This is a genomic window from Dyadobacter ginsengisoli DSM 21015, from assembly GCF_059568735.1.
Map to the genome: position 1 here is coordinate 922,743 of NZ_JCANTY010000003.1, position 57,671 is coordinate 980,413.

45 protein-coding genes (2 of these 45 cut by a window edge) are annotated in these 57,671 nt (G+C 50.6%); 29 read left to right on the forward strand and 16 right to left on the reverse strand.

The features are described from left to right. Positions 1-525, forward strand: the end of a protein-coding gene (locus BP71_RS14570) for a hypothetical protein (RefSeq protein WP_496380347.1). The gene continues 1,695 nt to the left of window position 1, outside the view; the window shows 525 of its 2,220 coding nt (coding positions 1,696-2,220); the start codon falls outside the window, past its left edge; it ends in the stop codon at positions 523-525. Between the two features lie 56 nt (positions 526-581). Next, positions 582-1,919, forward strand: coding sequence for a DUF3748 domain-containing protein (locus tag BP71_RS14575; protein ID WP_496380349.1), 1,338 nt, complete (start codon positions 582-584; stop codon positions 1,917-1,919). Here BP71_RS14575 and BP71_RS14580 read toward each other — a convergent pair. Then, the gene (locus tag BP71_RS14580) at positions 1,870-2,316 is read right to left on the reverse strand and encodes a Uma2 family endonuclease (RefSeq protein WP_496380351.1); all 447 of its coding nucleotides are present in this window, start codon (positions 2,314-2,316) and stop codon (positions 1,870-1,872) included. The two genes, BP71_RS14575 and BP71_RS14580, sit on opposite strands and share 50 nt — an antisense overlap. Positions 2,317-2,555: 239 nt before the next feature. Then, positions 2,556-3,584, reverse strand: coding sequence for a LacI family DNA-binding transcriptional regulator (locus BP71_RS14585; protein WP_496380353.1), 1,029 nt, complete (start codon positions 3,582-3,584; stop codon positions 2,556-2,558). A gap of 161 nt (positions 3,585-3,745) precedes the next feature. On the opposite strand from BP71_RS14585, the gene uxuA reads away from it, so the two are divergent. From uxuA to BP71_RS14610, 5 genes are all read left to right on the forward strand, one after another. Further along, the gene (uxuA, locus tag BP71_RS14590) at positions 3,746-4,957 is read left to right on the forward strand and encodes a mannonate dehydratase (RefSeq protein ID WP_496380355.1); all 1,212 of its coding nucleotides are present in this window, start codon (positions 3,746-3,748) and stop codon (positions 4,955-4,957) included. Positions 4,958-4,978: 21 nt separating this feature from the next. Continuing rightward, the gene (locus BP71_RS14595) at positions 4,979-5,761 is read left to right on the forward strand and encodes an SDR family NAD(P)-dependent oxidoreductase (RefSeq protein WP_496380357.1); all 783 of its coding nucleotides are present in this window, start codon (positions 4,979-4,981) and stop codon (positions 5,759-5,761) included. A 32-nt stretch (positions 5,762-5,793) separates the two neighbouring features. Next, the gene (locus BP71_RS14600) at positions 5,794-6,648 is read left to right on the forward strand and encodes a ThuA domain-containing protein (RefSeq protein WP_496380359.1); all 855 of its coding nucleotides are present in this window, start codon (positions 5,794-5,796) and stop codon (positions 6,646-6,648) included. Between the two features lie 41 nt (positions 6,649-6,689). Further along, positions 6,690-8,123 (forward strand): Gfo/Idh/MocA family protein, encoded by a 1,434-nt coding sequence (locus tag BP71_RS14605; protein ID WP_496380361.1) that lies wholly within the window; start codon positions 6,690-6,692, stop codon positions 8,121-8,123. 112 nt (positions 8,124-8,235) lie between these two features. After that, positions 8,236-8,457 (forward strand): helix-turn-helix domain-containing protein, encoded by a 222-nt coding sequence (locus tag BP71_RS14610; RefSeq protein ID WP_496380363.1) that lies wholly within the window; start codon positions 8,236-8,238, stop codon positions 8,455-8,457. A 33-nt stretch (positions 8,458-8,490) separates the two neighbouring features. Here the strand turns inward: BP71_RS14610 and BP71_RS14615 are convergent, their stop codons facing one another. Next, complete coding sequence (locus tag BP71_RS14615; RefSeq protein ID WP_496380365.1) at positions 8,491-9,351, reverse strand: AraC family transcriptional regulator; 861 nt, start codon at positions 9,349-9,351, stop codon at positions 8,491-8,493. A gap of 259 nt (positions 9,352-9,610) precedes the next feature. On the opposite strand from BP71_RS14615, the gene BP71_RS14620 reads away from it, so the two are divergent. The 8 genes from BP71_RS14620 (at position 9,611) to BP71_RS14655 (ending at position 16,779) form a co-directional block, all read left to right on the forward strand. After that, a complete protein-coding gene (locus BP71_RS14620) occupies positions 9,611-10,039 on the forward strand; it encodes an META domain-containing protein (RefSeq protein ID WP_496380367.1) in 429 nt (142 codons plus the stop codon). Positions 10,040-10,288: 249 nt separating this feature from the next. Beyond that, the gene (locus BP71_RS14625) at positions 10,289-11,116 is read left to right on the forward strand and encodes a sugar phosphate isomerase/epimerase family protein (RefSeq protein ID WP_496380369.1); all 828 of its coding nucleotides are present in this window, start codon (positions 10,289-10,291) and stop codon (positions 11,114-11,116) included. 228 nt (positions 11,117-11,344) lie between these two features. Further along, positions 11,345-13,819 (forward strand): TonB-dependent siderophore receptor, encoded by a 2,475-nt coding sequence (locus BP71_RS14630; protein WP_496380371.1) that lies wholly within the window; start codon positions 11,345-11,347, stop codon positions 13,817-13,819. Positions 13,820-13,843: 24 nt separating this feature from the next. Further along, complete coding sequence (locus BP71_RS14635; protein WP_496380373.1) at positions 13,844-15,019, forward strand: PepSY-associated TM helix domain-containing protein; 1,176 nt, start codon at positions 13,844-13,846, stop codon at positions 15,017-15,019. 99 nt (positions 15,020-15,118) lie between these two features. Continuing rightward, on the forward strand, positions 15,119-15,331 hold the full coding sequence (locus BP71_RS14640; protein WP_496380375.1) for a hypothetical protein: 213 nt from the start codon (positions 15,119-15,121) through the stop codon (positions 15,329-15,331). Between the two features lie 80 nt (positions 15,332-15,411). Beyond that, entirely contained in the window at positions 15,412-15,678 is a 267-nt protein-coding gene (locus tag BP71_RS14645) for a hypothetical protein (RefSeq protein WP_496380377.1), read from the forward strand. Positions 15,679-15,866: 188 nt separating this feature from the next. Next, complete coding sequence (locus BP71_RS14650) at positions 15,867-16,349, forward strand: Panacea domain-containing protein (protein WP_496380379.1); 483 nt, start codon at positions 15,867-15,869, stop codon at positions 16,347-16,349. Positions 16,350-16,455: 106 nt separating this feature from the next. Beyond that, the gene (locus BP71_RS14655) at positions 16,456-16,779 is read left to right on the forward strand and encodes an MAG6450 family protein (protein ID WP_496380381.1); all 324 of its coding nucleotides are present in this window, start codon (positions 16,456-16,458) and stop codon (positions 16,777-16,779) included. Between the two features lie 24 nt (positions 16,780-16,803). Here the strand turns inward: BP71_RS14655 and bioB are convergent, their stop codons facing one another. The 4 genes from bioB to BP71_RS14675 form a co-directional block, all read right to left on the reverse strand. Continuing rightward, positions 16,804-17,781 carry a biotin synthase BioB gene (bioB, locus tag BP71_RS14660; protein ID WP_496380599.1) on the reverse strand — a complete coding sequence of 326 codons (978 nt, stop codon included), beginning with the start codon at positions 17,779-17,781 and terminating at the stop codon, positions 16,804-16,806. A 145-nt stretch (positions 17,782-17,926) separates the two neighbouring features. Then, positions 17,927-19,357 (reverse strand): glycoside hydrolase family 125 protein, encoded by a 1,431-nt coding sequence (locus BP71_RS14665; RefSeq protein ID WP_496380383.1) that lies wholly within the window; start codon positions 19,355-19,357, stop codon positions 17,927-17,929. Positions 19,358-19,462: 105 nt separating this feature from the next. After that, on the reverse strand, positions 19,463-20,734 hold the full coding sequence (locus BP71_RS14670; protein ID WP_496380385.1) for an acyltransferase family protein: 1,272 nt from the start codon (positions 20,732-20,734) through the stop codon (positions 19,463-19,465). Positions 20,735-20,761: 27 nt separating this feature from the next. Further along, the gene (locus BP71_RS14675) at positions 20,762-21,313 is read right to left on the reverse strand and encodes a GNAT family N-acetyltransferase (protein WP_496380387.1); all 552 of its coding nucleotides are present in this window, start codon (positions 21,311-21,313) and stop codon (positions 20,762-20,764) included. A gap of 302 nt (positions 21,314-21,615) precedes the next feature. On the opposite strand from BP71_RS14675, the gene BP71_RS14680 reads away from it, so the two are divergent. From BP71_RS14680 to BP71_RS14725, 10 genes are all read left to right on the forward strand, one after another. After that, positions 21,616-22,740: a Gfo/Idh/MocA family protein gene (locus tag BP71_RS14680; protein ID WP_496380389.1), complete on the forward strand. Its 1,125-nt coding sequence runs from the start codon at positions 21,616-21,618 to the stop codon at positions 22,738-22,740. 173 nt (positions 22,741-22,913) lie between these two features. After that, positions 22,914-26,663, forward strand: a complete 3,750-nt coding sequence (locus BP71_RS14685; RefSeq protein ID WP_496380391.1) for a PVC-type heme-binding CxxCH protein — start codon at positions 22,914-22,916, stop codon at positions 26,661-26,663. A gap of 276 nt (positions 26,664-26,939) precedes the next feature. After that, entirely contained in the window at positions 26,940-30,137 is a 3,198-nt protein-coding gene (locus tag BP71_RS14690) for a SusC/RagA family TonB-linked outer membrane protein (RefSeq protein WP_496380393.1), read from the forward strand. 9 nt (positions 30,138-30,146) lie between these two features. Then, positions 30,147-32,030, forward strand: coding sequence for a RagB/SusD family nutrient uptake outer membrane protein (locus BP71_RS14695; RefSeq protein ID WP_496380395.1), 1,884 nt, complete (start codon positions 30,147-30,149; stop codon positions 32,028-32,030). Positions 32,031-32,035: 5 nt separating this feature from the next. After that, positions 32,036-32,725, forward strand: coding sequence for a DUF3823 domain-containing protein (locus BP71_RS14700; protein ID WP_496380397.1), 690 nt, complete (start codon positions 32,036-32,038; stop codon positions 32,723-32,725). After that, positions 32,725-33,708, forward strand: a complete 984-nt coding sequence (locus BP71_RS14705) for an arabinan endo-1,5-alpha-L-arabinosidase (protein ID WP_496380399.1) — start codon at positions 32,725-32,727, stop codon at positions 33,706-33,708. Before BP71_RS14700 ends, BP71_RS14705 begins: the two co-directional genes overlap by 1 nt. A gap of 91 nt (positions 33,709-33,799) precedes the next feature. Next, positions 33,800-34,672: an AraC family transcriptional regulator gene (locus tag BP71_RS14710; RefSeq protein ID WP_496380401.1), complete on the forward strand. Its 873-nt coding sequence runs from the start codon at positions 33,800-33,802 to the stop codon at positions 34,670-34,672. A gap of 304 nt (positions 34,673-34,976) precedes the next feature. Continuing rightward, entirely contained in the window at positions 34,977-38,738 is a 3,762-nt protein-coding gene (locus tag BP71_RS14715; protein ID WP_496380403.1) for a hydantoinase B/oxoprolinase family protein, read from the forward strand. A 28-nt stretch (positions 38,739-38,766) separates the two neighbouring features. Next, a complete protein-coding gene (locus BP71_RS14720) occupies positions 38,767-39,924 on the forward strand; it encodes an NRAMP family divalent metal transporter (protein ID WP_496380405.1) in 1,158 nt (385 codons plus the stop codon). 27 nt (positions 39,925-39,951) lie between these two features. Next, positions 39,952-41,520 (forward strand): glycoside hydrolase, encoded by a 1,569-nt coding sequence (locus BP71_RS14725; protein WP_496380407.1) that lies wholly within the window; start codon positions 39,952-39,954, stop codon positions 41,518-41,520. A gap of 199 nt (positions 41,521-41,719) precedes the next feature. Here BP71_RS14725 and BP71_RS14730 read toward each other — a convergent pair whose 3' ends face one another. Continuing rightward, positions 41,720-43,120, reverse strand: a complete 1,401-nt coding sequence (locus BP71_RS14730; protein WP_496380409.1) for a S8 family peptidase — start codon at positions 43,118-43,120, stop codon at positions 41,720-41,722. 159 nt (positions 43,121-43,279) lie between these two features. Between BP71_RS14730 and BP71_RS14735 the strand changes: the two genes are divergently transcribed. Beyond that, complete coding sequence (locus BP71_RS14735; RefSeq protein ID WP_496380411.1) at positions 43,280-43,606, forward strand: ArsR/SmtB family transcription factor; 327 nt, start codon at positions 43,280-43,282, stop codon at positions 43,604-43,606. Continuing rightward, complete coding sequence (locus BP71_RS14740; protein WP_496380412.1) at positions 43,596-44,090, forward strand: SRPBCC family protein; 495 nt, start codon at positions 43,596-43,598, stop codon at positions 44,088-44,090. Before BP71_RS14735 ends, BP71_RS14740 begins: the two co-directional genes overlap by 11 nt. Positions 44,091-44,278: 188 nt before the next feature. On the opposite strand, the gene BP71_RS14745 is transcribed toward BP71_RS14740, so the two are convergent. From BP71_RS14745 to BP71_RS14775, 7 genes are all read right to left on the reverse strand, one after another. Further along, on the reverse strand, positions 44,279-45,697 hold the full coding sequence (locus BP71_RS14745; protein WP_496380414.1) for an APC family permease: 1,419 nt from the start codon (positions 45,695-45,697) through the stop codon (positions 44,279-44,281). A 122-nt stretch (positions 45,698-45,819) separates the two neighbouring features. Continuing rightward, on the reverse strand, positions 45,820-47,079 hold the full coding sequence (locus BP71_RS14750) for an NAD(P)/FAD-dependent oxidoreductase (protein ID WP_496380415.1): 1,260 nt from the start codon (positions 47,077-47,079) through the stop codon (positions 45,820-45,822). A 103-nt stretch (positions 47,080-47,182) separates the two neighbouring features. After that, positions 47,183-48,184, reverse strand: a complete 1,002-nt coding sequence (locus tag BP71_RS14755) for a 4-hydroxyproline epimerase (protein WP_496380417.1) — start codon at positions 48,182-48,184, stop codon at positions 47,183-47,185. Positions 48,185-48,331: 147 nt separating this feature from the next. Then, the gene (locus BP71_RS14760; protein WP_496380419.1) at positions 48,332-49,807 is read right to left on the reverse strand and encodes an aldehyde dehydrogenase (NADP(+)); all 1,476 of its coding nucleotides are present in this window, start codon (positions 49,805-49,807) and stop codon (positions 48,332-48,334) included. A gap of 114 nt (positions 49,808-49,921) precedes the next feature. Next, positions 49,922-50,860, reverse strand: coding sequence for a dihydrodipicolinate synthase family protein (locus BP71_RS14765; RefSeq protein WP_496380421.1), 939 nt, complete (start codon positions 50,858-50,860; stop codon positions 49,922-49,924). A gap of 109 nt (positions 50,861-50,969) precedes the next feature. Beyond that, on the reverse strand, positions 50,970-52,910 hold the full coding sequence (locus BP71_RS14770; RefSeq protein ID WP_496380423.1) for a DUF3857 domain-containing transglutaminase family protein: 1,941 nt from the start codon (positions 52,908-52,910) through the stop codon (positions 50,970-50,972). 16 nt (positions 52,911-52,926) lie between these two features. Continuing rightward, positions 52,927-54,966, reverse strand: coding sequence for a DUF3858 domain-containing protein (locus tag BP71_RS14775; RefSeq protein ID WP_496380425.1), 2,040 nt, complete (start codon positions 54,964-54,966; stop codon positions 52,927-52,929). Between the two features lie 215 nt (positions 54,967-55,181). Between BP71_RS14775 and BP71_RS14780 the strand changes: the two genes are divergently transcribed. Both BP71_RS14780 and BP71_RS14785 read left to right on the forward strand, forming a co-directional pair. Further along, positions 55,182-56,273 (forward strand): Gfo/Idh/MocA family protein, encoded by a 1,092-nt coding sequence (locus BP71_RS14780; protein ID WP_496380427.1) that lies wholly within the window; start codon positions 55,182-55,184, stop codon positions 56,271-56,273. A gap of 178 nt (positions 56,274-56,451) precedes the next feature. Further along, positions 56,452-57,390: a decaprenyl-phosphate phosphoribosyltransferase gene (locus BP71_RS14785; protein WP_496380428.1), complete on the forward strand. Its 939-nt coding sequence runs from the start codon at positions 56,452-56,454 to the stop codon at positions 57,388-57,390. Here BP71_RS14785 and BP71_RS14790 read toward each other — a convergent pair. Next, positions 57,385-57,671: the 3' end of a class I SAM-dependent methyltransferase gene (locus BP71_RS14790; RefSeq protein WP_496380430.1), read on the reverse strand. It continues 358 nt past the right edge of the window; 287 of the gene's 645 nt are visible here — the last part of the coding sequence; its start codon lies beyond the right edge, outside the window; it ends in the stop codon at positions 57,385-57,387. The genes BP71_RS14785 and BP71_RS14790 overlap by 6 nt on opposite strands.

The window sequence follows — 57,671 nt, forward strand, 5'->3', positions numbered from 1 at the left end:
GGCAGAGCACCCGCGGACGCAGATGACCACGCCAAGCACATGTCCGACGGCTGGAACCATTCGGATGATGAAATGTATTTTGTCGGTTACTGGGGCCTCTATCGCTACGCATTCAACGATACATTGAAAGCCAAGTACAAAAAACAGATCGTCGATCACTGGCAGGCCGAAAGGCCCGAAAAGGAAGGCGCATGGAATATCTTCACCGCTGTGACAGGCACCAGGGAATTTGACCTCAATGAGGCGGTGTGGTATCTGCAGGAACACCCGCTGGACCTGATCGACTGGGTGATCAAAAACAGCCACCGTAAGGACATCGAAAAATTAGAGCCCAACTTCCGCAAACAGACTACCAAGGAAGTTTTACCGCCAGACGAGCGCCCTATTCAGCGTCACAACGGCAATATGTTCAACCTCGACCGCAATGGAGGAAACGGAGCATCGGAGCATAGCGCCGGTGATATCTGGCTCCTGCCTTACTGGATGGGCCGTTATCTTGGCATAATTACCGCGCCCCAAAAGTAGATTTTGCCATGAGACTTGTTTCTATCCCCGTTTTATCGTTCCTAACAATACTAAGCATGCAATCCTGCCATACAGATACCGCTGAAAAACAGATCACGCACGATCTGACCTATCATCACGACCTGGACAATAACGACAACTTTTCGCCGGATGGCCAATGGCTTGTCTATGATACCAGAACCGATGACGGTGGTATCGCGGAATCGGCCCGGATCGAGCGGGTAAACATCAAAACGGGGGAGAAACAAGTCCTTTTTGATGTTAAAAACAACGGGGTTTGGGGGCCGGGAGCCGGGGCTGTAAGTTATAGTCCCAAAGAGCATGCAGTCGTATTCATTCACGGCCTTGCCAACAGCACCAAAGAAAACCCCTACCAGCAATGGAGACGCACGGGGGTAATCATCCACGACGACCGTCCGAATGTACCCGTGTATATGGACACACGAGACGTGACACCCCCGTACACCCCCGGCGCATTACGAGGGGGCACGCACCGGCATGAATGGAGCGGCGATGGGCAGTGGATCGGGTTCACGTATAACGATGCTATTCTGAAAGCGCTGGAAGATTCGACCGGCCAAAAGCATAACCTGCGGACAATCGGAGTTTCCAAAAAGGTCGGGCCCGTTAAAGTTGAGGAAAGTGCTGAGAATGTGTCTGGTGAATGGTTCAGCGCACTGGTGGTCCGGGTAGTTGCAAATCCAACACCGGGAAGCGACGAGATCAGCCATGCCGCAAGTGACAGCTGGGTGGGAACAAATGGTTATCTCAGTCAAAATGGGGCAAGGCTGGTCGCACGCGCATTCCTAGGTACAGTAAAAGACCAAACCGGCAAGGATGTGCCCGAAGTATTTATTGTCGATATCCCAGACGATCTCACGCAGCCCGGACCGCTGGGCCCATTGGAAGGAACGGATACGGATTTCCCCATGCCGCCCAAAGGCACTGTACAGAGAAGACTGACTTTTACGGCAAATACACCGAATCCCGGTTGTGCAGGTATTGTTCGGTCGTCTCCGGATGGCAGTCAGCTCGCATTTCTGGCCAAAGACAGCAAAGGTATCAGCCAGATTTTCACCATATCTCCGCTAGGCGGCCAACCCCGCCAGGTCACAGAATCACTTACCGACATCGCCGGCAATCTTCGCTGGCACCCGGACGGCGAACATATTGCCTATGTCCACCAAGCTAGCATCATGCTCTGCGGGACTGGCACGGTCCCATTTAAAGAAAGAGTCCAGACGCTGACCGAGACGTCGTCCGAAACCCCTGGCAACCTGGTCTGGTCACCCGATGGGAAAATGCTTGCTTTTAATCGTATGGTTAAAAATTATGCAGGAAAAGCTACACAGCAGGTCTTTGTGAAGAATATAAACCTCGAAATGCTAAAATGATGTAGCTGGCGGGAAAGTTACCTTTTTTATAGATCGTACTGACGGGAAGCCCAATTTTAAAATAAGGAAGATTAATTACCTCTTCCATTTTGTCAAAAAAACTGACGTACCAGCGTTCTCCATCCCGCGTGTATACCTCAATACTACATTCTGCTTGTGAAACGATCAGAGAGTATTGCAAGGAAGGTATCTGAGCGTATTCGCGACGCTTCACCACTCTGTCTACATGAGCAATACTTTCTGACAAAACTTCAACAATCAGAAGCGGATCAGTGGCATACCGGATAGCATTGCCTTTTTCTTCACAAATCAGAAAATCCGGAATGCGGAAAATCTTGTCTTCCTCAACACGTAGTTTCACTGCATTTTGAATGAACAGATAGGATTGATTTTGCAAACTCCCACGCAGATAGAAATGTATATTTCCCGCGATCTGATTAGCTGTAACTGTTTATCCAGACATCTCGACGATTTCTCCGTTGACGAATTCAAACAGGCCTTCGTGAGATTCGCAAAAGGCGAAGTTCCAGTGAATAGAGTCTTTCAGCCACAGCTTCCATATTGATCCGCTTTTCTATCAAAAATAATGAATTACAGGGGAAATTCTAAGTGGCAAACGTTGTAGTGAACTGCAAACTACAAATTGCCCGACCGTTTCGACGACCCTCTGATAATCAGTTCTGAGCGTAGGATAATTGGCTCGGTTCGATCCGTGTCCCCCTTGCCATTGAGTTGCCCTACAATCGTCATGACAGCCGTCTTACCCATTTGATAGCCGGGATAAAAAATCGTTGTGAGCTGAGGTGCTATCACTTGTGAAACGGGATCATTATTGAAACCCACCACGGCGATATCACGGGGTATTTCGTAACCCTTTTCCTTTAAAGCCTGCATACAAACCGCTGCACAAAGGTCATTGGCAATGAACAGGCCATCGGGTTGGTTTTCCATCTGATGTATTTGATCAGCAATCAGCCGTCCAGCCTCCTGGCTGAGGTCTGTCGCCAAAATGAGAGCGTCTTCTTCCAGCAAATTTCTTTCCGCAATTGCCCGTTTGAAACCTGAAAGTCGATCAGCGTAGACATTTCTACGAAGATCACCAGTCACATGCATGATCCTCCGGCAGCCTTCATCCAGCAAATGGCGTGTTGCATCATATCCTGCCTGCTCATTGTCGATAATAACCATCCCGCATTGCGGATGCGCCAGGACCCGGTCGAAGAAAAGTACCGGAATGTTCCGGTTGATAAATGCCGAAAAATGGTCAAACGATCCGGTGTCGTATGCCACAGATACCAAAAGACCATCCACACGGCTGTTAAACATGGTTTTGGCATTAGCCCTCTCTTTTATTTCCGTTTCCAGCGACTGGCTGATCAGCAGATTGTAACCCACATTGTTGGCTACTTCTTCCATCCCCGCCAACACGGTCGACATGAAATTACTGTTCAAACGCGGCACGATAACACCAAGCGTATTGGTTTTGCGTGTGCGTAAGTGACTTGCAAACGTATTGGACCGATAACCAAGCTCGGCAGCCTTCTCCGCAATGAGCACCTTGGTTTTTGCATTAATCGCAGGATGATCGTTCAGCGCCCGGCTGACGGTTGCCGACGATATTCCGAGTATTTTTGCCAGGTCGTAAATGGTAATTTCTTTTTCCATCATGCTTTTTTTGTAGGGGACAACAGGGCCGAAACACGTCTCAAGATTATCCCCCAAATTTGACGGCCTTTTAATTTAGATATTTTGCTCAAATTTATGGCAAGTTAATGCAATCGGTTACAATACAAGTTTATATTTGTATATTAATAAAATTTAAAACTATGATTCAGACCATGCGCTGGTTCGGCCCCAATGACCCGGTATCTCTTATGGATATCCGCCAGGCGGGATGTAGCGGTGTCGTGAGCGCGTTGCACCAGGTCCCGGTTGGTGAAGTTTGGACCAGGGAAGCCATCGCCGAGCGTGTCCGGCTTATTGAATACGGCAATGCACATTACACTACTTTGAAATGGCTGGTGGTAGAAAGCCTGCCGGTTCACGAGGATATCAAAAAGGGCCTAGCTTCCCGTGATAGCTACATTGAAAACTACAAAGAATCACTCCGCAATCTCGCCGCAGAAGGGATCAAAACCGTGTGCTACAATTTCATGCCGGTACTCGACTGGTCACGTACCGACCTGACTTACACTTTTCCCGAAGGCCATAAAACGCTGCGTTTCGTCTGGGAAGATTTTGCACTATTTGACCTGTACATTCTGCAAAGACCCGAGTCTGCGAAGGATTATGATCCTGAAGTACAGGAATCCGCCCGCCGGAAATTGCACAATATGTCACCTGCCGAAATACAAAAGCTTACCAACACTGTTCTATTGGGCTTACCGGGTTCAGAGGAAGCATTCGAGCTGGCCAATTTTCAGGAGTTGCTCGATGCCTATGCGCAGATAGGAGACCAGGAACTTCGCGAAAACCTTTACTACTTCATCAACCAGGTAGCCCCTGTCGCCGAAGCAGCAGGGATCAATCTTTGTATACACCCCGACGATCCGCCCCGGCCACTACTCGGCCTTCCGCGTGTGGTTAGTACCGAAACAGACCTGGCGCTATTACTGAATGCATGCGATATCAGAGCCAATGGCATTACATTCTGTACTGGCTCGCTGGGTGTCCGCTCCGATAATGACTTACCTGGTATAATCGAACGCTTCGGCGATCGCATTCATTTTGTGCATTTACGTACTACCAAAAGAGAATCCGAAGACAATCGGAATTTCCATGAAGCCCCGCACCTCGACGGGGACGTGGATATGTATGCGGTCGTAAAAGCATTGCATCGTGAAGAGCTCCGACGAAAGGCCGCTCATTATCCTGATGCGCAGCTTCCCATGCGTCCCGATCACGGTTTTCAGATGCTCGATGATCTGCATAAAAAGACCTACCCCGGCTATTCGATGATCGGGAGGCTTAAAGCACTGGCTGAGCTGCGTGGCCTTGAAATGAGCATCGCCCGGTCGATGCAAGGTTTTTTAGTTTAGAATTATTGATTTTTAAAATACATGTCCGTTCACAATTCAGATTCATCACTTCAAATATTTTCACTGGAAGGCAAATTGGCACTGGTCACAGGCGGAGGAAGCGGCATTGGGTTCCATATTGCGCAATGCCTGGCCAAAGCAGGTGCCCGGGTCGTGATTACCGGTCGCAGGGAGGCTGTTTTGCAGGAAGCGCTGCCATTCCTTGGCCCCGATGCCCGCTATTTTGTCAATGATATCACCGATCTTAAAACAATTCCCGGACTTATAGCCGACATTGAAGCACAGGTAGGAGCCATCGACATTCTTGTCAACAACGCAGGCATCAATATGAAGAAGCACGCTATCGAAGTTTCCGACGAGGATTTTGACCGCATTGTTCAGACCAACCTGCACGCCGTTTTCTCGATCACGCGCGAATGCGGAAAACGGATGATCGAACGTAAACGGGGTTCTATTCTGATGGTTACTTCTATGGCCGCATTATATGGCATCGACCGGGTGGTTGCCTACACAGCATCCAAATCGGCAGTTGGCGGAATGGTGAAAGCATTAACCACCGAGTTTTCTCCCTACAACGTACGTGTCAATGCCATCGCCCCGGGCTTCATCGAAACACCCATGATGCTCACCGCGATGAACGGCGACCCGTCCCGCCGCGACAAGGCCATGGACCGCACTCCGATGGGAACTTGGGGTAAGCCTGATGATATTGGCTGGGCTGCGGTATTCCTGAGCTCGGAGGCTGCGAAATTTGTCACTGGTGTTTCATTGCCCGTGGATGGTGGTAATTCGATAGGATTTTAGTTAAACTTAATTTTAAGCAACTTATCATACACATGAACAAGAACTATTTGAAAACCGCCCTCATCGCTGTGATGGTCTTAGTGGTGTCAATGCCCTTTCACTCCCACGCACAAAAAATCAAATGGACCAAGGTCAAAGTGCTTGTTTATACCAAAAACGGAAAGGGATACGTCCATGACAACATTGCGAATTCCAAAATCGCCATCCTGGCTTTGGGTAAGCAACATGGGTTTGCAGTCGACACAACTTCCGATCCTTCCAAATTCACCCAGCAGAATCTCAAACAATACGACTGCCTGATTTTCTCAAATACTAATAACGACGTCTTCGATACCGACGACCAGCGGGTTGCGCTGATGCGTTACATACAGGCGGGCGGCAATTTCGTAGGCTTGCATTCGGCATCAGGCACCGAGCGTAAATGGCGATGGTTTAAGGATATGCTAGGCGGCACTTTTTTCTGGCATGAGCCGGGCCAAAGCTTTTCTGTGAAGGTTCTGGACCAAAAAAATCCATCACTGGCACACCTTGGGAATGTCTGGCAACGGCAAACGGACGAGTTCTATTTTATAAAGGAACTTGGCGTGAACCTGAATGTGCTGGCGGTGAATGACCATTCTACGATTCAAAAGCCCGCCGGCAAGGCACTTGATACTTTTGGAGACGTTTTCCCCTCGGTATGGTGGCATGAATATGATGGCGGAAGGGCATTCTACACGTCGATCGGTCACCAGAAGGAAGATTATGAAAAGGATGATCTACGGAAACACATCCTCGGCGCCATCGAATGGGCCATCGGGCCGCAAAAACCAAGAAATTACAGCAAGGCTTATGCGACCAGCCCGCAGGATGCGGTACGGAATTCCGTCCCCGCACTCTCGAAATAATCAGGAACATATCAGTCATCAATCCTAAATCTGCATACAAAATGAAAGATCAGCAGGAGCAAAATCAGGACAGAAGGTCATTTTTGAAAGCTACGGCAAAGGGAACAGCCGGAATTATCGCGGCTTCAATGTTTCCTACCATCGTCCCTTCCAGTGTTTTTGGTAAAAATGCGCCGAGTAACAAGATCAATATCGGCCAGATCGGTTTCGGTCGTATCGGCTCCACCCACGATTTGCCGGAGGTGATCAAAAATGAGGCCGCGCACGTAATTGCCGTGGCCGACCTTGACAAGAACCGTTTGGCAAAAGGTAAGGAATGGATCGAGCGGAAATATGTGGAGCGCACTGGCAAGGAAAAATATCTTGAAGTAAAAACATATGATGACTACCATGAAATACTGGGGCGTAAAGATATCGACGCGGTAATAATCAGTACGCCGGACCACTGGCATGCGCAACCCGCGATGGAAGCCGCTGTGGCCGGGAAACACATTTATATGCAAAAGCCCACCTCGTTAACGATTCGGGAAGGCCGCCAGATGGCTGATATGATCAAGAAAAAAGGGGTTATTTTCCAACTGGGCAGCCAGCAGCGGTCGGTTAACCCCTGGCCGCAGTTCAAACGTACCTGTGAACTGGTGCGCAACGGTCGCATTGGAAAGCTGAAAAAAGTTTATGTGGGCCTTCCGGGCGATCCTGCGGGTGGAAGTACCACGCAAATGCCTGTCCCATCCAACCTCAACTACGACATGTGGCTCGGCTCCACTCCGGAGATTTACTATACGCTGGACCGCGTGCATTCCCAAACGGACATTAACGACCGTCCGGGCTGGCTTCGCCTGGAACAATTCGGCGCGGGCATGATTACCGGCTGGGGTTCTCACCACATCGATATCGCGCATTGGGGTATGGATACCGAACTCACCGGCCCTATCGAAATCGAAGGTAAAGCGACATTCCCTGCCAAAGGATCGGGCCTCTGGGATGTCCATGGCGATTTCCTGGTGAATGCATTATACGCAAATGGCGTCACTATGGAAATCGGTGGTACCAATCCAAACGGCGTCAAATTCGAAGGAACCGACGGCTGGATCTTCGTTTCCCGCGGCAATGTAGGTGTTACCGCCTCTGACCCCGTTGCTGCCCAAAATGCCAAAGAAAATAAAGCATTCTACGCCAGCGATCCAAAAATCCTGGGTTCTGTAATTCAGGCAAATGAAATCCATTTGTACGAAAGCCCTGAGCAACACCAGAACTGGATCGAAAGCATTCAAAGCGGCAAACAGACGATCAGCCACGCGGAGATTGCGCACCGCTCATGCACTGCATGCCTGCTCGCACACACGGCCATGAAACTCGGCCGGAAAGTGAAATGGGACCCGAAAAAGGAGCAATTCATTAACGATAAGGAAGCGACTGCAATGCTTTCACGACCGCAACGCGGGAAGTATGGGACTAATAATGTGAAAGGGTAATCCTGAAAATATCCTGACAGGCATCATTCGGTCAGGATATTTTTACAACTTAGAAGTTTCCAAATTTAGAAACACACAGTCGGCCAGAGATGCTTACGAACATAAGTTGAGTATGGATTTGTTACGAAGAATAATCCGTACATTAAGACTTGAACGTAACTTCACACAGGAACAACTTGGAAAACTGATCGGCGTCCAGAAAGCGCAGATTTCAAAACTGGAAAACAGTAGCAACAGCGCTACCATTGACACGATCTTAAAGGTATTTACTGCTCTGAAAGCAGAGAGCTATTTCAACATTATCGCCGACGATCGCAGGCTATCAATACCTTAGATATAAGCGTGGATTAAAACGATCCGGAGTTATTCAATAATTCCCCTTATACTCCCGCGGCGTATGGCCGATGTATTTCTTGAAATTCCTGTTGAAGTTGGATAGCGAATCGAAACCGCTATCGTAGGCGATCTGGGCGATGGTCCATTTGTCTTCAAGTAGCAGCTTGCAGGCATGGCCGATGCGGATTTCGTTGACGAAATCGATGAAAGTCTTGTTAGACCGGGCTTTAAAGTAGCGACAAAATGCAGCCTCCGTCATACCCGCAAGCGAAGCCACATCGCTTAGCCGGATTTCCTGAAAGAAATGTTGCAAAACATAATTATGCACCTTCTGCATCCGTTCGGTTTCCGAAACCTTGAAGTTATTGACATAACCATAGCTAGAAATTGGTTCGCCGGAGGTGTCATGGGCGAGTTTGTCGAGCAACGTCAGTAATTGCAAGATGCCTTTGAACCCCTCGATACTGGTGAGTGCAATAAGCTGTTCGCGGATGTGCTCGGCCAATGCGCCCCTGTAAGAAACGCCACGTTTCGAATCGACCAGCAACTGCCGCAGTCCAAGCATTTCGGGCTTTTCCAAAAAATCCTTTCCCAGAAAATCTTCCTGAAAATACAACACAATGCCGTGGGTCATTAAACCCGAGCCCGCTTCAAAATAAGCAGGGTCGCTTCTCCACAAGTGTGGCACATCCGGCCCCAGAAAAACCGTGTCTCCAGGACCAAAAGTCTGTATGGAATCCCCGATCAGCCGCTTGCCTGTCCCCTCCAATACCGTGAACAGCTGGTAATGTGGATGAAAGTGCCAGTTAGGGTCAAAATGAGGCTCTTTTAGCTCGTGCACGGTCACTGTGTGCACTTGGCTTTCGATATTTTTATGAATGGGTGCTTTCATACTCTATCAGGATTTTACCCAAAATATTGACAATAATACAGTATTGCTGTCAAAATATGATTACAATTCATTTATTCTTGGTAAAAATTCATTAGTCAACCGGCAAAAGAAAATCCATTTCCGAACGTTATAATTTTTACCAACCAGGTTCGGAAGCCTGGCATATTTTTTATAAATTTATAGAGCCGCTCAACTTTTTTGCAACCTTTTTTGTGCGTACGATGTCAACAATAGGTAGTTCTGAAATTTATTTACGTTTATGAGAGCCCTTATACTTCCGACAGCATCCGTGCTGTTTTTTTCGCTGTTATCGGGTTGTGGAAAAACAACCGCAATCAACAGTAACATGGAGTTGACAGGCAAATGGCAATTGGAAAGTATCGTGCAGGAGGATGACACCATCAGAAAACCGGCGACAGCAAAAGGGTTGATGGATATAGGCCTCAATTTCAAAGACAAAGGGGAACTGGAAGGTACCACATCCACTAATATCCTGACCGGCTTTTATGAAACAGCCCAGCAAAACACGATCCAGATTGGTGGAGGAGGTACGGAGAGGGCTGAAACCAGCTGGGGTAACCTTTTTGTCAACGCCTTGCCCAATGTAAATCTCTATGATTTGAGAACCAATAAATTGATCCTGTATTACGAAAACAGCAACCAGCTCATTTTCAGCAGGGTTCAGTAAATAGTCATTATTCCGATTTCATCCAGATGGCGGTCCTTACCCAGGGCTGCCATTTTTTTATTTACTTCCTCTGGTTCGATTTTGCCCCATTATCCGGGCAAAGGGCTGCCAACTTATCAATATCAGCTAAGTACTCGTCAAATCGTGTATATTGAACGGTACTTTTTTGCTTTAAGATTGTATATTGAAAAGACCCGGGTATTCATATCCCGCCTTATCCATTCGCCAGCGAGATAACTACAATTTTTGATGAAGTACAGCATGAACCTCCTTTTGTGGGGAAACCAGATTGACGAAAGCCTTTTTCCGACCCTCGACCTTATTAAAGAGATCGGTTTTGACGGCGTCGAGGTGCCGATTTTCAATACGAATCCCGAACATTGGTTCAAGTTCCGGCAGAAGCTGGACAGCCTGGGCCTCGCGTGCGAGACGGACACGATCTGCGGACCTTCGGAACATTTGATCAGCGCCGATCCCGCCATGCGCCGCCACACGATTGACCATTTGAAAAGTGTGCTCGACTGCTCGCTCGTACTTGGTGCAACCCGGTTAATGGGACCTTACCACTCCGCACTGGGCGTTTTTACCGGTAAACCTGCCACAGAAGAAGAATGGCAATGGGGCATCGAAGGTATCCGCGAAGTGGCCGACTATGCCGAATCATTGGACATTACGCTCGGACTGGAATACCTGAACCGCTTCGAATTATACCTGACCAGCTGTGGCGACGAGATGATCCGCTTCGTGGACGAGGTCAACCACCCGAACGTCAAGATCATGTTCGACACTTTCCATGCGAACATCGAAGAGAAAAATATCGGCGACACGATCCGCAAGGCCGGCGACCGTATTTCATTCATCCAGCTTTCCGAAAACGACCGCTCGACGCCCGGTAAGGGAAATGTGGATTGGGACGGCGTCTTCCAATCGATCCGCGACATTCAATATGACGGGTGGATCAGCATCGAGGCATTCAGCCCGAAACTGCCGGTAGCCAATATCTGGCGCAAGATGTTCGATTCGGAAGAGCAACTGATGCGCGATGGATTGGCATTTATCAAGTCGAACCTCGGGTAGTCCAGAGCAACGAGGCCATCGCGGTATCTTCACTTTTTTTATTGCCAGCCAAATGTAACTCCTAGCTACACTTGGCTGGCAATAAAAGTTTTAGCAGAAAAAATTGCATAATTAGAACGAATTAAAAAGTGAGTACAGAATAACAGATTTCATTATTTGGGATTGGTCTAAATAAGACTATTTTTGCCACCGCTTTTTGGCATCGCTAGTTTATTTAACCCCTATATCATGAGGATATTCTTTTTACTCATCCTTTCTCTTTGCTGCTCGTTTGCATTTGCACAAACCGGCCAGATCAAAGGCAATATTAAAAACGCCGCGGACCAGCCGGCGGAGTCTATCAACCTGATCCTCAAAGGAACAGGCAAAGGAACGCTTACCGACGCCGAGGGTAATTTTGAATTCAATGCATTGGCTCCCGGCCATTATCAACTCGTGGGTACAGGCGTGGGCATCAGGCGTATCGACCGCAACGTGCATGTGAAGGCAGACCAGACGCTTACGCTCGAAATCACTGCCGAAGAAAATGCCCAGGAACTACAAACCGTCGAAATTATCGGTAACGGCGGGACTAGCTACAAGAACGACTTGTCGTTTATCGCCAGCAAAACCGCAACGCCGGTCAAGGAAGTACCCCAGGCCATTGCCTATGTCACCAAGGAGGTAATGCGCGACCAGGGTGTATTCCTGATGGGCGATGCCGTGAAAAATATGAGCGGCGTGAACCAATTCACTTTTTATGATGACCTCACGATCCGCGGCTTCCGCATGAACGGCGGAAGTACTACCCAGCTTGTAAACGGCCTTCGCACCTTCTCCGGTTTCTGGAAACAGCCGCCGGTAAACTACCTCGAACGCGTGGAAGTTATCAAAGGCGCGGCATCTGCATTGTATGGCAATACTTCGCCGGGCGGGACCATTAACCGGGTCACCAAAAAGCCGCTCGCAACACCCCGAAAATCATTGAGTTTCACGACTGGGAGCTTCAACACGCTGCGTACCCTGGCCGATTTCACGGGCCCGATGAACGAAAGCAAGACTTTGCTTTATCGCCTCAACCTGGGTTATGTGAATGCACAAGGTTTCCGGAATATGCAATTCGACAAAAATATCATCGTTGCGCCGTCGGTATCATTCCTGCCGACCAACAAAACGCGGATCAATTTCGACCTTGTCTTCAACCGTTCGAACAGCCGCCTCGATCGTGGGCAGTCGGTAAAAGGAAACGATCTTTATTCAAGTTCGATCCGTACATCGCTGAACGCGGTGAATGATTATCTCAATGAAGAAACCTACCTTATCACGACTTCATTGAACCATCAGTTTACCCAAAACACATCGTTCAACGTCGCATACCTGCGTACGGGCTACTCCGAAGACCTGCTCGAACACCGCAGCAGCAATGTGAACGGCGTGGATTCGGCCGGAAAATCGATCGACAACCTGGTGGCACGTCAGGTCTTTATCCGCAAGACGAAGTCGTTCATGGATAATGTGTCGCTGTTTTTCAACCATAACTTCAACACAGGTATTGCAGAGCACAAACTGGTAGCGGGTTATGATTTTATCCAGTCGTCAACGCCAAAAGGTTCGGGTCAGCAAACTGCGAATGGTTACCTCCTGAAAGCGGGCGGCGCGGCGGCTTACAATCCGAAAACGCCTGAAAAGTTTGTTTTCTACAACTACACTGAGAGCGGCGTTACATACAGCATTCCCAAGCCCAACATTTCGCACTATGACCTGACGTTGCAGAATAACAACATGGAAGATCCTTCCAAATACATCTACAACGTAACAGCGAATGCGGCGACAACACCGGTACTTTACAAACTGCACGGCTTGTATTTGCAGGAACAACTGAAAATCAAAAAGCTGCAAATTCTGCTAGGCTTGCGTTACGATACGTACATCGATAAGAAAGGCTACACCACCAATAACGAGCAGAATGTAACACAGCACGCATTGCTGCCACGCATCGGGGCCGTGTATTCGCTGACGAACCATATTAATATTTACGGAACCTACACCCAGGGCTACAATCCGCAAGACCCGGCTGTGCAAAGCAACCCATTGTCGGGCGGGCCGTTTGACCCGATCCGCAGCAGCCTGTCAGAGGCCGGTTTGAAAACCGAATGGCTCGATGGCCGCCTGACGGCGAATGTTTCGGTTTACAAGATTACGCAGACCAACACGCTGTATTCTGCCAATGCAGCCGACCGCCCCGATCTGATGATCCAGGTAGGTAAGGAAACCGCGAAAGGCGTTGAATTCGACGTGACCGGCAATATCCTTCCGAACTGGAACGTGATCATGACTTACAGCTACAACGACGCGAAGATCACCGACGCCGGCTCCAAAGCGACCGACCAGGTGCTGGTGAATCTCCAAAAACCGAACGCACCTAAAAACCAGGGAAGTATCTGGACAAAATACACATTCGCGAACAGCTTCCTGAACGGGTTCGGCGTGGGCCTCGGCGGAAACTTTGTGACCGAGCGCAACCTGTCGCTGAACAACAACCAGACATTACCGGGTTACGAGTTATTGAATGGGGCTGTTTATTACAAAATCGACAAGTTCCAGTTCCAGGTGAACCTCAACAACCTGACCAACAAAACATATTGGGTAGGCGGTTACGATTACCTACGCCTCTTCCCGGGGGCACCGCGCAACTTCATGGCGACCATTTCATACACCTTTTAAAATGCGTGCTATTTCATAAAATCTGTGAAAAAGACATTCAAGAAAATCGCATCGCAACTACATTTATGGCTGGGGGTTTCCTCCGGCCTTGTGGTTTTTATAGTGGCGCTCACCGGCAGCATCCTGGTTTTCGAAGACGAGCTGGAACCTTTGATTTACCGCAAATTCCACGTCGTCGAAGCTCCGAAGGATCAATCAGCGCTTCCGCTGGATAACCTACGCGCCGCCGTTGCGAGCCGCTATCCGAAACAGCGCATTGCCCGCATTGCCATCGAGCCCCACGCCGACCGGACGGTCATATTTGGCTTGGTGAAAGGTAAGAAAGAAAAGGATGTCTTCTCGGTGGCAGTAAACCCGTATACCGCTGAAATCACGGACACGCGCCGCGAAAACAAATCATTCTTCCACGTCGTACTGCAATTGCACCGCTATTTATGCCTGGAAGACACCGGCAAGTTAATTACGGGAGTGTCTTGTGTGATGTTCATCGTGATCATGATCACCGGACTTGTTCTCTGGTGGCCCAACCGCAAGCAGACCAAACAGCGCCTGACCATCAAATGGGACGCCAAATTCAAGCGCCTTAACTGGGACCTGCACGCCGTTTTCGGCTTCTACGTGCTCCCATTCACATTCATTATTGCATTGACTGGCCTGGTATGGAGTTATAAATGGGTTAACAGCATGATTTTCCTCACATTGGACGGTAAGCCGCAGGAAAAACGCGAAGCCCCGGCCAACATTGGTATTGCTAATACTGCTGTAACCGGCACCTTAACCAAAATCACCGCAGAAACTGATCGCCTCCTTCCCCACCCGGGCCGTATTCAATTCACCCTTCCTGAATCCGACAGTCTTTCCATCACCGTTTCCAAAGTCAATGAAAATGCCTCCATCGCCAATGTGGTCGACTTCCTTTACTTTGATCAAAATGATGGGCATTTGATCAGCAAGCGGCTTTATGATGATGAAACTGCGGGTATGAAAGCGCGGCGGCTCATATTTCCGGTTCATACCGGCAGCATTTGGGGGTTGCCTACGAAGATTTTAGCATTGATTGTGGCGCTCATTACCGCTACGCTGCCGGTTACAGGGGTGATTATCTGGGTTGGAAGGAAATTTAAGAAGAAAGAGAAAAAGCGACAAATGAAGGCAGTCAACACGACGGCGGTTGCAAGGAAACCGAAAGTCATTGCTTGATAAGTTTTTCCAGCCTTCTGATTCATGTTTAATGATAACAAAGGCTAATAATTCCTCACCAAATTGTGGGCTTTTCCCACAATTTGTTAACTTCGCTTCATGCAGACTTTCAGTTCTGTTGAGGAAGCGTTCGAATGGTGGCTTAACAACATCTACCCGGCTATCCCCGCAGAAACCAAAGAAGGCAGATACCGTAATGCGTGGCGTGACTATACTTTCAAAAAAGGGATTTCACAGAAACGCATGAAGGAGATTCTGTCCGATTTTGGTGATGTTCACGAGAAGACTATCATCACTTTTAAGTTGAAATAAAAAATTTACCCCTCACATGTGGGGTTATCCCACATAAAAAATACGGCAGCACATTGTTCAAACTAGCAATTCACGGAATTATGGACACACTTCAAACTCAAACCAGCAGCCCTACCAAAGTCGACGACTCAGCGACCTCACAACAAGAAATAGTTAGAGACTTCTTCCAAAAAGACAGCGGCAGTGAAATGATCGAATCGCTCAACATCCTAATTGAGACTTACCTATTTGGCGAAAACCTCACCCGTATCACTCCTGAAATGCGAGAGCACATTGTTAATCAATTGCGCGTAGCGACATTAATTGCGAAGCTTGACGCAAGTAACAATGAAATTGCAGGCACCTGAAAGAAGCTCACGAAAAGACTATTACCCGAAAACCCACAGTTATTGTTTGGACAGCCAGACTTGCCGGCTGATAATTTGCGCTAATAAATCGTCCATAAGGGAAAACTTCATCATGGAAAATTAGGCATAATTGCCTTTTTTTGTGTTTGTTGAATGTCGCACTGTTATTATATCAACAGCCAAATTGTATGGAAAAGATCGACAGCTACGGGTGCAAAGCAACCGAAATAGCCAACTGGTTTCTCTGTCATATAGACAGGGATGCCGGTGATTCCATCACGCATTTGAAGCTGCAAAAACTACTGTATTATGCACAGGCCTGGTGTATGGTTCTGTCTGGCAAATCGCTATTTGAGGATGATTTCGAAGCATGGTCTCATGGACCGGTTCTACCAGTTATCAATAATGAATTCAAGCCATTCGGATTTGAAGCTTTGCCCAGCTGTGACTGTGTGAACAACATCGAAGAAGATGTTGAAAATATACTGGATGAGGTCCGGAGAGTTTACGGCGAAAAAAGCGCCAAATATCTTGAAGAATTAACCCATCAAGAAGCCCCATGGATTGAGGCAAGAAATGGCCTTCCACTTGAAGTAAGATGCTCCAATATCATATTGAAGAAGAATATGCTTCGCTTCTATTCTGAAATGCTTCAGGAGAATGAGGAATAGGAAGTCGGAACGTCACATACCTGATTCTGTAATCAACAAAGAGGACGAAAAACGAGGCATTTTGTTCACGATTGACGAATGCAAAATATTCGGTATTCAAACGAATATGCATGACCATCCTTACGTAAACCTCAAATACTTCGATAGCAACTACGAATGCTTGTCTGCCTGGGAAAAAGATGAATTGAAGTTACTATCTGATTTCATTCAAAAAATTTCCAACAGCAACTGGTTTGACATACAGAAATCCTGCACCAAACACAAAGACAAAAGTGTTTTGCCCAAAAGCAGGAAAATAGAAAACGTTAGCCCCGACATTACCTTTTTTGAAGTAAGAGTGAGCATTAAAGCACGCGTGCATGGCTTTCGGTCTGCCAACGCGTTTTTCCTGTGTTGGCTGGATCGAAATCATCAGATTTATCCAATGTGAGACATTAGTTGGTCATTCAACGAATCAACTTACCTCCTCCCTAACCAGCGCCTTCAACCCCAAAACCTCCATCATTTCCCGATCCTGTCCCATCCCCGGGTTTGGCGTTACGAGCAATTCCCCGTTCTCATTCGTAAAAATTGAATTAGCTCCTGCCATAAAGCAGAAGGCCTGCTCATACTCGCTCATTTCCATGCGCCCGGCGCTGAGGCGGACCATCGCTTTCGGCATCAGAATACGGGCTGTCGCGATCATGCGCACCATTTCCCAGGTATCGACCTTTTTCATATCGCCGAGCGGCGTTCCCTGCACGCGGGCGAGGGCGTTCACGGGTACGGATTCGGGGTGCTCGGGCATGGTGGATAATGTGTGGAGCATCTGAATGCGGTTTTCGCGCGTTTCGCCCAGGCCTATAATGCCCCCGCAACACACGGATATGCCCGCGTTACGCACGTGATCGACCGTGTGCAGGCGGTCGTCGTAGGTGCGCGTGGTGATGATTTGCTCGTAATATTCGGCGGACGAATCCAGGTTGTGGTTGTAGGCATAGAGGCCGGCAGCTTTGAGCTTTTCGGCCTGGGATTCGGTGAGCATACCGAGCGTGCAGCATACTTCGAGGCCCAACCCGGCCACTTCCGTCACCATTTCGAGCACGCGGTCGAAATCGCGGTTATCCTTCACTTCACGCCAGGCGGCGGCCATGCAGAAACGGCTCGAACCGCCTTCACGGGCACGGCGGGCGATGGCCATCACTTCTTCCTTTTTCATCAATGCTTTTACATTAATGCCGGTCTGGTAACGGGCCGCTTGTCCGCAGTAAGCGCAGTCTTCCGGGCAGCCGCCGGTCTTAATGGATAATAATGTGCATACCTGAATGCGCTCCGGGTCGTGCCACTGCCGGTGGACGGTCGCTGCATCGTAGATCAGTTGCAGTAAGGGGCGGTTGTAAATGGCTTCGATCTCGTCGAGCGTCCAGTCGTTGCGGATGGTTTCGGTTTGCATGGCAGCATTGTTTTCAAACCAAATGTAGCCGGCCAGCCGGCGCAGTACTGCGTCCGGTTTGGAAGAAAGACAATAGTCCGGCGCAACAAAAATGCCTCCCGGTTGTAGTCCGGAAGGCATTTGACCATCGCATTCATGCGCTTGCTTAATATACTTTTGCCAGCAAATGCGGACGTTCTTTTTCGAGTTTCAGGATTAGCTCGCCGAACAGCGTGTTCACCCACGCGAACCATTTCCGGGTAAATTTCGAATCATCGTCCTTATCAAACGATTCGTGCATGAAACCGGTGTGGTTATGCGTCGTTTTGAGCAGTTTCAGCTGTGCCTCGATCTCCTTGTCGTCGGCAGATGTGATGGCGCGCGCGATGATACCCATCGGCCAGACCTGGTTCACCAGCGTGTGCGGACTACCCAGGCCTTCGCCGGCTTTTCCTTTGAAGAAATAGGGATTTGCATTGCTCAGCACATATTTTCGGGTATTAATATAAATCGGGTCTTTCGCCGAAACTGCATCCAGATATGGCATACTGATCAGCCCGGGAATACCGGCATCGTCCATCATCAGGTGGTTTCCAAAACCGTCCGCCTCGAATGCATAGATCTTACCAAACTGCGTGTGCTCTAATACGGCATGTTTTTTCAGCGCAGCTTCCACTTCCGTCGCCAATGCCCTGAAATCAGCGGCCAGCTTTGCGTTCTTCACGCTGGATGCTTTTTCCAATAGTTCGGCAACCTGACGGAACGAAACTACGGCAAAGAAGTTCGAAGGAATAAAGTATGAGAATATGGTCGCGTCATCAGACGGCCGGAATGTACTGGCAATGAGTCCCACCGGTTTGATCGGGTTACCGTAGCCATTGCCCGGAACCGTGTCGGTAGACCAGGATGTGACGCGGCCGAACCTGTAAGGCCCCGGACCATCTTTGCGCTGCTGTTCCTTGCAGGTTTGCAGCACCAGCTCCATGGCCTTCAACCAATCGGCGTCGAACGGCTTGGTGTCGCCGGTAGTTTTCCAGTAGTTGTATGCCAAACGAATGGTGTAGCAAAGTGAATCGAGCTCCCATTTCCGCTCGTGGAGCATGGGATTCATCTTCGTCTGATCCTTGCTCCATTCGCTCTCTTTCGGACGGTCGTAAAATGCATTCGCGTAGGGGTCGATCAGGATGCATTTGGTCTGGCGGTTGATGAGGCCAGCCACCATATCCTTCAGCTTCGCATCTTCTTTCAGCAATGGCAGGTAGGGCCAAACCTGCGCCGTGCTGTCACGGAGCCACATGGCGTCGATGTCGCCGGTGATCACGAAAGTATCGGGCTTGCCGTCTACCGGATTATAATGTACGGTGGTATCGATCGTATTCGGGAAGCAGTTTTCGAAAAGCCATGCCAGCTCGGGGTCTTTGATCACCTTTTTCATGCGGGTAATCGTCGCCTCCACGGCTGGACTTGTGAAATTACGTTTATCAACCGGGATGCGGACTACCGGGAAATCAGCACTTTTGGCAAACGACCATTTGGGCATGGCCATGCCAGCGACTGCCAGTGCACCCGCTTTGATGAAATCTCTCCTTCTGAACATGAGTTAGGGTTATTTTTTATGGGTGCTTCGGAAAATAAAAAAGCAATTTAGACAAAAATTGGTGATGCCTACCGACAAATCTTGAAACCTTCCGTTCGCCAGATATTACACCTTGAAAACCAATTTATTCCGATAAAGTACCCAAAGAAGCACAAACCACAGCGCCACCAGCAGCAATGCCTGCGCCAGCGAAGCATTTCGCGGATCAGCGAAAAGTGGGACGATCTGGTGTTGGTAGAAATAGGGCACCAGATCCATTTTTTTGGTACCGCCAGCCGGGTCAGCCACTTTCACAGCATTCAATAATCTGAATATCATTCCCGTAAAAAAGAAGACGACCATCGGGTTCACACCGAAAATCACGAAGAATGTCGTCCATTTCGAATGGCCTTTCAAATCGATGATGTAATACAAAATGGCAAGGCAAAGCAATGCCCAGCCACTGGCATAAAGCACGAAAGAGCTGGTCCACAAGGCTTTATTGAGCGGAAATACGAAGTTCCAAAGCCAACCGGCAATTACGCCCGCCGCACCGCCGAGGAGCATATATTTCACTTTCTCTGACCTGTTAAAACCCTCCGATTTCAACAAAGTACCGATCAGCAGCCCCGCAATGCCGGTACCGATGGCCGGAATGGTGCTCAGAATGCCTTCCGGGTCCCAGGTTTTGGAAGTAGCCCACAAATGCCCCGGCAGCAAAAGGTTATCCAGCCAGGCCGCCAGATTGGTCCCCTTTTCCAGGTTCGATTCGCCCACACCCGGCACGGGGATCAACGTCATCACACCCCAGTAACCCAGCAGTAATACAATACCCACCGCCGCCTGCGTGCGCCAGCCGGTTTGCAAATACAATAATGAAGCAATTAAATACACCGCCGCAATGCGTTGCAGGACGCCCGGAATGCGCACGGTGTTGAACGGCTCGATGCCGCTGAATGCCAGGCCGATCATAACCACGAAAATACCTGCGGCAGTGATGAACTGCCATTTCCGGTCATACTCGGAGAATAATGCGACGACCACGATGGCGGTAACAACCAGCCGCGCCGCGAGCAAAGCATTACCTTCCAGCCCGAATAAATGGATGCGCACGAAAAAACCGGAGAACATACCGAGGCAAAATATACGCAGCGTCCGGGTGACGATCCGTTGTAGTGTGAGGCCGTTTAATGTCTTCACAGGCGTGGCGAGCACGATGGAAATGCCGACGATGAGCAGGAAGGTTGGAAAAACCAGGTCAGTAGGCGTGCAGCCGTGCCATTCGGCGTGAAGCAGTGGCGGATACACGTTCCCCCAGTCGCCCGGGTTGTTCACGATCGTCATCAAAATCATGGTCAGCCCGCGCAGGACGTCCAGGGAAATAAGCCGTTGTTTCATTCATATGAGGTTTAGGATAAATACTCGTTAAAGTGCGCGGACCATATGAAAGTAGCGGTGACCCATAAAATCTTTCTCGCCGACCACCCGGAAGCCCAGGTTGTCGTACAGCCGCCTCGCCGCCGGATTGACCATGTCCACGATCAGCCCCGTGCGGGCGTAACCGAGCGCGCCCGCATGTTCGCAAAAAGCGTGGATCAGCTTCTTGCCAATGCCTTTGCCCTGATGATCGGGGTGGACATTCACACAGTCGATGTAATATTCCCCCGGCTCCGTTTCGTCATTTGGCGTGAAATCGGGCTCGGCTTCGCGCAGCTTGTCGAGTACCGGCTGGCGCAGTTCGTGCAGCCGGCCGCCGTCATAACCGGTTATCGAGCCGATCACACCGCCTTCGGTTTCATAAACGAGCGTGTTGGCATAGCTGTACTGGTTGGCGCTGTCTTGAAAGAATGCTTCGAAAAAAGGGATTGCATCTTCGTAGCGTTCGGACCTCGCAAAGATGCCCGCGATATGGCCCATGGCCAACACCAGCAGCGGGGCCACGGCTTGTGCGTCTTCGGGAAGGGCGGCTCGGATCATAAATTCGCAATTTTGGTAAAGAAAATGCCTCAATTATCGCAAAATCGGCATTTTCGTTCGCTTTTTCTAGCTATTTTTTGCATTAAAACCGACATTAATTCAAAAACAGGTCAAAATACGCACAGTACTAATCAAAACCTGAAAAGTTTTTAGCACTATTTTGCTTTAAAATTGTATTGTCGAATAATACCCAGGGGCGACAGCAATTTACATGCATGATACATCGCCCGCGGCCAGAGCGGAATAAGGTATATTTTTTCGGCAAACTGCTGATCCACTGAATCATTAACCTGTTAATCAATATGTCCAAGAAAATTAATGTTGCCATTATCGGATTAGGCTTTGGTGCCGAGTTTATCCCCATTTACCAGCAACATCCCAATGCCAACATGTACGCGATTTGCCAGCGTACCGAGTCGAAACTGAATGAAGTAGGCGACCAATACGGCATTGAAGTACGCTATACCGACTACGACGAGCTGCTGAAAGACCCGAACATCGACGCGGTCCATATCAACTCCCCTATCCCCAACCATGCCGAACAGACCTTGAAAGCATTGCGCGCAGGCAAGCACGTGGCGTGTACCGTACCCATGGCAACGAGCGTGGAAGATTGCATCGAGATAGTGAAAGCAACCCGCGAAACGGGCAAGAAATATATGATGATGGAAACCGTGGTATATGCGCGGGAATTCCTTTTTGTAAAAGAATTGTACGAAAAAGGCGAGCTCGGCAAAGTGCAGTTCCTGAAAGCAAGTCACCAGCAGGATATGGAAGGCTGGCCTGACTACTGGCCGGGATTGCCTCCGATGCATTACGCGACCCACTGCGTGGGGCCGGTAGCCGGTTTGCTGAAACTGGAAGCGGAGTACGTTTCATGCTTCGGTTCAGGAACCATCTCCGAAGACCTGATCAAGATCCACAATTCGCCATTCGCCGTGGAATCTGCCCATATTAAATTCAAAGACAGCGACTTGTCGGCTTATGTATACCGCTCGCTCTTCGACGTGGCGCGTCAGTACCGCGAGAGCTTCGAGGTTTACGGCAGCAAAAAATCATTCGAATGGCCGTTGATCGAAGGCGAAGATCCGGTGATCCACACAGCGAAAAAGGCCGAGCATGAAATCCCTGAAAAAGTAACGACACCGGATTACGCGCATTACCTGCCGGAGGAGATCCGTCATTTCACTGGTCACGGCGTTTATAACCTCGACGATAATGCACACTTGTCGTTCGTACAAGGCGGCGGCCACGGCGGCTCGCACCCGCATTTAGCGCACGAGTTCATCAGCGCATTGATCGAAGACCGCGAACCATTCCCGAATGCATGGCAATCGGCCAACTGGACGAGCGTCGGTATCCTGGCGCACGAATCGGCATTGCAGGGCGGCGCGATTATTAAGTTGCCGGATTTTCAGAATGTGTAAAGGATAGCATAGTGCACGATCCTTCGACTGCGCTCAGGATGACAGTGCGGGTGTCACCTGAGCGAACCGGGCAAGAAAATACATTTGCCTTGTCACCCTGAGCGCAGTCGAAGGGTATGCACAATGTTAACAAACCCAACCAATTCCATTACAACAAGAAACAATTAACCTCAATGAAAACCAAAGCGTTATCCTTTATCTTAGGTATTGTCCTGCTGGGATGTGCCTCTCAGCAAACGTCCCAGAACGCGTCGGTTAAAAGTGCTTCTTCCAAAGGTGAGGCAGGAAAGGCACGCCGACTGGAAATCCTGTTTTTGGGCGACAAAGGGCATCATAAGCCCGCCGAACGTGTTCCGCAGATCATGGCAGCTTTGGGTCCCAAAGGCTTCAACTTTACCTACACGGATAACCTCAACGATCTGAACCCCGAGACGCTGAACAAATACGATGCGTTGATGTTGTATGCCAACTGGGATTCCATTGCTCCCCAGCAGGCGAAGTCGCTGCTCGACTACGTGGCCAGCGGAAAAGGTTTTATTCCTGTTCACTGCGCTTCTTACTGCTTCCGCAACAATGCCGACGTGGTGAAGCTGATCGGCGGACAGTTCTGGCGCCATACCTGGGACACCATCCAGCCGGTATGGACCAAGCCCGACCACCCAGCCATCGCAGGTGTGAAACCATTCAAAACGGTGGATGAAACCTACCTGCACACGTTGCTGCAACCTGATAACATCGTGCTGACAGAGCGCCTGATCCAGAAAGACCAGGAAAAAGACCGTCCGGGCCAGCAAAAAGAGCCTTATACCTGGGTGAGAACACATGGTAAAGGCCGCATTTTTTACACCGCGTACGGCCACGACGAGCGTACCTGGGGCACACAGGGTTTCCAGGATCTGATTGAAAAAGGCATCCTCTGGGCCGTAAACGACGACGCACGCAAGTCGCTGGCCGCATTGGCCCCGAAACCATTCGAATACCGCGAGGCCAAGCTGCCTAACTACGAACAACGCCCAGGCGTACAAATGCAGCAGTTGCCACTTTCGCCGGAAGAATCTGTGAAACACATTCAAATCCCGGTTGATTTTACATTGGACGTGTTCGCACACGAACCCGACGTCATGCACCCGATCGCGATGACCTGGGATGAGCGCGGCAGATTGTATGTTTTGATTACAAAAGATTATCCCAACGAACGCAAGGACACTGGCGGTAGCGACTACATCCTGATCTGCGAAGACACTAATAATGACGGTAAGGCGGACAAATTCACCAAGTTCTCGGATGATTTGAGCATTCCAACCGGCCTGGCGTTCGCTAACGGCGGCCTGGTCGTGTCGCAGGCACCTCATATGCTGTTTTTGCAGGATACCGACGGCGACGATAAGGCTGATGTGAAGAAAATCCTCTTCTCAGGCTTCGGCACCGGCGATACCCACGCGGGACCTTCCAACCTCCATTATGGCTTCGACAACTGGGTTTACGGCTCGGTGGGTTACTCGGGTTTCAAAGGAAAAGTAGGCAAAAGCGATGAGCTGGACTTCGGTCAGGCATTGTTCCGCTTCAAGCCGGATGGTTCGGATATGGAAATCGTAGCCAAAACTTCCAATAATACCTGGGGATTGGGCTTCAATGAGGCCGGTGACCTGTTCGGTTCCACTGCGAACAACTCGCACGGCTGGTACAGCGCCATTCCCAACCGCTATTTCGGAGCCAGCAAGGTCGATAACGGAAGCCGCAGCACCGATACGCATAAAGACATGCAGCCTATTACGCCGAAAGTGCGCCAGGTTGACGTTTTCGGTGGATTTACAGCCGCAGCAGGCCACAACTTCTACACCGCCCGCGCTTATCCGAAACAATACTGGAACAAAGTCGCATTCGTTTCCGAACCTACCGGCCACATTCTGCACCAGAACGTGATGGTAAAAAAAGGTACGGACTTTGAAGATCAGCTGGGCTTTAACCTCCTCGCAGGTGCCGATGAATGGGTAGCTCCTGTATTCGCGGAAGTAGGCCCGGATGGCGCCGTGTGGGTAGCCGACTGGTATAGCTACATTATCCAGCACAATCCAACTCCAAAAGGATCTGAAAACGGAAAAGGAAATGCCTACGAAACGCCATTGCGCGATTTTACCCACGGTCGCCTCTACCGCATCGGCTGGAAAAACGCACCGAAATACACGCCGATTTCTCTGAGCAAATCACGTCCCGACGAGTTGGTAGCTACTTTGAAAAACAACAACCTGCTTTGGCGCCAGCACGCGCAACGCCTTTTGGTAGAACGCGGAAACAAAGATGTGGTGGCCAAACTGGTTGAACTGGTAAAAGACAAATCGGTTGACGAAATCGGCCTAAATCCTGCTGCCATCCACGCATTGTGGACGCTGGAAGGCCTGAACGCGATCGGCGACGCGCAGGTATTGCCTGTGGTAGTGGACGCATTGAAACACCCATCCAACGACGTGCGCAAAACGGCTGTAAAAGTATTGCCGCGCACCGCAGCTTCCGGCCAGGCTTTGCTGACCGCCGACGCACTGCACGACAAGGAGCCATTGGTCGTGCTGAATGCATTGCTCGCATTCGCTGAAATTCCATTGACCCCGCAGATTGAAACGGCTGTCCTCGCATTGCTGGATACCTATTCCAATGCCGAAGACCGCTGGATGCCGGATGCATTTGCCGCCATTCTGAACGCGCACGATGGCGCATTGCGTGAAAAGTACCTTACCCAACGCATTGCTAAAGCGGGTTCTGCCGGTCCTGCACAGCAAACCAGCACAGCGCAAAAGGTAGATCACTCGGCAATGAACCACGAAGGCCACGGCGCCAGCAAAGTAACCGTGCAAGGATCGGCCGAACTGGCTGTTACCAACATTACCATCGAGCCAAAAACGCCTTACGTGCGTGAATATGCCCGCGTGGTGATCGAGATTACCAACCAGGGAAGCGTGCCTGTTACCAAAGAACAGGTGCCTGTCGTGAATGTAGGCATCAGAAGCCGTGCTTTGAATACCAACTACATCAGCCGCCAGCTTATCAACGGCATTGCGCCGGGAGAAACGGTGAAGCTCGTGGAAGGTAACAACGGCCCGTGGAAGTCCAACTTCGGCTTTACTTCCGACGAAGCCGGTAAAGTAACGGTAACCGCGACCGTCGACGTCGATAATGTGGTTCCTGAAAAAGACGAGAACAAAAACAATACGTTCTCCAAAACTTTCGAAGTACGCCGCCTCGACCGCCTTTCGGACTTTGCACTGGAACGTACCGTGCGTGGCTATGCATCCTACGCCAGCGGCGACGATGTACTGAAACTGATCCAGACTTCGCAATCACTCGATCCGCAGGGTCGCAATGCGATCATCAAAGGCGTCCTCGGTGCATGGAACCCGAAACGCAAGGAAACCACCAACGACGAAGGCCGCAAGCTGCTGGCAACGGTCAAAAGCACGATCCCGGACGATTTGAGCAGCCGCTACACGACCTTGCTCGAATCTTACGGCATCAAGGAAGAGGTTGCCTCTGATCCGAATGTACAGGTTGTGACGATCAAGGCTATTCGTGAAGAAATGAAGTTCACTGTCACCGAATTCACTGCGGTGGCTGGTAAAACCGTTGAAATCGTGTTCGAAAACCCGGATGCGATGCAGCATAACATTGTGGTAGGACGTCCCAAGTCTACCGAGATCATCGGCGCTGCTGCCGACAAGATGATCACCGCCAAAGATGGCGCAGAGAAGAATTATGTACCCAATATCCCTCAGATCCTGGCTGCGACACCGCTCGTAAACCCCGGCCAGACCTACCGCTTGAAGTTTGTAGTACCGGATCAGGTTGGAGACTATCCGTATGTATGCACGTTCCCTGGCCACTGGCGTCTGATGACCGGGGTAATGAAAGTTGTGAAGGAAAAAGGGTTGTAATTCTTAACTGCAAGAGCCTATGGTTTCAAAATCAATTCAGGTTTAGCGTATAGCAGTCATCGTTCAGATTCGCAGGGCATTCAAAATGCCTCCTGCGAATCTGGGCGAATGATTTAGTTCAACAAATGGACGACGGGCATCACCAGCCTGGCGGAAGGTTATTTTTTTATCATTTTTTAAATAGTATTTATTCAATATTTTTTATTAATAAATAATCAGAATGCCAATAAACATAATGCTGTAATAACTACTACTCACATCTAACCCAGGTTAACAATGAACAACCAAAACAGACGAAACCCACTCGCGGGGCTTCGCAGGCCTCTTTTTGCCCTTTTGGCGGCAGGATGCCTGTCGCCTCAGGAGGTTTGGTCGGAAAATCTCCGCGTCGGTCAGGAGATTATCTACCGAAAGCTTGTCGACAAAACCATCACCGGAAAGGTCGTCGACGAAAAGAACACCCCGCTCCCGGGCGTAAGCGTGGTCGTGAAAGGTACCACAACGGGGAGCATTACCGGCGCCGACGGCACTTACACGCTGAGCGTGCCCGAAACGGCGACCATCCTGTCGTTCTCGTTCATCGGCTACACTTCGCAGGAAATCGCGATAGGTAACCAGTCCGACATTAAGGTAACGCTGCTCCCCAGCAGCGAGGAACTGACGGAAGTGGTCGTGGTGGGTTACGGAACGCAATCGTCTGCGGCGGTAACCGGCGCGGTGAGCAACATCCAGGCCAAAGACCTCGTACGCACGCCATCCATTGGAACGGCCGATGCACTCGTAGGTCGCGTTCAGGGCATTACGGCCAGAAAAGCCGATGCACGCCCCGGCGCCGCCACCACCATCCAGGTCCGGAACATGGGTACGCCGCTCTTCGTCATCGACGGGATCCCCTCCGATGCGGCCAGCTTTAACAACCTTGGACAGAACGACATCGAGAGTGTATCCATCCTGAAAGATGCCTCGGCCGCCATTTACGGTCTGCGGGCGTCCAATGGCGTCGTGCTCGTGACGACCAAACGCGGCAAGGCGGGAGATGGCACGAAAATCAATCTTTCGGGCTATTATGGTTTGCAGAACTTCACCCGCTACCCACGCCCGGCGAATGCATTCCAGCATATGCGCGGGCTCGTGGAGTCGGATGTGAACCAGGGACGCACACCGTCCATCACCCCGGCGGAGTTGGAAAAATGGCGTGCCGGCACCGAAAAAGGCTACCAGAGCTTCGATTACTACGATATGGTCATGCGACCCAATGTGCCTCAGTATTTTGGAAATGCGAATGTGCAGGGAGGCACGGAAAAGATGAACTACTTCCTTTCGATCGGTCACCTGAACCAGGACGCATTGATCCGCGATTACAACTTCAAAAGGACTAATATCCAGGCCAACCTGGAATCGAGCCTAACGAAAGGCCTGAAAGTGGGCACACAGATCAGCGGTCGCATTGAAGACCGCTTCCAGGTGGGCGTGCCGGGGCTTGATGATTATTTCAACCCTTTCCTCAGTATTTTCACCATGTGGCCTACGGAACGCCCTTACGCCAACGACAACCCGAAGTACATCAACCAGACGCACAATGTGAACGTGAACCCGGCTACTTATAAAAAGGAAGTAACAGGTTATATCGATGAGGTCACCAGGGCTGTTAAGGGTAACTTTTATGCCGAATATGATTTCAAATTTGGCTTGAAGGCGAAAGGGACCTACTCATACGGCTTCTCTAACTTCGATTTTGATGGTTTCGAATATACCTATGATGCCTACACCTACGATCAGGCGACGGATACCTACAATGTCGTACCCGGCGGCGGTAACCAAAACCCCTGGCGCGAACGCCGGAAACGCAATATCGTCGACCGGTTTGCACAGTTTCAGCTGAGCTACGCGAAAGCATTTGGCAACCACGATATTTCCGCCGTTGCGGCCTACGAGCGGTCCGACAATGTGAATACCTACCTCGTCGTGCACACCGTTCCACCAAACAATTACATTCCATTGATGTCGTTCGCGAACCAGGATATACTCATCGATGAGTGGAGTACCGAGGCACGGGCTGGTTATGTGGGCAGGATCAATTATGATTTCAAACAAAAATACCTGCTCGAACTCGTGGGCCGTTACGACGGGTCGTTCCTTTACGCACCCGGCAAACGTTACGGTTTCTTCCCGGGCGTATCGGCAGGATGGCGTATTTCGGAGGAGAATTTCTTCAAGGGCAAACTTGAAAATGTGTTCAGCAGCCTGAAACTCCGCGCTTCCTACGGCCGTACCGGTGCCGACCGCCTCAACAATCCCAACAACGATTTTGTAGTAGCGCCGTTCAGTTACCTGTCGGGTTACGATTTCCTGCAGGGCAGCGCGATCTTTGACGGGACCTATAACATCGGCGTTCGGCCGCGGGGCTTGCCGATCACCACGCTTTCCTGGATCACGAACATTACTACCAATATTGGTCTGGATTTCGGTCTGCTGGGCGGTAAGCTCTCGGGCCAGTTTGACATTTTCGAAAGAAAGCGCACCGGCTTGCCGGCTGCCCGCTACGACGTGCTGCTACCTTCGGAAGTGGGTTATTCTTTACCTAATGAAAACCTGAACTCGGATACGAACCGCGGTTTGGAAGGGGTACTGAGCTATAAAAGCAATGTAGGACAGGTTGATTACACGTTGAGCGCCAATGCGACCCTCTCCCGCCGCCGCGACCTGGATTTCTACAAACCGCGCTTTGGTAATTCTTACAATGAGTACCGCGACTCGTTTGTAGACCGCTGGGGCAATATCAACTGGGGTTACGAGGTAGTGGGCCAGTTCCAGTCGATGGAAGAGATTGAGAGCTACAAAATCGACAACGACGGCCAGGGCAACCGCTCGCACCTTCCCGGCGATTTTATTTACAAAGACGTGAATGGCGACGGCATTATCAACGGCCTCGACGAACGCCCGATCGGCTACGCGGAAGGTGCCAACCCGTACCTGAGCTTTGCATTGAACGGCAGCGTTTCCTACAAAGGTTTCTCGATGTTCTTCGACTTTGCAGGTGCGTCGCTGCAAAGCTTCCAGCGCAACTGGGAGTTGAAAATCCCTTACCAGAACAACGGTACATCGCCGGGTTACATGCTCGAAGACCGCTGGCACCGTGAAGATCCGTTCGATCCGAACAGCAAATGGATCTCAGGAACCTATCCGGCCATTCGCAAGGACAATACGAGCCACGTGAACTTCCGCAAAAGCGATTTCTGGATCACCAACGTGCGCTACATCCGCCTGCGCAACATCGAGCTCGGTTACAGTTTCGACCAGAACATTACCAAAAAGATCGGCCTTTCGGCGCTGCGCATTTATGTAAATGCCTCCAACCTCTTCTCGATCGACAATGTGAAGAAGTACGGTATCGATCCGGAGATTTCATCGAGTAACGCACTCGTGTATCCACAGCAGCGATTGTTCAATGCAGGTTTTAACCTCACTTTCTAAAAACTGGTTATGAAAAAATTATCACTGAAAATACTGGTTTCTGCCTCCATGCTCATCGTTGCCGGTTGCAACGACTGGCTCGAACGCAAACCGCAGAATATCATTCTTGAAGAACAGGTTTGGAACGAGCCGAAGATGATCACCGGGCTGCTGGCCAACTATTACGATCGTCTGCCTTACCATACCGACCTTAACCACGGCTCAAATGGTGACGCCAATGCCGTGAACCGGGAAGGATGGCAGGATTTCGCCGCGTATGACGAAGCGATGTGGTCCAACAATGACGATGCCCGGAACAATATCCTCTCCTACCCTGTAGACCGCTGGAGGCTTTGGGATTATGGTCTGATCCGCGACATTAACCTCGCATTGGAAAACATCCAGACTTATGCGGTGAAGCTTTCGGACGGCCCAAAGGCACAGTTTTCGGCGGAACTGCGTTTTCTCCGCGCCTTTGTGTATTTCGAGCACGTGAAGCGGATGGGTGGCGTTCCGTTGGTAACCAAGCAGCTGATCTACAACTTCGATGGCAACCCGTCGGCCTTGCAGCAGCCCCGCAACAAGGAGGAAGAAGTGTACGATTTCATCGCCAGCGAGCTGGATGCGGTGAAAGATGTGCTCGGCAATGGTACCAGCAACACGCGTGCGAACAAGTTTACGGCGCTGGCCGTGAAAAGCCGTGTGATGCTGTACGCCGCGTCTATTGCGAAGTACAACAACAAAATGGCTTCGCCTATTTCCACTCCCGGCGGCGAGGTGGGGATTCCGGCGGCAAGGGCTAACGATTATTATACCAAATCCCTGGCAGCTGCGGAGGAGATCATCAGCAGCGGCAGTTATGAGCTCTACAAAACCAATCCCGACAAGGGCACCAATTTTTACGAGGCCATCACCAAAAAGAACGCCAACCGGGAAGTGATATGGGCACAGGATTTCCTGGTTAGTAAAGATAAACGCCACGGTTTCACGTACGACAACATCGCGCGCAACGTTCGCGAGGATAACCTTTCGTCCTCATCCATTACCCCGTCGCTCAACCTTGTCGAAGATTATGAGTACCTCGACGGTTCTTCCGGTGAGCTCAAAAACCGCAACGCCGGCAATACCGACTATGTTTACTACGACAAGTTGCAGGACATTTTCGCCAACAAGGACGCCCGGCTTTACGGAACGATCATTTATCCCGGCACGAGTTTCCGCGGTTCGGAAGTTCAGATCCAGGCCGGTGTAAAAGTGTGGGACAATGCTACTAGTGCATTCAAAACCGTCGAATCCAACGTCCTTGGCTCTGCTTACGACGATGGCGGCCTGCTTACCGGTGCTTCCGGCCCGCAGCGTTCGCAAACGGAGGTTTCCAATACGGGCTTCTATTTGCGTAAATATGTCGACCAAACAGCCATGTCGAGCACGCGCGGTATCCGCAGCGATATGTGGTGGGTGCGGTTCCGGTTGGGTGAAATATACCTGAATGCAGCCGAGGCGGCTTTCGAGCTGGGACAGAATGCGAATGCATTGAAATACGTGAATACCCTGCGCGAACGTGCCGGCTTCCCTGCAAACAGCCTGAAAACGCTGACGCTCGAAAAACTTCAGAACGAACGCCGCGTAGAACTTGCCTTCGAAGACCACCGGGTGTGGGACGTGAAAAGATGGCGCATTGCACATGAAGTATGGAATGGCAACGCCTCTAACCCCGACGCAGTAATCTACGCCTTGTACCCTTACCGCGTCGTACGCCCGGGCCACGCAACGCACGGCAAATATGTTTTCGATAAGCTGGTGGCCCCGCGTTTCCGCGCGCCAAGGTTCTTTCAGATGGGCAACTACTACTCGGCTGTTCAGCAAAGCGTGATCGACAATAATCCGAAAATCATCCGTAACCCATTCCATTAATCGCAATGAAATCAAAAATCATACAATGCATTCCCGCACTGCTGCTGGCATTCATAGTAGGCCTTTCGGGATGTGAAAAAGATAACCGCACCGAGCCGAAATCGGTTTTGAAAGGTCGGGTTGTGTTTGAAGGGCAACCGGTAGGCGTGCGCTCGAACGGTGTGCAGCTGGAACTTTGGCAGCACGGCTATCAGCTTTTTACCAAACTTCCCGTCCATGTGAACCAGGACGGCACTTTTTCGGCCTCGCTTTTCGACGGTAATTACAAGCTGGTAAGGCTGCGTGGCAATGGTCCGTGGACCGACAATACGGATTCGATCGACGTGGAATTGAGAGGTTCGAAGGAGATCGATGTGCCGGTTAATCCTTATTTTGTATTCAAAAACGAGGCTTATTCTAAAGGTGAAGGCAAAGTTTCGGCCACGTTCAATATCCAGCAAATCGCCGCCGACCGGCCCCTCGAACGGGTGAACCTGTACATCGGTACCACCACGATCGTCGATGCCAACAACAGCGTCGCCAATGTTCAGGAAGTTGCCGCAAACCTGACCGATTTATCGAAACCGGTTACGCTGACTGTCAACATTCCTGCGGCACACGCGTCACGCACGTACATTTATGCGCGCATAGGCGTGAAGACTTCCGGTGTGGGCGAGATGCTTTTCGGCGCGCCGCAGAAGATTATGCTGAAATAATGAAGCCAATAATTGTCTTATTACTCATCCTGGGCGCGCAAATCGGTCGCGCCCAGGATTCATTGCAAACGAATATCCCTGTCCACGATCCGGTGATGATCCGGCAGGATGGGGTTTACTATGTTTTCGCGACGGGCCGGGGCATCAGCATGTGGTCGTCGAAGGATATGCAAAACTGGAAAAAGGAGAAACCTGTTTTCAATGCGCCGCCCGAATGGGCGCTTAAAGCGGTTCCGGGTTTCAAGGGACACGTTTGGGCACCGGATATTTCGTATCACAAGGGTCTTTATTATCTCTATTATTCCATTTCCACATTTGGAAAAAATCGCTCTTGCATAGGTCTGGCAACTAATAAAACGCTCAACTCTGCCAGCCCCGATTATCATTGGACGGACCACGGGCAAGTGATCGAATCGGTCCCCGGCCGCGACGAATGGAATGCGATCGATCCCAACCTGATCGTCGACGAACAGCAGCAACCCTGGCTTGCATTCGGCTCATTCTGGAACGGTATCAAACTCGTGAAACTCAACGCCGACGCCAGCAGCATCGCCCAGCCGCAAACGTGGTTCACCCTCGCGAGCGTGCCGCGCACGAAGCCGGGTAGCGATTCCACAGCCGGTAACGGGGCCATCGAGGCGCCATTTATTTTCAGAAAAAATGATTATTTCTACCTTTTTGCCTCCTATGACTATTGTTGCCGGGGCGCAAAAAGTACCTACAAAATGCGCGTCGGCCGTTCCCAAACATTATCCGGCCCCTACCTCGACGGTGACGGCAAGCCCATGACCCAGGGCGGCGGCACATTGCTGCTCGAAGGCAATGCAGACTGGCATGGCGTGGGGCACAATGCCGTTTGCTCGTTCGATGGCGTGAATTACCTCGTTTTTCACGGGTATGATGCGAAGGATAAAGGGCGGGCGAAGTTGCGCGTCGAGCGTTTGGAGTGGGAAAGCGGGTGGCCGGTTTTGCGTTTAAAATGATGCAGCACCAATAACCTAAAAATACAATACATCCATTGAAAACATCCCAGGCATGAAGCATTAATCAACCTTCCTGCTTATATTTAATGTTATGAAAGTCGTTCAATTCACTATTCCAGTTTCCCGCGAAAGTACAATTGTAGTGCAGGAAGAAACACTCCCGCATTACTACCCGCATTTGCACCGCCACCGTGAAGTGCAGATCGAATGGGTGGTGGAAGGTTCGGGGATCCTGGTCGCGGGGAACTATATGCAGCGGTTCGAGTCGGGCGACATTTACATTATCGGGGCCAACCAGTCGCATATTTTCAAGAACGACGACTCCTACTTCAACCCCGACGAACCCAGGCAAATCCATTCCGTTTCCATTTTCTTCGATCCCAATTATTTATCCCAAAATATCCTCAGCCTGCCGGAAATGGCTAATATCCGGAAGTTCGTGAATGGTGTGCACAACGGCTTTCAGATCCCGGAAGAAGGGCGGGAAAGCATTCAGAAGATCATTTCGGAAATTATCCATCACAAAGAAAGTCAGCGGGTTGCGGCATTTATCAAGTTGTTATACCAATTTTCCACCACCCGCGACCTGAAACCGCTGGCAACGAGCAATAGCGAACAAGTCATTTCCGAAGTCGAGGGTATCCGGATGGACCGCATTTTTCAATACCTCGTCACGAATTACAAACGTCATATTTCCCTCGCCGAAATCTCCGAAATCGCCAACCTCACGCCCCAGGCATTCTGCCGGTATTTCAAGAAGCATACCGATAAGACATTTGTGAGTTTTTTGAATGAGGTCCGCATTAATGAGGCCTGCAAGATCATCCTTTCGGGCAAGTTTGACAGCTTTTCGGATATCTGCTACCAAACCGGCTTCGACCATGTGACGAACTTTAACCGGGTATTCAAAAAAACGACCGGTATGTCGCCGGGCGAATATCAGAAGGGGTTTCGGGATATTTAAAAGGGGTATTTGCATTGATCAGGAGGCCCCGACGGAGCCAAAAATTACGCCAGGCGTTCGTTTTTCTGCAAATAGGGAACCGCTCCGTCGTAGTCCTAAACCGAACATGGCCATGGAATGGCCTCCTGTTTATAGCAACACAATTGTCCACCCATCTTCCGCGGCTCCGGAGGAGCCTCCTGATGCCACCATTCGAGCCCAAAACTGCAATTTTGAATCATTAAAACGTGTCCGAAAACCGGTTCTATGTTATTGATTTGCCTAAATTGGAATCCGATCGCTCTACTCTCACAAATTCATTGTTTTGAAAAACACCCCTGCAATCGCCTGGCAAATCTGGATCGACACCGGCGGGACATTTACCGACTGCCTCGCTATTGATCCGGCCGGGAACAAGACGCGCATCAAAGTACTCAGTTCCAGTTGCCTTCGCGGGCGTATTACCGGCAAAATAAGCCCGAACACCCATCGTTTCGAAGCTTCCTGGCCTTATGATGGCGACCTTTTCAAAAACTATACATTCAAACTGCACGGCAGCGACGAGACGAGTCGCGTTATCCATATTGACCGGCAGCAACACACGATCACTTTAGCGGACGATCTGGCGTTCACACAACCGGCGGATTTTGAAATAACCACCGGCGAAGAAGCCCCGATCCTGGCCGCACGCGTGCTCACGCAAACGCCACTGGATAATCCACTTCCACCCATCGCAATGCGGCTGGGCACGACCAGGGGCACCAACGCATTACTCGAACGGAAAGGCGCTAAAACATTATTGGTTGTTACAAAGGGCTTTAAAGACCTGCTCTACATCGGCAACCAGCAACGCCCCTCTCTTTTCCAGCTCGATATTCCCGAACCGAAACTACTTTATAGTGAAGTGCTAGAAATTGAAGAGCGGCTGGATGCGGGCGGTAATGTGTTGGAAGAACTGAAATTAACCCAAATCCAAGACGGAAACAGACCTGCTGATTACAACTCAGTAGCTATATCACTGCTGCATTCCTACCAAAACCCGGAACATGAAAAGCAGGCTGCAGGCTATTTCCGGGACAATGGTGCGAAATACATTTCCGCTTCCTCCGACCTGTTCCCATTTTCACATTACCTGCGAAGAACGCAAACCGCGGTCGTCAACGCCTACCTCGACCCGATACTGGATCAATACCTGACCAATATCAGGACTGTATTGAACGGTGGCAGCCTGCAAGTGATGACCAGCACGGGGAGCCTGTCGGAAGTGATCGGTTTCCGCGCGAAAGACAGCCTGCTCAGCGGCCCGGCGGGGGGAATGGTCGCAGCCACCAATTTTGCGCAAAAACTGGGCTTTTCGAAAGCCATTACCTTCGACATGGGTGGTACAAGCACCGATACCGCGTTGATCGACGGCCAGCCGGAATTGAAATACATTACCGAAATCGACGGCATTGAATTTCACAACCCTACCCTCGCCATTGAAACGGTGGCAGCGGGCGGTGGCTCGGTCTGCTGGTTCGATGGCTTTTCCCTGCAAGTAGGCCCGGAAAGTGCGGGTGCCTCGCCCGGCCCTGCTTGCTACGGCGCCGGCGGGCCATTAACGGTAACCGATGTGAACCTGCTGCTCGGCAAGCTGGAAACTTCCAAATTCAGCATTCCGATCAATCCGGCGGCAGCGATTGCGCGGTTGGAAGAACTCAAAAACACCATTCAGGCCCAAACCGGCAACTTATTAAGCCATCACGAAATACTAACCGGGCTGGAACACATTGCCAACGAGAAAATGGCCGATGCGATCCGCAAGATTTCGGTGGAAAAAGGTATTAACCCCAATGCATTTGCCCTTGTCACTTTTGGCGGTGCGGGCGGCTTGCATGCATGCCAGTTGGCCGAATTACTGGATATGGACACGGTGTTGCTGCCCTACGACGGCGGGCTTTTCAGTGCCGCGGGCATTGGCGAGGCGCTGATCAGCACCATTGTGTCGAAGCAACTCCTTTCGCCGTGGCAGGAAGCATCACAGCACATTGCCGGATGGCGTGATGCTTTGGAAAAACAGGCGGGCGGAATTTTGCAGGAACAGGGCATTGATGCTTTTAAAACTATTTTTTGTCATCTCTACCTGCGTTTTACAGGTCAGGAAAATACCATTGAAATACCCTTTCAGGCGGAAAATACGCTGAAAGCATTTGAGGAAACCTACCGCGCGCAATTTGGCTATTACCCAGCCAATGCGGTGGTGGAACTGGAAAGTATCAAGCTGAAAGTGCAGGAGCAAAGTCCTTGTCAGGAACCGCTCACAGTGATCGAAACCGGGCGAAAAGCTGCGAGTTCTGGGTATACCAGGCCTTTTATTACCGACATTATCCTGCCCGAAACAACCGTTTTTGAATGGGATAACCTACAACCGGGCGACGGAATTGACGGGCCGGCCATTCTACTCAACAATACTTCTACCACTTACCTGCCGGCAGGCTGGCAACTCGTGATCCAGCACGGACAAGACGCCATTGCCCGGAAAATGCAGACCGCGCAAATCCATAAAAACCAGCAAAGCGAGGAAGTGGCATTGCAGCTTTTCACGAACCGTTTCAAAGCCATTGCCGACGAAATGGGTGTTCAATTGCAGCGGACGGCCTTTTCAGTGAATGTCAAAGAGCGCCTTGATTTCTCCTGCGCACTGCTCGACGCAGACGGCGAGCTGCTCGTGAATGCGCAACACATCCCCGTGCATCTGGGCAGCATGGGCATATGCGGGCGTCTCGTGCGCGAGGCCATAGCGGTTGGTCCAGGCGATGTGGTGATTACCAACCATCCGCGTTACGGCGGGTCGCATTTGCCGGATATTACGTTGCTTTCCGGCGTTTTTACGGAGGACGGGACTTGCGTGGGTTACGTCATTAACCGCGCACACCATGCGGAAGTCGGAGGTAAGACGCCCGGCTCGATGCCGCCGGACGCTACCTGCCTGGCCGAAGAAGGCGTGGTGATCGTGCCGCAGTACCTGGTGAAGGCGGGGGAATTTCAGTGGGAGGCATTGCGGGGGCTTTTCGCTCGCGGCCCCTATCCTACCCGGTCGTTCCTTTCCAATGAAGCGGACATTGTCGCGGCATTGTCGGCATTGAAAAAAGGCAGCGCGCAATTGTTGAAACTGGTGGAAAACCATGGGTTGGAAACCGTGCGTAAATACATGCATATGCTCAAACAAACGGCGCTTTCGCAGCTTCGGAATGCATTGGTACCATTGCAGGGCCGGGTTTTCGAAGCATCCGAATCGCTGGATGATGGTCATCGGATTGTCGTTAAAATCAGCATCACCGATACTAATCAGGTTTTTGATTTCACCGGCACGTCGGCTGTCCATCCGAATAATCTGAATGCCAACATTTCCATTCTGTACAGCGCCATTCTATATGTTTTAAGGCTTTTGGTTGATCAGGAAATTCCTCTGAACGACGGACTGATGCGAGATGTGGAAATTAAACTACCCGAAAACAGCTTCCTTCACCCCGATTTTTCGGACGACCCATTGCACTGCCCGGCGGTAGTAGGCGGCAATACGGAAGTGAGCCAGCGGCTGGTCGATACCTTACTGAAAGCATTCGGGCTCGCGGCTTGCAGCCAGGGGACGATGAACAATTTCCTTTTCGGGAACGAGCAATTCGGCTATTACGAGACCATCGGCGGCGGCGTGGGTGCGGGTAACGGCTTCAACGGCCGCTCGGCGGTGCACCAGCACATGACCAACACGCGCATTACCGATCCCGAACAGTTGGAGCGGAAATATCCGGTCAGACTACTCGAATTCGGCATTCGTCGCGGTTCGGGTGGTGCGGGGCATTGGCGCGGCGGGGATGGTATCGTTCGTAAACTGGAATTTCTCGCGCCCTTGCAGGTAACGTTGCTCGGCCAGCACCGGCGGTATGCGCCTTATGGGATGAATGGCGGTGGCGACGGAGCCTGCGGGCGGCATTCGCTTCTTTCAAATGGTAAAACTGTTGAATTGCCTGGGATTTGTAGTCTGAAAATGAAGATGGGGGATGTTTTAACTATCGAAACGCCGGGTGGTGGAGGGTTTGGTGTTTAAATTAGTGCCTTCGTGGCAACACAAAACAATGTCAAAAAACAAGAACGCCCTGCTAGGCGCAGCATTCCTGATGGCCACCTCCGCGGTAGGCCCGGGCTTCCTGACGCAAACGACCGTCTTCACCGAAAAACTGGCGACGAGTTTCGGCTTTATCATTTTGATATCCATTCTGATCGACCTCGCCGTCCAGTTCAACATCTGGCAGATCATCACCGTTTCCGGCAAACGCGCCCAGGACCTGGCCAATGAGCTGCTCCCCGGCCTCGGCTACCTCCTCGCATTCCTCATCGTAACAGGCGGACTCGCATTCAACATCGGCAATGTGGCCGGCGCGGGCCTGGGCGTCGAAGCCATGACAGGCATTTCGGTTAAAACCGGCGCCGTCGTCAGCGCAGGCATTGCCATCGCCATTTTCCTTTTCAAAGAAGCCGGCAAAGCGATGGACAGTTTCGCCAAAATCCTTGGTTTTGTGATGATAGCCCTCATTCTCTACGTCGCATTCACCTCGCACCCGCCATTGGAAAGCGCATTGAAACACACCTTTTTCCCCGAAAAATTCGACGCCATCGCCACCCTCACACTCGTAGGTGGAACCGTGGGCGGGTACATATCTTTCGCCGGCGCGCATCGCCTGCTCGACTCGGGCGTACATGGCGAAAGCGCATTGAAAGCAGTCAACCAGGGCGCCTCCACGGGCATCCTCATCACCGCCACGATCCGCTACCTGCTCTTTCTCGCCACGCTGGGCATTATCCTTACCGGCGTGAGCATTAATCCGGAAAACCCGGCCGCTTCGGTATTCGAAAATGCCGCCGGGACGTTCGGGAAGCAGCTTTTTGGGTTGATGATCTGGGCGGCGGCCATTACTTCCGTCGTGGGCGCTGCCTATACTTCCATTTCGTTCCTAAGGTCGTTTCACCCGCTCATCGAGCGATACCATTCTTACATTACCATTGTTTTTATCCTTATTTCCACCGTCGTTTTCCTGCTGGTCGGCCGGCCGGTGAAAGTGCTGGTATTTGTAGGGACGCTGAACGGCTTCGTACTCCCGGTGGCGCTTGGAATTTTGCTCGTAGCGAGCCGCAAACCTCGCCTGATGGGCAGTTACCGGCATTCGCTGCTGCTGCAAATCGCGGGCTGGGCGGTCGTGCTGATCCTTCTTGCCATGGGTTTTAATATATTTTGATTAATAATATTCCTGAATCCTTTGTCCATGAAAAAACTACTGACTACTGCTCTTTCACTGCTTTTCACAGTTACGGTTTACGCCCAAAAACCGCCTGAGCTGGTTGTTCAAATAGACATCAAAAACAAAGCCCAAAAAATCGACAATTTCGGAGCGGCCGGGGCCTGGTTCACGGAAGGCATCGCTAAAAACTGGCCGACCCAAAACCGCGAGCAAATGGCAGAATGGCTTTTCAGCAAGGAATTCGACACCAAGGGCAATCCGAAAGGCATCGGACTCTCAGCCTGGCGTTTCAACATCGGCGGTGGCACCGCGGAGCAGGGCGACAGCAGCGGCATCACCGATTTCCGGAAACGCGTCGAATGCTTCCTGCGCCCGGATGGCACGTACGACTGGTCGAAACAGGCCGGTTATATATGGTTTACCAAAAAAGCGAAGGAATACGGCGTCGAAAACCTGATCGCATTCTCCAACACACCGCCGGTACAATTCACGAAGAATGGCCGGGGCTATAAAACGGACAAAGATTACATTTCAAACCTCAAACCGGAGCATTATGGCGATTATGCAGGCTTTCTGGCAACGGTTTTGAAGCATTTCGATGGAGAAGGTTTGCATTTCAACTACATCAGTCCGGTCAACGAGCCGCAATGGGACTGGTACCATGCCCCCGGCCAGGGTGCCAAGCAAGAAGGCAGCCCGTGGCACAACGACGAGATTGCCCGCTTGACCAAAGCCCTCGACAGCGCATTGACCGCCACCGGTTCTACCTCCAAAATCCTCCTCACCGAAGCCGCCCAGCTTGATTTTCTCTACGGAAAAACAGGTAACGCTACGCAACAAACGCAGGCCTTCTTCAAACCTGGCAGCAAGCTGGTATTGAACAATCTCAAACACCTCCCCAATCTCATTGGCGGGCATAGCTACTTCACCGACAAAGGCGACAGCGCCCGCATTGCCATCCGCCGCCACGTAGCCGACACGACGGCCAAATACGGCGTAACCTTCTGGCAAACCGAATATTCCATGCTCGCCGACGGCTACCGCGAAGGCAAAACCGGCCGCATCCCCGCCATCGACTGCGCCCTGTTCCTCTCGAAAGTCATCCACGACGACCTCGTGTACGGCAACACCGCCGCATGGCAACTCTGGAACAGTTGGGAACCCGGCAACCCTGATTTCGACACCCGCTACTACCTCATCGCCCTCAAACCCGCCAACAAAGAATACACCGACGGCACCATCACCGCTACCAAAAACCTGTGGGCGTTAGGCCATTATAGCCGGTTCATCCGCCCGGGCATGCACAGGCTGAACATTACCCGCAATGACGGTCTTACCCCCCAACAAATCGCGCAGGATCTGATGGTTTCGGCTTATGCGAATGAGAAGCAGGTGGTTTTGGTGGCTGTTAATTACGGGAATGAAGCGCGGGTTTTAAAGCCGGAGGTGAGTGGGTTGAAGACGAAGGGTGCTGATCTTTATTTGACTACCGGGGAGGTAGGGCTTGATATGCGGCGGGGGAAGGTTGGGAATTTGAAAGAGGGGGTGAAGATTCCGGCGCGGGGAATGATGACATTGGTGGTGAAGAAATAGCAATTATCAACCGAGTGATGCAAACTTTCAAACAGCAAGTTCCAGTCATGGAAACAGTCAATCCGGAAACCGGCATTCAGCTTATGCCGAATATGGTCGCAGACCCGCGTCTGCGCAGGCCTGATGCTGTCAATATTCCTGGCCAACAAAAAAGGGGAAAAGCGCATGCGCCGTTCCCCTTCCTTCAAAACACGGCAAACTATTTACTCAGCGCCGCATTCACATCCAATCTACCGCCGGTAACTGTTTTCCCGACCAATGAAGCAGTAGGTACCGCGCTGGACAGAATAGCATTGCGGATCTGCGCAACAGACGCACCCGGATGTGTAGACGCATACAACGCAACAGCGCCTGTCACGTGCGGAGTCGCCATGGAAGTGCCGTTGTAAGATGAATAAGTGTTATAGGCCGTAGTAGAGTTGATGGCAACGCCCGGCGCCCCAATGTCCACAGTAGTCGCGCCATATTGGGAGAAACTTGCCAGTGCACCGTTTTTATCGATCGCTGCCACTGCAATCACATTGGGGAGATTGTAGTTGGACGGATAGCTCGCCGTAACGTCATTGTTCGTCCCGGAGTTACCGGCAGCAGCAATGAACATGATTCCCGCATTGTTCGCCCTGGCTATGGCGTCATAAAGTGCTTGTGAATAGCCTCCGCCACCCCAGGAATTGTTGCTGGCAACGATATTGATTCCACGGTTTTTGAGATTGGTGAGATAGTCGACTGCCTTCACCGCATTGGCCGTGGTCCCTCCGCGACGACCGAGGAACTTCGCCGAAATAAGTCTGATGTTCCAGTTTACACCCACAACTCCCTGGCCGTTCGCCTTGCCGCCGATGGTACCCGACACGTGCGTACCGTGGTCGTCGAGGGAGCCTTTGGTGCCGCCGTCGTAAATGGTGGCGTCGTTATTGGCGAAATCCCACCCGTTGGTATCGTCTGCAAGACCGTTACCATCGTTGTCGGCGCCGTCTGTGGGGTCGGCAGGATTAACCCAAATCTGACCTGCCAGATCCGGGTGTGTGAGTTGGATACCTTCATCGATCACACCGACGTATACGGAAGCGAGCCCGGTGTTACCAGCCGCCCAGGCCGCCGCCGCATTACTGCCATAAGGGCTAGCAGGGCTCGTACCCGCGCCGTACATGCCCCAGAGCGATCCATTGGTAAAGTAAGTGTCTGTCGAAATTGCGGTGTGGTAATACACATAATTGGGTTCGGCGAACTCCACGCCTTCCGCGCCTTTCAGTTCGGCAATGGCTTCCAACACATTTTTGTTAACCTTCACCAGCACCAGCCCTTCTTTCTTACCGGCCCGTTCCATCGCCTTCGTCAGGATTTTCTCAACAGGTTGCCCTTTTACCTTGTCCAAAGCCTTCTGTTTGGCAGCGGCCGATACGCCTTCTTTAAACTGGATCAGCAATTCCCCTTCCACAAATTCATCTTCACCACTTGTCCGCAGCGCATTGCCGGAAATTTCCGTAGGCGAAGAAGGTTGGTTTTCAACGGTGGTTTCCTGACAGCCAGCCAACGTAAACGCCGCTACCGAAGCAACAACCAATGACTTGGTTGACAGCCAGTTGTACATCTTTTTCATAGTTCAAATTTTTAAGGTGCGATTGACCTTCAATGTCCATAAAAATTACTTTCCGGTAAAGCTTTCTGACAAATGATTCGAAATAAATTTCAAAAAACTTGTGCAACTAAAAAGTTGCATATATATTTGCAACCATCAAGTTGCATATTTCGATCGTGTATGAAAGGAGATATATTTCAAGCTATTGCAGACCCTACGCGGAGGGCGATTCTTGTGCTGATTGCCGCGCAATCTATGACGCCCAATGCGCTGGCAGAACATTTTGATACTACCAGACAGGCGGTTTCGAAGCATATTAAGGTACTCGCCGATTGTGAGCTGTTAACGCAGAATAAGGTCGGGAGGGAGATCCATTATTATTTCAATCCGGTCAAAATGAAAGAGTTCGACCACTGGTTGACACAGTTCAAAAAACACTGGGAAGACCGTTTTAATCAATTAGATCAACTTTTAATCAACCTAAATTCCAATCCAAATGAAAAGTGAACTGTTAATGAATTTTTCGGTAGACAAGGAAAATAGCCGTGTCAATGTAGAACGTGAATTTGCCGCCCCGGTGGGGAAAGTTTGGGCAGCCTGGACACAAAGCGAGCTGCTCGACCAGTGGTGGGCGCCGCGTCCGTGGAAGGCCCGTACCAAATCCATGGATTTCCGCGAAGGCGGTTCCTGGCTTTACGCCATGGTGGGCCCCGAGGGCGAAGAGCATTGGGCCAAAGTGGATTACAAAACGATCGAGCCCCAACATCGTTTTTCGGCTAACGACGCTTTCTGCGATGAAAATGGGACGATCAACACCGAGTTCGCGCAGGCGATTTGGACGAATACGTTTACGGAAGCCGATGGCAAAACCACCGTTTCGGTAGCCATTCAGTACGATAAATATGAAGACATCGAGCAGATGATCCAGATGGGCTTCAAAGAAGGCTTCACGATGGCGCTTGGTAATCTGGACGAGCTGCTGGAAAAGTAATCCTGCACATTTCATCAACAAACCAAAACCGTTAAATGCCAGCTTGAACAATGTCAGTCTGAGCGCACCGGGCCGCCGGGCGGTCGAAGACAGTCCGTACGGTACAACGTCTTGCTAGACGTTACGCACCGACCCTTCGACCGCCCGGTGCGCTCCTGACTGACATTAGCATCCCTTAAAGCTCCCTGCTACTCCACCGGCACTACGTCTTTTTTGGCCACCATATAATATACCGGTATCCCTAGCAACACAATAATCAGCCCCGGCCAGGTGTATTCCGGCTTGTAAATGATCAGCAGCACACAGAAGGCAATACCCATAATAATGTAAATAATCGGCAGAAACGGATATCCAAATGCCTTATAAGGCCGCTCGGCATCGGGGCGCTTTTTACGGAGAATGAATATGCCGATAATCGTAAGCATATAAAATACCACCACCACGAAAGAGATCATATCCAGCAAATTGCCATACTTCCCGCTCAGCGCCCACAACGAGGCGATGACGCATTGGAGCCAAAGACCGATTTCCGGCACAGCATTCTTATTCAATTGCCCTACTTTCTTGAAAAACAGGCCATCCTTCGCCATCGAGTAATACACCCGCGCGCCCGACATGATGAGGCCATTGTCGCAGCCAAAAGTGGAGATCATAATCATTACCGCGATGACGATCGTTCCCGCATTACCGAAAATGACGTGCGAGGCGGCTACGGCGACGCGGTCCTTATCGGAGGAGGCGATTTCCTGCAACGAGAGCACGCCCGTGTACATCACGTTGGTGAGGACGTAAATGACGGTTACGATAATCGTCCCTAATGCAAGACTGAGGCCGATATTGCGTTGCGGATTTTTGATTTCTCCGGCAATGAATGTCACGTTATTCCACGAATCGCTGCTGAAAATGGAGCCTACCATCGAAGCGGCAATGGCACCGAATGCGGCGATGGTGGTGTAGGACTCTATGCTGCCGTCCGGACTGAGCTTGTGCAGATCCCACATGCCTTCGCCCCAGTTGGCCGCCCATACTTCGGGTTTCATGAAAAGTAGCCCGAAAACGATGAGGCCGAGCAAGCTGAGCAGCTTGGTTAAGGTAAATGTAGTTTGAATAATTTTCCCGCTGTTGACACCACGTGTATTCGTAAACGTCAGCACGACGATCACGACAATAGACAATAGCTGGGCGGGACTTATTTTGAGAAACCCGAGGTCCAGGGCCACGAGGTCTTCACTGAATTGCGGGACCAAGTAGGCCGTAAATTTAGCAAATGCCACGGCCACGGCGGCGATCGTGGCCGTTTGAATGACGGTGAAAAAGCTCCAACCGTATAGAAAACCGATCAGCGGGTTATATGCTTCTTTGAGATAAATATACTGACCACCAGCTTTGGGGAACATGGCGCTGAGCTCACCGTAGCTTAATGCGGCCGTGAGGGTCATAAAGCCGGTGATGAGCCACACGAACATCAGCCAGCCTACGCTTCCGGTATTGCGCATGATATCGGCGCTGACAATAAAAATGCCCGATCCGATCATACTGCCGGCAACGAGCATCGTGGCGTCAACAAGCCCTAATGAGGGCTTGAAAGAGGTGTTTTCTTCTGGCATAAAGGGTAATAGGTTATCAAGTCAGGTGTTAATCTGTGTAAACTACGAAGTATTTGGCCTACTCACAAAATCTATCCCCTTACATACCTTAAAATGGCTACAAGCCTACGCGCCGAGCCGACCTATTGATAACGCTCCGGATCATAAAGCGTCACATCGACCGAAGGTTTAGAACGCTCCGCGAGTTCCGCCACGATCTTTCCGGTACCAGGCCCGAGACTGATGCCCATCATTCCATGCCCGCCGGCGACGATCAGGTTGCTCAGCTTTTTGGAATAACCCAGGTAGGGCAACCCGTCGGGCGAGCAAGGCCGGAATCCGTACCAGATGCGGTCCTTCGCGGGCACTGCCACATTCAGTTCAGGATAATATTGTGGAATTGAATTAACAATCCCCTCTACCCTGTTCATATTGACCTGGTTATTCAACGGCGCCAGCTCCATCGTTCCGCCGAAGCGCACCTGCCCGTTCATGGGTGTTACGGCCACACGGGCTTCGAGTAGTAATGCAGGATGCGCGATAGGATGCGCTGAATTGGGCTCCATAAAGGAATAGCCCTTGCCTGGCATGACGGGAATGGAAAGCCCGGCTTGCTTGGCCAGCTGCGGCAGCCACGAGCCGCCGGTCATCACCACCAGGTCTCCTGAATAGCTTTTCGAAGCCGTTTTTACCGACTTAACCTCTCCATTCTGAATATCAAAGCCGGTTACTTCCGTATTTTTAACGATTTGAGCGCCTAATGCAGTAATGCTTTTAATCAAGCCATTGATCAATGCCGTCGGGTACAAATGGGCGTCGCAGCGGTAATGCACCGCGCCTGCTACATCCAGTTGAATGCCGGGTTCCAAAGCCTGTACTTCTTCCCGGTTCAGCATAGCAATGTCCAGACCCAATTGCTGGCCCTGCTTGCCGACGTGGATTTCCTCTTCGCCGGTTTTGTCGGATTTGTAGAGCATTAAAATGCCTTTTTCTTCCAAACCAAAATCCAGCTTTTCGTCTTTCACCAGATCTTCATACAGTGCTTTGCTTAGCAAATGGTAGTCGCGCAAATGCGGTGCAGCGCGTTCGACGTTGGCTTCCGTGGCCGCTTTCATGAATTTGAGCCCCCATGAAATCAGCGAAAAATCGAGGGATGGTTTTACATAAAAAGGGCTGCGGCTGTTGAACATCCATTTGATCCCCTTCGAAACCATACCAGGAGCGGCAAGCGGGATGAAATGACTCGGTACGATCATGCCCGCATTGCCCGTCGAGCAATTATCGAACAGGTCGCCCTTGTCGAGTAACGTCACCTTCCATCCGCCTTTAAGCAGGTAATAGGCCGAAGCCAAGCCCGTAATTCCGCCACCAATAATGACGGAGGTGCCTTTTTTGGTGTTCATTGTTTTTGTTTTTGCTTTAAGCTTTAGGCTATAAGCTTTAAGCTATTTTTAACTCTATTACTTAATTAGCAGGATATAAACCATTAGCTTATAGCCTAAGGCCCTACAACACCTGAAAACCAAACGCATAGGGATCCTCCTCATCATCAATGAAAATGGTATTGTGCCCGGTAATCACGGCCCAGCCTTCGATGCCGGGGATCATGGCAGGCTTGTCGCCAATAGTCGTTTCGTCCTCTACGGTACCAATAAACTTGGAACCGATAATGCTTTCGTGCACGAAACGGTCGCCTTTTTTGAGCTTGCCCTTCGCGTGCCATTGCGCCATACGTGCGGACGTACCCGTGCCGCATGGAGAGCGGTCGATGGCCTTGTCGCCGTAGAAAACGGCATTACGTGCCGTGGAAGTCGGGTCAAGTGGTGCGCCAGTCCAGAGGAAGTGGCTCAGGCCTTTGATATGCTCATTTTCGGGATGTACAAACTGGTATTGCTCGTTCATTCGCTGGCGGCATACTCGGCTCCAACTGATCAACTGATCGGCCGTATGGTTTTCAATGCCTTTGAAATTCTCCTGCGGATCGACGATCGCATAGAAATTACCTCCGTACGACACATCGACTGTCAATGTGCCCAAATCAGGGCATTCGACCGTCAGTTTTTCAGCTGCGAGGAATGATTTAATATTAATCAGCTTGACAGACTTCACCTTACGGCCCTCCTGCACATATTCCACCAAAACCAACCCGGCCGGCGTTTCGAGCCTCAGCTTCCCCGGTACTTTGGGCGTTACCAGGCCTTCTTCAATGGCAATCGTCACCGTGCCGATCGTTCCGTGCCCGCACATGGGCAGGCAGCCGCTGGTCTCGATATACAACACACCAATGTCGTTCGCCGGATCAATAGGCGGATAGAGAATGCTGCCGCTCATCATGTCATGGCCGCGGGGCTCGAACATCAGGCCCTTGCGGATCCAGTCGAATTCCCTCAAAAAATGGAGCCTGCGCTCCATCATGCTGTTGCCCTCAAGGAGCGGCCCGCCACCTGCGACTACCCGTACGGGGTTTCCGCAGGTGTGGGCATCGATACAGAAAAAAGTTTTACGCATAAAAGGACTTTAGGCATTAAGCTGTAAGCTTTGGGCCAGTTTGTTCTAGATTTATGCCGTAAGCTTTAAGCTGTAAGCTTTAGGCTAAGTTTGTTCTATTCTCATCATAAAATGAGCTTAAAGCTTACAGCCTAAAGCTTAAAGCCCTCACAACCTTACAGCTTCCTTCGTCACCTCATTATCTACCGTCCGCCAAATACCAAGCGGATTCGCGTTTTTCAATTCGTCTGGTAAAAATTCGTCGGGCCAGTTCTGGAAGCTCAATGGCCGTGTAAACCGCTTGATCGCATCCGCGCCTACCGAGGTAAACTGGCTGTTGCTTGACGACGGGAATGGTCCGCCGTGGTGCATTGATTTGCAAACTTCAACGCCCGTCGGGAAATTGTTGAAGATAATGCGGCCGCATTTGTTCTGGATGGCCGCCACGAGTTCGCGATGCGAGGCCAAATCCTCACTGGTTGCCAGCAATGTAGCCGTCAGCTGACCGTGCAGTTTTTCCGTCACCGCCAGCACTTCCTCCGCATTCCGGCATTTCACGATCAATGCGAATGGCCCGAAAACTTCGGTTTGTAAATCATCGTTGATCAGGAAATCCACACCGGAAACGGTTGCGACCGTAGCCGCGCCTTGTCCTTCGCCAGCCTCGGTAGTCGCTACCGAAAGCACTTCCACGCCCGCCTGACCGATCACTTTTTCTCGGTTACCGCGGTACGCTACCGCAATGCCCGCATTCAGCATCGGTGCCGGAACGATATTAACAATCTCCTGATCCAATGCCGCGATAAACCCTTCCAGCGCCGGGCTATCTTCGGTGATCAGCAATCCGGGGTTTGTACAAAATTGGCCCACCCCTAATGTGAGCGAACCTGCATATTGCTTGGCCAGTTCCGCGCCTGCTGTGCTCAGCTTTCCAGGAAGCAGGAAAACAGGGTTAATGCTGCCCATTTCGGCAAATACCGGGATCGGCTCCTTACGCTTGTTGGCCACTTCCACCAATGCCAGTCCGCCACGGTTAGAGCCGGTAAAACCGACCGCTTTGATCACCGGGTGGCTCACCAAAGCCTGGGCTTCTTCATTGGTTTCTGTAAAAATGTGGGCAAATGTTCCTTTAGGAAACCCGCTTTTAGCCACACCGCGACTAATGGCATCGGCCATCAGCTGCGAAGTTTTCGGATGGCCGGGATGTGCTTTCACCACCACCGGACAACCGGCCGCAATGGCGCTCGCGGTATCGCCGCCGGCCGTGGAGAATGCAAAAGGGAAATTACTAGCCCCGAAAACAGCCACAGGACCTAATCCTACATTGGTTTTGCGAATATCAGGCTTCGGCACGGCACGCTGCGGATTGGCGGTATCGATGCTCGCATCGAGCGAATAGCCGTATTCCACTGCTTGCGCGTAGCTTCTCCATTGGAACACCGTCCGTACTTTTTCGCCGTTCAGGCGTGCCTCTGGCAGATTGGATTCAGCCATGGCGGTTTGTACCAACTCAGGGCCTAATGCCTCGATTTCGTCGGCAATTGCGTTCATTAAAGCCACACGGCGGCGCAATGCGTAGGCATTCATAGCCACGAATGCCTCCTGGGCTTTTTCAAGAATAAGGTCTAAATCGGACAATTTCATAATCATTTGTTTTTGACAAAAACAGAACAAATTCCAAAGCGGAAATCGATCAGATCTCCGCTGGAAGTTTTGTCAATATTACGGTTTTTGTAAGGATTGAGACCATTCGGCCACTTACACCACTGACGTATCCACCGTCAAATTCAAATAATCAGGTAACTCAGGCTGCGTAGCGATGGCCTGATCGATGATAGCAAGCACTTTCTCACGCTCGGCACCATGAAGCGGCAGGCGCGGTGCACGTACGTATTCCGAACCAATACCCATCTTCGCAGCGGCGAGTTTGATGTTTTGTACCAGCTTAGGATGAATGTCGAGTTCCAGCAATGGCAGGTACCAGCGGTAAATCGCCAATGCTTCTTTGTATTGGCCCGCTTTCACGAGGTTGAAGATCGCCACAGTTTCTTTCGGAAATGCATCCACCAAGCCGCCGATCACACCGTCCACACCGAGCATTACCTCTTCCATTATCAATGTATCCACCCCGCAGAATACGCGGAAACGGTCGCCGAATTTGTTGAACAGACGCGTTACATTGCTCACGTCGCGGGTCGATTCCTTAATGGCGTGGATGTTCGGAACTTTGGCCAGCTCTTCGAACATTTCCATCGTCACTTCTATTTTGTAGTCGACCGGATTATTATAGATCATGATCGAAAGCGAAACGCTCTCGGCGATGGTCTTGAACCAGTTTACGGTTTCGTCGTCGTCGGCCTTGTAGCGCATAGGAGGAAGAATCATCAGGCCGTCGGCACCGATGCCCTCTGCTTCTTTTGCAATACTCACCGCTTCGGCTGTCGATTGCTCGGCCACACCCAACACAACGGGCAGACCAGCAGGAAGAACCTGTTTAGCATACTTGACCAGCTCCATTTTCTCGGCCCTGGTAAGTGTACTGGCTTCCCCGAGCGAACCGCCAACGATTACCCCGGTTATTCCTGCCTCAACCTGCGCTTCGAGGTTTTTGCCGAACAGTTCAAAATCAAGTGTATCATCCGATTTGAATGGCGTCACCAACGCGGGGAAAATGCCGTACCATGCTTCTTTGTTCATATCCTGCTTATGTTAAAATTTTAGTCCAAAATTAATCCATGCGGCCATGCGGATATTCACATGTTTTAATCAATTCCTTACATATTTTAACATACTCCCAAAAATCGGCTCAAAGCTTGTTTTCGACGAACACCACCTGCGCCCGATCGGCCTTCCGGATCTTTTTCAGGAAATCGACCCAGGCCGCAAAATCCTTCGATTCGTAACGTCCGCCGTTCATTACCACTTTCCTCGCACAAATGAGTTGGTTGTTTTCAAAACTGGTTTTCAGTTCATAGCTGCCAAATGCCGAGGTAATCTGGAATACCGGCAATGTGGTTTCCAATTTGTAGCTGGCCGGAACCTGATAAGATACCGTATCAAGATCGGTAAAGTTGTAATCGGAAACCGGGAGGTAGAAATCCGTCGTCCGCTCTGTAGTCGCAGGTAACTCGAACGGTCGGCTGAGCAGGCTGGGCTTCACAAACAGCCGGGTGCCGGTTTTGGTGGCGCAGTTACGGACGTTCAAGGTGAGTTTTTCGGTGACCGATGGCTCGCTGTCTTTACCGGCAATCAGTTCAAAACGCTGCAAATCGAGGCTCGGAAGGTTAATTTGATTTAAAAGCCACTTCTTCTGCTCCTCTTTCGTGGCGACCTGCAACACATTGGCCCTCGTCTCATGCTGCAAGCCGGTGTACAGTACCTTCACCTCCACCTGCCCGTCGCCACTTGCTTCCAGCGCCACATTGGCATGGCTGTCGCGCGTGTTCTGCGAGGATTTGTAGTCAGGGGTTTTTACGAGCTTGCCGCCATCAGGCGTTACCAGCAGGGCATAACGTCCGCCGGTGAAAGTGCCCATAAAATTGGGCCGGGCCGTCTGGCTGGTACATTCCAGCCACAGGGTGTCTTTTTCAATAATAGCACATGCGATGGCATGATTAAACTGGTTGGAAGGAAAGTCCGACTTGATAACCTCCTCATCGCCCGCCCTGATCAATGCGGTATAGCATTTGATTCCTACTGACCGCAATGCTGCGAGCGTAAAATTGGTGAGTGCCTTGCAATCGCCATAGCCGGTGTTGGCTACGGTGGTGGCGTCAATCGTTTGCCAGCCGCCGATCCCCAGCTGAATGCTCACGTACCTGGATTTCGATTGCATCCATTTATATATCAATTCAGCTTTCTCACGCTCGGAACGGGCAGTTTTGACCAGTGCCTTCACCTGCTCGACCGACTGCGGGGGCAACATGTCTCGCCCTGCGTTCAGTGTGCCATAGAATTTCCCGAAATCTTCCCAGCTATTGAAATTCCCTTTGTAGCCTTGCACTTCGAAATCGGAAGGGGCAGTCATTATAAGCGGCGTGCGTTCGATCGAAGGCAATTCGTAAAGGTCTTTCGATTTCTGCGCAGGCAAATCTTTCACCGACCATTCATAAAGCTCGGAAGCATCTGCTGCCGTAGACTTTACAACCGCCGGAGCCTTATTATACTCTTTATACCTGAATTTAAACCCTGCGGGCGCCTTGATCCTGTAAACTGAGAGTTCCACCGCCGACCCTTCTTTCTGAGCCGATGTCCAGCCGGGATACGACATCATGTTCCTGTCGCGGACTTCGTACACATATTCTATTGTATAAGGATAATCGTAACTTTTCTTTCCAAAACTGGCCAGTTTCATACGGGCATCGCTGATATTGTCGCCTCCCCCGCCATAGCCGTAATCTTCAATTTCTGAATTCTTGAGCTTTTTGACCTGCTTCCCATTCGCGTCATAGATGTTGCCGCTAATGTCCGTGATTTTGGTAAACTTATCATATCGCACCCGCAATTCGCCGTGCTCATCCTCTCCTTTCTCGTTCAAAACAGTCACCACAACCCGGCTTTTGAGAACTGCCTCGGCTTGCGATTTAATATCCCACACCGTTTCGTCCAGCCGCACCACCGCGTCAGCATCTTTTAATAGTGTTGGGCTTATCTTACTTACACTAAAATCCGTCTGCCCTAAAACCGTCAGCGGAGCTATCAGGGACATCCCGGCGATATACCTGAGCATTGATTTAAACTTTTTCATGAAATCGGGAAAGATATTAAATTGTCTTCTTCTTAATGACCAGCGGCTGGGCGTGTTTCTGCACAACGCGCTCAAAAAACTCTTTCAAGTCGGGATATTCTTCCGGCAGGAAACGCGTGCGGGTAACCTGGATCATCGTATTAACCTGAATGACATTGCCAACCTGGCGAACCTGGTATGAAAACTTCCCGCCTTTGTCCGGGAGCATGATGATTTCGGCTTTGGGCATTTCCTCCAATGCATAGCCTTCCGGCAGGGTGAAATTGCCAATGAATGAGGCGGAGATGCCTGTACCCAGGTCGATCGGATAAATGCGCTCCTTTGCTTTGAGCGGATTCTTCGTCCACCGGCCCGCCATGATCGGATTGAAATAGAATACGCCGGGCGATGCACTTTCATCCTCCATTTCAAAATCGCAGCTCACATTGACAGTCCCCTTGAAGTCTTCGATTTTATTTTTAATGGCTACATTCTGGATTTTCCATTCGGGCACTTCCTTTTTCAGGTCCTCATGAAATACATTATCGGCCTCGGCGCCGTATTTGGAACGCCAGTCGAGCGCTTCGTAGCCTCCGTAAGAAATGCTGTAACTTCCCTTTACCGTGCCGTCCTCGGGCACGATGCTGGCGGTAATCATTTCCAGCTTACTTTCAGAATCACCGGGAATGATCTCCACAAACCTGCCCTGTCCTTTCTTTGGAATAAGCCTTCCAAAACCATTTAATGCCCTTTCCGGGAGCAAACCGGGTTTAGAATAAGACTCAGAGGCATCCAGGAACAACTCCTTATCGCCCACTTTGGTATGTACCACCACATAGTTGAAACTTTCGATCATCGGGATTTCCTGGTGCAGGTATCCGTGCGAGCGCGTACTGATCAGAACAGGGTCGCATTCAATATCCAGTTCGCGCAGAAGCACCGTGAGCATCAGGTTGATATCGCATGCATTGCCCTTACGGTTGTCGTAAGCCTTTTTGATACCGTCGCCCGAATAGAGCCCCGAATAGCCGTCCCATTTCATCCGTTCCTGAATATGTTTGTATGCCAGGGTCATTCGTTCAACAGGATCGGTGGTTTTTGCAGCGATTTCATCGCGTACTTCTTTCAGAAAGCCGCTTCGCCTGAGCTCTCCTCCAAACCACTTCGCTTCGTCGAGCGTCCTTTCGACATTATCCCAGGTTTGCGAAAAATTCTTGGTCATTTCGCCCCGTACATTCACCCTCGACAATTCGAACCGGATTTTCGACAGATAATCCGCGGCTGTCGTAATGAAAGGTTCGTTTACGAAAGCCGGGGCGTCCTTCACTGCAAAGCGGTACGAAATCCCTGGGCCATCATAAATCGAATGCCCTACTCCCACATTAACCGGTTCCTGTTTATTCAAATGCAGGGAAAGATAGCCCCCCATCGTCATTTTGTAGTCGAGAAAATAGGGAACGACGATATTGAATTCGCTCCATTTGGACGGGATCGATCCCTGAAAATTCCAGGGGGTGGGCTCATTCCGCACAGCCAGAGGTGATACCAGGGTGTACGAATATTCGATGATTGAACCTTTTTTGGCATTCGCCAGGTTAAACTTGGTAGTACTTTGCGAGTCGGTCGATTTTTCGCGCCGGATGGCTTTCTTTTCGAGTTCGGTGCGTACGATCTGGTCATTTTCGAGGTTATAGGTATAGCCTTTGAGGTCCTGTACCCATTCCTGCTCTTTATAACTGGGCCCCTCGTAATAAGAAATACCAACCGACGCCCTGTCCAGCGCGGATTCTTTCAAGATCTTGATCCGCACCCAGATATCGGTCGACATCAGGAGGCCTTTAAGATTGTCGTAGCTGAAAGTCACTTTGCCGTAGTCGTACAGGTAAACGGCATCGGCGGTACTATCGCCTGGATAGGCTGTCATTTCAAGCGAAGTACGGTCGATTATCCCTAGTTTGGGTTTGAAATCTTCCTGCGCAAATGCGTGGAAAGTAAAAAACAGCAGTAAGGAATGGATGAACAGCACATTCCTGGGGTACAGACCGGACAGTCTGATAGGAAGTAAAAAGTTAGTCATGAACAAGTAGATGAGGAGTAACAAAATTCATGCATTATCGTACAGTTATTTCGATTTTCAAAAATAATTATCACCGAAACGGGATTTTTTTTCACTTGGAATGAAACTGACCGAAAACGGATTTTAATGCCTAATTTTGACACCTCAACACGACGGTTCTGTTGCATGGCCGTACGTTCCTGCTAACCCATAATCTTAACAATTACCTTTTATCTATGTCATCTTTTGAAAACCAAAGCCCCATCCGCGTACTCGTAGTCGGTTGTGGGAATATGGGTGCTTCCCATGCATTTGCGTACCAGCTGCTCGATGGTTTCGAGATCTGCGGGATCGTTTCCACCGGAAAAAGTAAAGAGGTCCTGAATGAAAAACTTGGTGGCGGCTACGCGCTTTTCAACGATTATGAAACGGCACTGAAAGAAACCACACCGGATGCTGTTTGTATCTCGACCTACCCCGATACGCACGAAGACTTCGCGATCAAGGCACTGGAATCCGGTGCGCACGTCTTTATCGAGAAACCGCTCGCGGACTCCGTCGACGGTGCGAAACGCGTAGTAGAAGCTGCTAAAATGGCTAACCGCAAAGTGGTGGTAGGTTATATCCTCCGCGTACACCCGTCGTGGGAGCGCTTTGTAACCGAAGCGCAAGGCCTGGGCAAGCCGCTGGTAATGCGTATGAATCTCAACCAGCAAAGCCATGGCTACATGTGGGGCGTTCACCGCAACCTCATGAAGAGCCTCAGCCCGATTGTGGATTGCGGCGTGCATTACATCGATGTGATGTGCCAGATGACCCGTTCGAAGCCGCTCCGCGTGAATGCGATCGGTGCGCGCCTTACCGAAGACATTCCGGCAGGAAACTATAACTATGGTCAGCTCCAAATCTGGTTTGAAGACGGCTCAGTAGGCTGGTACGAAGCCGGCTGGGGCCCCATGATCAGCGAAACGGCGTTCTTCGTGAAAGACGTGATCGGACCGAAAGGCTCGGCATCCATCGTGGCGAAAGATGCAGGCGGAAGCGGAAAATCATCTTCCGTGGAAGCGCATACCAAAACCGAGTCGATCCGCATACACCATGCCGATCTGAATGGCTCCGACGAGTTTGCAAAAGAAGACACCTGGATCAACCTTGAAGACGAGCCCGACCACCAGGAGCTTTGCAATCGCGAACAACGTTACTTCCTGCGCGCGATCACTGAAAACCTGGATCTGACGGATCACTTACAAGACGCCGTGACCAGTCTGCAGATCGCGTTTGCCTGCGATGAGTCCGTCAAAACCGGACGGACTGTGGATCTCATCTAAAGATTCCCCATTACATACCCTGCCCTGTCCCGCGATTTTTCCGTGGCAGGGCATTTTTATTGAAACATCCTGACTCCCGAGGCAACAGTAGATTTAACAAAAGTGTCTTCACCATGTCATTATCATAATTACCTGATATTCTGAGATCATGCCTCGCGCGGGTTACGACCGTTACTTTATGTATTTAAACACATCACCCCACATGGGCTACTACGCCACAACTATTCACTTAATCTTAAAACAAATCCGGGTTCACCAGTGGATTAAGAATCTCCTGGTATTCGCTCCGTTGCTATTTTCAGGAAAATTACTCGATCCGTATTCGGCATTTTCGGCGCTTCTTGCTTTTCTGGCATTTTCCTTTGCGGCTTCCGGCATTTATGTCCTGAATGATATCAAAGACGTAAATTCAGACCGCAATCATCCGGTGAAGTGTCACCGGCCGCTGGCATCAGGGAAGCTGTCAATGAAAACTGCGATTGCAAGTGCAGTTATCTGCATCCTCGCTTCAACCGCCATTATGGTAATCCGTGGCGACATCAAATTCACGATCATTCTGGCTGCCTATTGTATTGTCAATGTCCTGTACTCCCTTTACTTCAAAAACATAAGCATTGTGGATTGCATAATTATCTCCATCGGATTTGAACTGAGGATATTGGCTGGATGCCAGGCCATACAGGTAAACCCCTCCGATTTTATCCTCGTGGTTACGTTTTTCCTGGCGCTGATGCTCGCGTTTATTAAAAGAAAAGGAGAATTGAAAGTACTGAGCGAAAACGCAGTTGGGCACCGGAGCGTTTTGTCCGACTATTCAGTCAAACTGATGGACACCTACATTCACTCCTGTACAACCATGACGCTCATCAGCTATATGTTTTATACGATCGATGAAGATGTCATCACGATCATCGGGGCAGATATTCTGAAATACTCCCTTATTTTCGTCGTGTACGGCCTTTTCAGATTTATCCAGCTGACGGATATCGACAAGTTCCAGGGCGAAGGAGACCCAACGACGTTGATATACAAGGACAAAGCTTTGCAGCTCACGGTGCTGCTCTTCCTGGCTTATGTTATTTTCTGCTTTTATTACTGGCCCACCGGCATCCTATAATTTCTTCGCCAGAATCGTATAGTGCGGATACACAAATGACCGCTTGTACATGATTTCCGAGCATTCGAAGCCCGAGTCGGCCAGCGCGCTGGCCGACTTTTCCCCACTCCATTCGTTTCCGATTTCCCCTGCCAGAAACAAGTCGTGAAGCTTGTTGGTATAAACCAATGGGCTCGCAGCATCTATATCCTTGAAAACGAAGATACTACCGTGCGCCATTTTCTGGTAAAGCTGATCAAAAAAACCTACTTGAAGCGGTTTGGGAATGTGATGAAATACGT

Coding starts and splice junctions, on each gene's coding strand:
- BP71_RS14605 (WP_496380361.1), top strand. CDS start 6,690: ATGAAAGATCAGCAGGAGCAAAATCAGGACAGAAGGTCATTTTTGAAA.
- BP71_RS14760 (WP_496380419.1), bottom strand. CDS start 49,807: ATGAAATTGTCCGATTTAGACCTTATTCTTGAAAAAGCCCAGGAGGCA.
- BP71_RS14735 (WP_496380411.1), top strand. CDS start 43,280: ATGAAAGGAGATATATTTCAAGCTATTGCAGACCCTACGCGGAGGGCG.
- BP71_RS14620 (WP_496380367.1), top strand. CDS start 9,611: ATGAGAGCCCTTATACTTCCGACAGCATCCGTGCTGTTTTTTTCGCTG.
- BP71_RS14700 (WP_496380397.1), top strand. CDS start 32,036: ATGAAATCAAAAATCATACAATGCATTCCCGCACTGCTGCTGGCATTC.
- BP71_RS14685 (WP_496380391.1), top strand. CDS start 22,914: ATGAAAACCAAAGCGTTATCCTTTATCTTAGGTATTGTCCTGCTGGGA.
- BP71_RS14670 (WP_496380385.1), bottom strand. CDS start 20,734: ATGAAACAACGGCTTATTTCCCTGGACGTCCTGCGCGGGCTGACCATG.
- BP71_RS14650 (WP_496380379.1), top strand. CDS start 15,867: ATGGAAAAGATCGACAGCTACGGGTGCAAAGCAACCGAAATAGCCAAC.
- BP71_RS14630 (WP_496380371.1), top strand. CDS start 11,345: ATGAGGATATTCTTTTTACTCATCCTTTCTCTTTGCTGCTCGTTTGCA.
- bioB (WP_496380599.1), bottom strand. CDS start 17,781: ATGCAAACCGAAACCATCCGCAACGACTGGACGCTCGACGAGATCGAA.
- BP71_RS14710 (WP_496380401.1), top strand. CDS start 33,800: ATGAAAGTCGTTCAATTCACTATTCCAGTTTCCCGCGAAAGTACAATT.
- BP71_RS14585 (WP_496380353.1), bottom strand. CDS start 3,584: ATGGAAAAAGAAATTACCATTTACGACCTGGCAAAAATACTCGGAATA.
- BP71_RS14690 (WP_496380393.1), top strand. CDS start 26,940: ATGAACAACCAAAACAGACGAAACCCACTCGCGGGGCTTCGCAGGCCT.
- BP71_RS14645 (WP_496380377.1), top strand. CDS start 15,412: ATGGACACACTTCAAACTCAAACCAGCAGCCCTACCAAAGTCGACGAC.
- BP71_RS14780 (WP_496380427.1), top strand. CDS start 55,182: ATGTCATCTTTTGAAAACCAAAGCCCCATCCGCGTACTCGTAGTCGGT.
- BP71_RS14740 (WP_496380412.1), top strand. CDS start 43,596: ATGAAAAGTGAACTGTTAATGAATTTTTCGGTAGACAAGGAAAATAGC.
- BP71_RS14665 (WP_496380383.1), bottom strand. CDS start 19,357: ATGTTCAGAAGGAGAGATTTCATCAAAGCGGGTGCACTGGCAGTCGCT.
- BP71_RS14680 (WP_496380389.1), top strand. CDS start 21,616: ATGTCCAAGAAAATTAATGTTGCCATTATCGGATTAGGCTTTGGTGCC.
- BP71_RS14705 (WP_496380399.1), top strand. CDS start 32,725: ATGAAGCCAATAATTGTCTTATTACTCATCCTGGGCGCGCAAATCGGT.
- BP71_RS14720 (WP_496380405.1), top strand. CDS start 38,767: ATGTCAAAAAACAAGAACGCCCTGCTAGGCGCAGCATTCCTGATGGCC.
- BP71_RS14765 (WP_496380421.1), bottom strand. CDS start 50,860: ATGAACAAAGAAGCATGGTACGGCATTTTCCCCGCGTTGGTGACGCCA.
- BP71_RS14640 (WP_496380375.1), top strand. CDS start 15,119: ATGCAGACTTTCAGTTCTGTTGAGGAAGCGTTCGAATGGTGGCTTAAC.
- BP71_RS14725 (WP_496380407.1), top strand. CDS start 39,952: ATGAAAAAACTACTGACTACTGCTCTTTCACTGCTTTTCACAGTTACG.
- BP71_RS14750 (WP_496380415.1), bottom strand. CDS start 47,079: ATGAACACCAAAAAAGGCACCTCCGTCATTATTGGTGGCGGAATTACG.
- BP71_RS14600 (WP_496380359.1), top strand. CDS start 5,794: ATGAACAAGAACTATTTGAAAACCGCCCTCATCGCTGTGATGGTCTTA.
- BP71_RS14575 (WP_496380349.1), top strand. CDS start 582: ATGCAATCCTGCCATACAGATACCGCTGAAAAACAGATCACGCACGAT.
- BP71_RS14785 (WP_496380428.1), top strand. CDS start 56,452: ATGTATTTAAACACATCACCCCACATGGGCTACTACGCCACAACTATT.
- BP71_RS14615 (WP_496380365.1), bottom strand. CDS start 9,351: ATGAAAGCACCCATTCATAAAAATATCGAAAGCCAAGTGCACACAGTG.
- BP71_RS14610 (WP_496380363.1), top strand. CDS start 8,236: ATGGATTTGTTACGAAGAATAATCCGTACATTAAGACTTGAACGTAAC.
- BP71_RS14775 (WP_496380425.1), bottom strand. CDS start 54,966: ATGACTAACTTTTTACTTCCTATCAGACTGTCCGGTCTGTACCCCAGG.
- BP71_RS14655 (WP_496380381.1), top strand. CDS start 16,456: ATGCATGACCATCCTTACGTAAACCTCAAATACTTCGATAGCAACTAC.
- BP71_RS14695 (WP_496380395.1), top strand. CDS start 30,147: ATGAAAAAATTATCACTGAAAATACTGGTTTCTGCCTCCATGCTCATC.
- BP71_RS14675 (WP_496380387.1), bottom strand. CDS start 21,313: ATGATCCGAGCCGCCCTTCCCGAAGACGCACAAGCCGTGGCCCCGCTG.
- BP71_RS14730 (WP_496380409.1), bottom strand. CDS start 43,120: ATGAAAAAGATGTACAACTGGCTGTCAACCAAGTCATTGGTTGTTGCT.
- BP71_RS14755 (WP_496380417.1), bottom strand. CDS start 48,184: ATGCGTAAAACTTTTTTCTGTATCGATGCCCACACCTGCGGAAACCCC.
- BP71_RS14745 (WP_496380414.1), bottom strand. CDS start 45,697: ATGCCAGAAGAAAACACCTCTTTCAAGCCCTCATTAGGGCTTGTTGAC.
- uxuA (WP_496380355.1), top strand. CDS start 3,746: ATGATTCAGACCATGCGCTGGTTCGGCCCCAATGACCCGGTATCTCTT.
- BP71_RS14625 (WP_496380369.1), top strand. CDS start 10,289: ATGAAGTACAGCATGAACCTCCTTTTGTGGGGAAACCAGATTGACGAA.
- BP71_RS14595 (WP_496380357.1), top strand. CDS start 4,979: ATGTCCGTTCACAATTCAGATTCATCACTTCAAATATTTTCACTGGAA.
- BP71_RS14770 (WP_496380423.1), bottom strand. CDS start 52,910: ATGAAAAAGTTTAAATCAATGCTCAGGTATATCGCCGGGATGTCCCTG.